This is a genomic window from Rhodococcus sp. T7, from assembly GCF_009872365.1.
Classification (GTDB): domain Bacteria; phylum Actinomycetota; class Actinomycetes; order Mycobacteriales; family Mycobacteriaceae; genus Rhodococcus_F.
Window position 1 is genome coordinate 1 of the sequence record NZ_WXYH01000355.1, and the last position, 57,671, is coordinate 57,671.

Genomic DNA, 57,671 nt, shown 5'->3' on the forward strand with positions numbered 1-57,671 from the left:
CGCCCGGCGCCACCATCGCCGACGTCGGATGCGGCGGCGCCTGGTCCACGATCGCACTCACGGGCGGAGCCTGGGCGGCGGCGCACCGTGCGGCAGGGACGGCCCGACCGCGGTGAGCGAGCCGGCGGCGCGTCCCTTCCCCCAGCCGAGTTTCTCGCGGTACCGGCCGATGTGGTCCTCCGGGATGCGCTGCCCGTCGACGAGCGGGGTGGACTGCGGGTCGACGTACAGCGCGTCGACCGGGCAGTACGCCTCGCACATGAAGCACGTCTGGCAGTCCGATTGCCGCGCGATCACGGGGATCCCGGTGTCGGTGCGGTCGAACACGTTGGTGGGGCACGCGTCGACGCATTTGTCGCAGCCGATGCAGGCGTCGGCCAGCAGCACCTCGATCACGAGGCCACCCGCAACAGCCCGTCGTGCACCGCGGCGGTCGACGTCCAGACGTCGTCGAGCCCGCCGGTGAGGATGTGGTGGTGCTGGGTGGGGTCGAGGTCGGGATAGTCGGCGCGCTTGCTCATTCCGCGGGTCTCGGTCCGCGCCAGCGTCGAGTGGTACATCCACCGGCCCACCGCGGTGATCGCGGCGGCCTGCCGGGCACGGACCCGGTCGTCGCCGGAGTCGCCGCCGAGGCCGGCGGACAGTGCCGTCCACAGCGACTCCAGTTCGCCGAGCGCACCCTGCACCCGCGCCCCGTCTCGCAGGTAGTTCTTCTCGTACGGGATGAGTTCGGCCTGCGCGGCCGCGACGACGGCGGACGCCTCCAACCCGGGCTGCCCCGTCGGCCGCAGCCCGGCCCGGCCTGCGGGACGCAGTTCGCCCGCCGCGACCCGACGTTCGGTTCGCGCAAACCGAGCGGCCCCGGTCCCGGCCCAGCTGCCGGACGACATCGCCCACGCCGAGTTGTGGCTGCCGCCGCCGGTGAAGCCGCCGCAGATCCGTTCCCGGGTCGCGGCGTCGCCCGCCGCGAACAGTCCGGGCACCGAGGTGGCGCAGGTGTCGTCGACCACCTCGATGCCACCGGTACCGCGGACCGTGCCCTCGGCGAGCATGCTGACCTCGAAGCGGTCGGTGAACGGGTTGATCCCGCGACGGTCGAACTGCAGGAAGAAGTTCGGCTGCCCGAGCCGCATCTGGCGTTGCACCTCGTCGTCGGCGCGGTCGAGCTGGGCGAACACCGGTTCGGACAGCAGCGTTTTCGCGATCACCGACCGCCCCTTGGTGGAACCGGCGCCCTCGAGGACGCTGCCGTCGGCGTGGAAGAACGTGGCGTAGCCGTAGTAGGCGGTCTTGGTGATGGTGGAGTTGGCGGGGACGATCGCGTAGGCATTGGAGAATTCCATGCCGGAGAACGTGACCCCCACCTCGGCCGCCATCAGCGCGCCGTCGCCGGTGTCGACGTTCGTGCCGAGCGCCCGGGACAGGAACGCGCAACCGCCGCTCGCGATCACGACGGCGCCCGCGCTGATCCGGTAGTCACGGACGTCGTGGCGCTGGTAGCCCGCCGCGCCGTGCACCCGGCCGTCGGTGTCGACGAGCAGTTCCAGGGCCGGTGAGTGGTCGAGAATCCGGACGCCCGCCTTCTTGACCCATGCGCGCATGCGTCGCATGTATTCGGGCCCTTGGAGTCCGGTGCGGATCTGCCTGCCGGTGTCGGGGTCGACCGGGAACGGATACCGGCCCTCCTCGGCGAGCAAATTCATGTTCGCGTACGTCTGGTCGAGAACGCGGTCCATCCAGTGGTGGTCGGCGAGGTGGCCGCCGAGTGATTCGCGGCTGGCCTTGGCCTTCGCCCGCGCGGACGGGTCGGGGTCGACGTACCAGACGCCGGTGCCCGAAGGCGCGGTGGCTCCGCTGGTTCCGCAGTACCCCTTGTCGACGAGGACGACGTCCGCCCCGGCTTGGCGTGCGCGGAGGGCGGCCCACGTTCCGGCGGGGCCACCGCCGATGACGAGGACGTCGGTGCTCAGGTCGAGAAGTTCGGTCATGAAGGGCGCTCCTGTCGAGGCGGAACAACTGCCCTTCGACGCTTCCGCACTTCGGGCCGACCCGCCATCGTCAGAATCAGCGTGAACCGAACGTAGGCGGCTCCGCCGCCCGTGCGCCTTTCTGGTTGTCCCAGCTACCAAAAAGGCGCACGGGTGCTACGCGCCTTTGCCGTAGTCGACGCTCAGCCAGTGCTCCGGCCGCATGCGGATGATGATCGCGTTGTCGTCGTACGCCTGCTCGACGAACGGGTCGACCTCCTCGGCGGGGAGGTAGCGGGCGGCGAGTCCGCGGATGTCGTCGGCGGTGGGTGATTCGTCGAACTCCGCCGGACCTTCGACGCTGACGTACCGGTACGGCGGCTTCTCGTGCTGTGCGACGAGGCTGAAGCGGCCGGCTGCGCGGATCAGCCGCTCCTTGAGCGAGCCGCGCCCGGTCCAGACGAACGGTTGGCCGCCGGGTTCGTAGCCGTACCAGATGGGCACGGCGAGGGGGGCGCGTCCGTCGCGGTCGACGGCGATCACCCCCACGTGCACGTCGGCGAGGAACTTCTGACGTTCGTCACTGGTCATCGACAACTGCGACATTTCAGTCTCCGCTCTGGTGATCGGGTTTCGATGGTGGTGCGGGGTCGAGCAGTTGGGCGAGGTGTTTCGACGATCGGTTCGGGTCGAGTTGCCGCACCTGCATGTGGCAGCTGAATCCGTCCGTCAGTATGACTGCATCTTCGGGACTGTCGCGCAGGGCGGGCGCGAGCGCCTGCTCCGCGACCTGCATGCTGAGGTCGTAGTGGTCGGCCTCGAATCCGAAGTTTCCTGCGACGCCGCAGCATCCGGTGGCTTCCCGCACGCGCGGCACCCCGACGGCCTGCAGTGCCTTCCGCTGGGCCGCCGCGCCGAACACCGCGTACTCGTGGCAGTGGGTCTGCACGGTGACGTCTTCGGGCACGGGCACGCTCGGGCTCCACCCTGCCTCGGTGCGTTCGAGCACCGCAGCGGCGAAGCTGCGGATGCGGGCGGCGACGCGTCGTGCGGCGTCGGTGTGGACGAGTTCGGGCAGGTCCTTGCGGAACGCGGCGGCGCAGCTCGGTTCGAGGACGACGATGGGCCGGTCGGTGCCGTCGTCGAGGAGTTCGGCGGCCATTGCAAGGGTCTTGGTGGCCTGCTTGAGCTGTCCGGTGGAGATCCAGGTGAGCCCGCAGCACACGTCGCTGCGGCACTGCGAGCTCCGGCCGGCGTCGGCGAGCACCCGCGACGCGGCCCCGACCACCTCGGGACGGAACCCGCGCGTGAACGTGTCGGCGAGCACCACGACGTCCGCGGTGCCGTCCCGCGACGTCTCCCCCACCTCGCGCCGGATCTGCTTGCGGGACGCGAACTCCGGCATCGACCGGTGTGGGGTGAGGCCACCCAGCCTGGCCGCGACCTTCGCGAGCCGGCCGGCGGTCAGCCGATTCACCACGGGCGCCGAGCGTTCCGCGACCTTCAGCCACACCGGCAGCCAGCCGAGGGAGTAGTGCGACAGCGGACGCACCCGGCCGCGGTAGTGGTGGTCGAGGAACTCGGACTTGTACGTGGCCATGTCGACGCCGACGGGGCAGTCGGTGGAGCAGGCCTTGCAGGACAAGCACAGGTCGAGGGATTCCTTGACGTCCTCGGACCGCCAGCCGTCGGCGACGGTCGGCGAGTTGCGCACCATCTCCTGCAGGGCGCGGGCCCGGCCGCGGGTGGAGTCCTTCTCGTCGCCGGTGGCGCGGTAGCTGGGGCACATCACCCCGCCGGTCGAGGCGCGGCAGCGGCCCACGCCGATGCACCCCTGGACGGCGTGGACGAACGGTGCGACGGGAACGTCACTGGTGGGGGTGAGGTCGAAACTGGTCTGCCACGCCCGCGGATTCACGCCGTCGAGGGCGAGGCTGCCGAGCAGCGGTTCGGGCTCGACGATGCTGCCCGGGTTCAGCACGGCCGCCGGATCCCAGAGCCGTTTGAACGTGGCGAACGCCGCCATCATGGTGGGGGTGTACATCATCGGCAGGAGCGCCGACCGGGCGCGGCCGTCGCCGTGTTCACCGGACATCGATCCGCCGAACCGCACGCAGAGTTCGGCGGCGCGGTGGATGAACCGCGACATCACGTCCCGGCCCTCGTCGGTGCGCTGGTCGAAGTTGATGCGGATGTGCATGCAGCCGGCGCCGAAGTGCCCGTACATCACGCCGGTGAGGTCGAATTCGGCGAGCAGCGCCTTGATGTCGACGAGGTAGTCGGCGAGCTGGTCGGGTGCGACGGCGGAATCCTCCCAGCCCGTCCAGGATTCGCCGCCCTCGACGAGCCGGGCGGACAGTCCGGCGCCGTCCTCGCGGACCCGCCACAGCGACGCGCGTTCGGCCGGGTCCCCGACGACCCGCGAGTCGACGAGGCGTCCGGCCGCGCGGAGTTTCGAGACCAGTTCGGCTCCGCGGAGTTCGACCTCGGCGAGGTCGTCGCCGTCCAGGTCGACGTACAGCCACGCCTGACCGTCGGGCAGCCCGACGACGGAGTCGGCGCCGCGGAGGTGCCGCATGGTGTCGACGATCGCCGAGTCGATGCCCTCGATGGCGGCGGGTGAATAGTCGAGGATGATCGCGTTGTCACGGGCCGCGTCCACCAGGTCGTGGTATCCGAGGCACAGCAGCATCGCCGCGGGCGGTACCGGCACCAGCGCGACGGTCGCGGCCACGATCACCGCGCACGTGCCTTCGCTGCCCACCAGGGCGCGGGCCACATCGAAGCCGTTCTCGGGCAACAGGTTCGCCAGGTGAAAGCCGGACACCTGACGCGGGATGCGGCCGAGCTCGAGGCGGAAGTCACCGAGATGCTCCTGGGTCAGTTCGTCGAGTCCGGCGGTGATCCGTGCGGCCTCGCCCACCGCGGGCGCGTCGTCCGGATCGGTGGCCCGCAGCCCGTCGCGGGTGGCGGTCAGCCGGTGCCCGCTCGCGGTCACCACGTCGAGTGCGACGACGTGATCGGACGTGCGGCCGTAGCGGACGGAGTGGTTGCCGCAGGCGTCGTTGCCGATCGCGCCGCCGACCGTCGCGCGGGACTTGCTGGACGGGTCGGGCGCGAAGGTGAACGCGCCGTCCGTCGCCAGTTGCACGTCCTTCTGCAGGTCCGTCAGCACGATGCCGGGTTCGACGACGGCGGTGCGGGCGGACGCGTCGACGGCCCGCACCCGGTTCATGTGCCGGGAGAAGTCGAGCACCACGCCCCTGCCGATCGCGTTGCCGGCGAGCGAGGTGCCGCCGCCGCGACTGGTGACGGGAATGCCGCGGTCGGTGCAGGCCCGCACGATCGCCACCACGTCGGCGGGCGTGTGCGGAAACGCCACGGCCAGCGGCGGCACCCGGTAATTGGAGGCGTCGAACGAGTATTCGGCGCGCCGGCGCGTTCCGGTGTCGAGGTCGATGCCCAGCTCGGCGAGCTCGGCATGCAGGTCGGCGGCGGGGCGCGTCAGCTCAGCCACGCGCAGCCCTGCCCTCGGAGTCAGCAACCGGAATCGTCGTCAGCGGGCCCATGGCTACATCGTCGAGCCGCCCCCGAAGATTGTCAACAATCCACTCCGTGAGCCGGTACGGTACGGAGGGGTGAGCGTCGTGCGAACATCTGCACCCGCCCGGCGACCGTTGGCCGTGCGGGTGGGCGGCGCCGCGTGGGTGCTGATCGCCCTGTATTTCGTCGCGGAGATCGTGACCGCGCGCGCCTGGCCGCGGCCGTACCGGGTGCGGACGAATTCGATCAGCAATCTGGGTGTCTCGGGCTGCGACGGGTCTGCCGCCGCCAGGCTCTGCTCGCCGCTGCACGCGGTGATCAACAGCGCCTTCGTGCTGACCGGGGTGCTCATCCTCGTGGGCGCGGTGTGCCTGCGCGACTTCCTCCCGCCGGGCCTCCTCCGACGCACCGCGCTGGTCCTGTTCGGTGTGGCCGCCGTCAGCGCCGCGCTGACGGGTCTCGTTCCGATCGACGTGGACGCCCACCTCCACCAGATCGTCGCGACCCCGACATTCGTCGCGCGCAACGCCGCCATGCTCGTCGTCGCGGTCGGGCTGTACGAACGGTGGCGCGTCTTCGCACTGTGGACCGGTCTCTGCGGACTCGTCGGGATTCTCGGAACGGCGGCGATCCTGCTTCCCGGCACACCGTTCGGCATCACCGAACGCCTGGCCCTCTACCCGTTCACGGTGTGGGTCGTGACCGCCGGTGTCGCCGCGCTCCGCGCCCGTGCGCCTTTCTGGTTGCCCTGACTACCAAAAAGGCGCACGGGGCGGCGAAGGTGCCACCATGGAGTGATGTCCACAGCCCTCACGCATGCCGCCGCTTCTCAGCAGGTCGCGGAGAACGGCCGCATCTCGATCGAACCCAACCACAAGCGCATCCGGGTGTTCTTCGGCGGTCAGGCGGTCGCCGACACCACCCGTTCGGTGTACCTGTTCGAGAAGGGACACCTGCCCGTCTATTACATTCCCCGCGACGACGTGAACTTCGACGTCCTCGAGCCCGTCGACGCGTCCACCACCTGCCCGTGGAAGGGCAAGGCGCGGTACTGGGATCTCGTCGTCGGCGACCGTCGCGCCGAGCAGTCGGTATGGGGTTACGACGAGAAACTCGCGGATTCCCTCGACCTCAGCGCGTATGTCGCGTTCTACTGGCACCGGATGGACGCCTGGTACGAGGAGGATCAGCAGGTGTTCGTCCACGCCCGCGACCCGTACGTCCGGGTGGATGTGCTGCCGTCGTCGCGGCACGTGGAGGTCTTCGTCGGCGACACCCTCGTCGCCGACACGGTCCGCCCGCGTCTGCTGTTCGAGACGTCGCTGCCGGTGCGTTACTACATTCCCCGCATCGACGTGCGGTCCGAGTTCTTCACCGCCTCCGACACCAGGACGTCCTGCCCGTACAAGGGGACGGCGTCGTATCTGTCGTTCACCGGCACCGACGGCACGGATCCGGTGGAGGACGCCGCCTGGTTCTACCCGTTCACCACCGCGGAGGTGTCGGGCATCGACGACCACGTCTCGTTCTACCCGGACCGTGTGCGGATCGTCGTCGACGGCACACCGGTGGAGAACTAGCGGGCCGGCAGCGGCGGCAGTTCCAGGTTGTCCCGGAACGTGCCGCCCACGTAGTCGTCGCCGACGATTCCGCGTCGCCGCAGTTCGGGCAGCAGGCCGTTGACGACGAAGTCGCGGGTCCGTTCCTCGGCGAGCCCGCCGAGGGAGATGACGTCGAGAACACCGGCGTCGTAGCGTTCCTGGACGGCGTCGGCGAGTTGCTCGGGGGTTCCGGCGACCGCCCAGTGGCCGGTGTCCTTGGACGCGATGATCAGCTCGCGCAGCGTGCGACCGGACGCTGCGAGCCGACTGAAGATCTCGACCCGGCCCCGGCGGCGGTTCACCGATCCGACGTCGGGCAGCACGTCGGCCGGGACCGGCTTGTCGAGCGGCAGCCCGGACAGGTCGATGCCGCCACCGAACATGTCCTCGAGCCGGATCCGGCCGGCGTCGAGGTCGGTGGTTTCTTCCTGCTCCCGGACCAGCCGCCGCACCTCGGCCTCGGACGCGCCGTAGGTGGCGTGGAAAGAACTCATGATCAGCGGCAGCCCGTCGGCGCGGCCGAGTTCCGTGGCCCGCGTTCGGATGCTCTTGGTGTAGGTGACGGCGTCCTCGAGGGTGGGCAGCGACGTGAACACCACCTCGGCGAAGCGGGCGCCGAGTTCCACGCCCGCCGCGGATTGGCCGGCCTGGAACTGCACGGGCCGGCGCTGCGGCAGCGGCGGGATGTTGAGCGGACCCTTCACCGTGAAATAGGTGCCCGTGTGGTCGATCGGCCGCACCCGGTCGGCGTCGAGCCTGGTACCTCCGGCACCGTCGGACGTGAGCGCCCTGGGTTCCCAGCTGTCGAACAGGGCGTTGATGACTTCGAGGGATTCCGTTGCCCGGGCGTACCGCTCCTCGGGGCTGGGGAGGTCGTGGTCGCTGTAGTTCTCCTCCCCCAGCGACGAGGTCACGGCGTTCCAGGCCGCGCGGCCGTTGCTCACGTGGTCGAGGGTGCCGAACAGCCGCGCGAGGTTGTACGGATGGTGGAACGTGGTGGTCACCGTCGCGATCAGCCCGACGTGCGAGGTCACGGCACTCAGCGCCGACAGGAAGATCAGCGGTTCCTGCGCGCCGATCGCGCCCTGCGCGCCGAAGCTCAGCAGGTCGGCGGCGAACAGCGCGTCGAACTTGTTCGCCTCCGCGATCTTCGCGATCTCGATCGAGGAGGCGACGGTCGACTGCTGCGGGTCGATCGCCGCCGCATAGGTGCTGACGGCGCCGCTGACTCCCGTCACCGTCTTCAATGGGCGGCGTCGCGCAGTACTCATTCGCCCAGCCTAGGAACGGCGGGCCGGTCGGCCCAGCGTTCGGATCAGCCGGATTCTGACCGCTTGTCACACCGCCCCGCTACCGTCGGGGTGTGCTGTTCTCGCAGATCGTCGCGACGTCCCGAGACGTGGGTGCCACCCGATCGCGGAAGGTGAAGGTCGGGGCGCTCCGCGAGGTCCTCACCCGGCTGGAGCCGTCCGAGGTGGAACCGGTGGTCGCGTGGCTGTCCGGGGAACTTCGGCAGGGCCGGATCGGAATCGGCTGGCGGACAGTCGCGGACATTCCGGCGACGCCCGTCGACGCCGGGTCCGTCACGGTGTCCGAGGTCGACGGGACCATCTCCGCCGTCGCCGCGGTCACCGGTTCCGGATCGGCGGCACGCCGGCGTGAACTGCTCGCGGACCTGTTCTCCCGCACCACCACCGACGAGCGGGATTTCCTGATCCGGCTGGTCACCGGCGACCTCCGCCAGGGTGCACTGGAGGGGGTGATGACGGACGCGATCGCGGCGGCCGCCGATCTTCCCGTCGAACCGGTGCGCCGGGCGTTCATGCTGTCGGGACGGCTGCCCGCGACCGCGGTCGCCGCGTTCGGCGGCGGGGTCGACGCGCTCACCGCGTTCCGGCTGGAGGTGGGTCGTCCGGTGCGGCCGATGCTGGCCTCCCCCGCCGAATCCCTCGCGGACGCGTGGACCGAACTCGGCGGCGATGTCAGTGTCGAATACAAACTCGACGGCGCGCGGATCCAGGTGCACCGCAACGGCGACGAGGTGTGGATCTTCACCCGCACGCTGCGTGAGATCACCGGCAGCGTGCCGGAACTGGTCGCACTCGTCGCCGGCCTGCCCTGCGCGTCGGCGGTGTTCGACGGGGAAACGTTGGCGCTCACCGACAGCGGCAGGCCCCGGCCGTTCCAGGAGACGATGAGCCGGTTCGGCGCCGAGTCCTCCCGCGACCTGTTGCTGCACCCGTATTTTTTCGACTGCCTGCATCTCGACGGCGTCGACCTGCTGGACGCCCCCCTCGAGCAACGGTTGGACGCGCTGGAACGGGTTGCGCCGCAACACCGTATCCCCGGCCTCATCCGCCCCGACAGCGAAGGGGCCGCAACCCATTTCGACGACGCACTCGCCGCCGGACACGAGGGCGTCATGGTCAAGTCGCTCACCGCCCCGTACGCAGCGGGACGGCGCGGCCGCGCCTGGCAGAAGGTGAAACCGGAGCACACCCTCGACCTGGTGGTGCTCGGCGCGGAGTGGGGATATGGGCGGCGCACCGGGTACCTGTCCAACCTGCACCTCGGGGCGCGCGACCCGGACGGCGGTGAACCGATCATGGTGGGCAAGACGTTCAAGGGCCTCACCGACGCGCTGCTGCAGTGGCAGACGGACGAATTCCCCCGCCACGAACGCCGCCGCGACGACCACACGGTGTACCTGAACCCCGACCTCGTCGTGGAGATCGAACTCGACGGCGTCCAGATCAGTTCCCGCTACCCCGGCGGGCTCGCCCTGCGGTTCGCCCGCGTCCTGCGGTACCGCCCCGACAAGACGGCCGCCGACGCCGACACCATCGACGCCGTCCGCGCCCTGCTGCCCGGGTGAGCGCTCGTCCTGCATGGCGCGCGCCGGGGCGGTAGCCTCCCCGGCAAAACAAGTCGCCGTGCCGCGAGGGGGTCGACCCGTGACATTCGTTTCCCGCTTCGTGCCCTCGTGCGTCGCCCCGGTGATCGAGGACGCGTACCGGAGGGCGGCCGAGGCCGCGGAGGGTCCCGTCCGTGTCGCCGTGTGTACCGTCACCGTGCCGATCGAGGTGGCGAAGACGTCGTTCCACATCCTCCGGCTCACCGAGGAACTGCTCGAAGAGGTCGTGTTCCTGCTGCGGACGATGCGGCCGGTGGTCGAGGCGGTGAGCACGGGCAGGCAGTCCGACAATTTCGACACGATGTTCCGGACGCTCGAGCAGATCCAGCAGTCGGCCGACGCGATCGCCCGCACGCCGATGGGGGTGGTCCGGAGTGTCTTCGGGTCGACCCGTCCGGCGCCCGAGCAGGTCGACTATCACCCCACCGTCATCGACGCCGAACCGCCGCCCTCCCCCGGTCTCGCGGTCCGCATCGCGTCGATCACGGTGACGGCGCCGAGCATCACGTTCGGCAGGCCCACGCGCTGACGGCGCCCACCCGGATACGCTCGTATGGTGAGCGAACACATCCTCGTCACCGGTGGATCGCGCGGCATCGGCGCCGCCGTCGTGCGTCTGGCCGTCCATCGCGGCTATCAGGTGACGTTCACCTATCAGAACGACGACGAGGCCGCCGACCACCTCGTGCACCACTGCGGGATCCGCGCCACCGCCGTGCGCGCCGATGTGCGCGACGCCGCACTCGCCGCGGCGGTAGTGGGCGCAGCCGACGAACGCGGACAACTGACCGCGGTCGTCAACAACGCGGGGACCACCGGGCCAGTCGGCCCCTTCCTCTCCACCGCGGACGCGTCGCTGCGGGAGGTGTTCGACGTCAACGTCTTCGGGACGATCAATTACGCCCGCGCGGCGGCCGAGCACTGGGTCCGGGAGGGGCGCCCCGGCGTGATCGTCAACCTCAGTTCGGTTGCGGCGGGAACCGGGGCACCGGGCGAATACGTCGGATACGCGGCCTCGAAGGCGGCCGTCGACAGTCTCACGACGGGACTCGGGCGGGAACTGGCGAGCGCGAACATCCGGGTCGTCGGCGTCGCTCCCGGCACCACCGACACCGACATCCACGCGGCCGCGGGCGACCCGGGGCGACCCGAACGGGTCGCCGGACGGATCCCCCTCGGCCGGGTCGCGACACCCGAGGAGATCGCCGAGGCGGTGCTGTGGGCGCTGTCCCATCAGGCGTCCTACGTCACCGCCACGACCATCGCCGTCGCCGGCGGCCTGTGACGACTACCCCCGCCGCGCGCCGCACCTCGGGACGAGCATCGGCACCCGCGTGCGGTAGGTGCGGTAGTCGTCGCCGAACGTGTCGATCAGGTCGTGCTCCTCGAACCGCACTGCGACCAGGATGAAGCCGGTGGTGCCCACGGCGAACAGCAGGCGCCCCCACGTCATCGTCGGCGCCACCCAGAAGGCGATCACGAATCCCGCATAGAGCGGGTGCCGGACCATCCGGTAGAGCATCGGTGTCCGGAAGATGCTGGGCGGATCCGACTTTCCGCTCTGGTTCCGCAGCACCTGGCGCAGTCCGAACAGGTCGAAGTGGTCGATGGCGAACGTCGCCGCGAAGACGAGCGCCCACCCGCCGAGCGATACGGCGTAGATTACGACGCGGACCCAGCTCGTCTCCACGTCCCAGATCTGCTCGGGTAGCGGACGCCACTGCCACATCAGCAGAGCCAGCGCGGCCGTGGCGAACAGTACGTATGTCGAGCGCTCCATCGGCTGCGGGACGATCCTGGTCCAGCGCTCCTTGAACCAGGGCCTGGCCATCACCGAATGCTGCATCGCGAACACCGTCAGCAGCACCACGTCGACGACCACGGCCACCGCGGCGGGGGCGGCGGGACCGTCGTTGATCGTGTAGGGCACAACGAGGCCCTCGACCCATCCGATCGCATACAGGAACACGACGAGGAACATCGCGTAGACGACCAGCCCGTACGCGGTGATCAATCCTCTGGCGACGCCACCCGGGCGGTGCGCGTGCCGTGCTTCGACCATCTCGGCCATGATGTTCTCTCCGATCGCTGTGCACTTCCCCCGACGCACCGAAGTCTCCGACCCCACGGCGGGCGCGACCAGTAACCCTGGGGTGACGGTCTGCGCACCCCGGCCGCCGGCGGGGACGCCGCGACCGTGTCGCACCGACTGACTACCCTGTCGGCATGCTGCCACCGGAGTTCCGTGACGTCGACGTGGCGTCGATCAGGGCGGTCCTCGGCACCACCACCTTCACCCGCGGCGCGCAGTATGCGCAGGCCGGCGCGGTGTCCGTGGTGGCCTGGGATCCGGCGGCCAAGGTGCTGTGGGGCGAGGTGATGGGCACCGCGACGAAACCGTACGCAGCTACCGCGTTCGTCACGTCCACTGCCGGCCGCACCGTGTACCGGTACGGACTCTGTACGTGCCCGGTCGCCATGAACTGCAAGCATGTCGCCGCCGTGCTGATCACAGCGATGAACAAGGCGCGGTCCGAGGCGCCGGATGCGGTCGCACCCACCTGGGACCGATCGCTCAGCTCACTGCTGAACCCCCTCGACGCGTTCGGTGATTCCGCCCGGCGTGCGCCTCTCGCCATCCAGTTCCGGGTGTCGGCATCCGCGGTGGAATCGGGACCACAACTGCTGGTGCGGCCCGTCCAGCCCGGGAGCAAGGACTGGATCGTCGGCGGACTGGCCTGGAACAAGCTCGGCAGCCCGTCTCAACATCCCGCCGAGCACATCCGCGTGCTGCACGAGATCCACCTGCTGGCCGACGGGGGCCTGCGCTACCGCCGCGACAACAACATCGATCTGAACCTCAGTATCTTCCCCAGCCGCCAGCTGTGGTCGCTCCTCGACGAGGCGGCCCGGGTGGGCGTGCAGCTCATTCACACCTCCAAGCGGCTGGGCGCGCTGGCCCCGGTCCGCTCCGCAGAGATCTGCCTCGACGCCACCCACGACGACACGCTCGACGCCCTGGTCGTGCAGCCGGTGATCCGTGTCGACGGCGAACGGGTCGACGCGACCACCGTCGGCTTCATCGGGCTCCGCGGCCACGGCCTGTTCTACGTCGACGCGGACGAACGCATCCAGCTCGCGCGGCTCGACACCCCCGTGCACGCCGCCCTGCAGGATCTGGTGCGCCGTCGCACGCGCATCGAGATCCCCGACGACGAGCGGTCCCGGTTCCTGACGGACTTTCTGCCGAAGCTGCGCAATCTGGCCACGGTCATCTCCTCGGATGGCTCGTTCGTCCCACCCGCGATCTCCGAACCCACCCTGACGTTGCGGGCCACGTATCTGCCCGACCACGAGGTCACCGTCGACTGGGAATGGCTGTACACGGTCGGGGACGACGAGCACCGCACTCCGCTCTCGGCCCGGACCGCCGGTGACGAGTTCCGGGACGACGCCCGCGAACGTGCCCTGCTCGACGAACTCGACATCGACTGGAACAGATACGGCTTGGGGTCGGACGGCCCGGAATCGACGGCGCTGCACGGACTCGACACGATGCGTTTCACCACCGAGATCCTGCCCCTGCTCGACGGCAAGACCGACGTGTCCATCGACGTTTCCGGCGACCGCGCCGACTATCGTGAGGCCGGCGATTCGCTCGCCATCGGGGTCTCCACCAGGGCCTCCACCGGCAGCACCGACTGGTTCGACCTCGGTGTCACGCTCACTGTGGAGGGCCGGGACGTCCCGTTCGACCAGGTCTTCTCCGCGCTGAGCGCCGGAAAGTCCGAACTGCTGCTGCCCGACGGCGCCTACTTCTCCCTGGACAAACCCGAACTCCACACGCTGCGGAAGCTGATCGACGAGGCCCGCGCCCTCCACGACCGCGCCGACGGGTCGCTGCGGCTCAGCCGGTTCCAGGCGAGCCTGTGGGACGAGTTCGCGGCCCTCGGCACCGTGAAGCGCCAGGCGAAGGCGTGGCGGCAGCAGGTGGACGGACTGCTGGCACCGGGCACCGTCCACCAGGTCGACGTCCCGGGCACGCTCGACGCGCAGTTGCGCCCGTATCAGGTGGAGGGGTTCCGCTGGCTGGCGTTCCTCTGGGAGCACGGGCTCGGCGGAATCCTCGCCGACGACATGGGGCTCGGCAAGACCCTGCAGGCACTGGCGCTGATCTGCCATGCGCGGCAGTCGAATCCAGCCGCGCCGCCGTTCCTCATCGTGGCCCCCACCAGTGTGGTGTCGAATTGGGAGTCCGAATCGGCGCGCTTCGCCCCGGACGCCAAGGTCGTCGCGATCGCCGACACCCTGAAACGCCGCAAGATTCCGCTGGACGAACTGGTGCAGGGCGCCGACATCGTCGTCACGTCCTACACGCTGTTCCGCTTGGAGTTCGAGGCCTACGCGGAGTGCACGTGGTCGGGGTTGATCCTCGACGAGGCGCAGTTCACGAAGAACCACAAGTCGAAGATCTACCAGTGTGCCCGTCGGCTGGAGGCCCCGTTCAAGCTGGCGATCACCGGCACGCCGATGGAGAACAACCTGATGGAGTTGTGGGCGCTGCTGTCCATCACCGCCCCGGGCTTGTTCCCGAATCCGGCCCGGTTCACCGACTACTACCGCAGGCCGATCGAGCAGCAGGGCGACGCCGAACTCCTCGCGCAGCTGCGCCGCCGCGTCAAGCCGCTGATGTTGCGCCGCACCAAAGAGCAAGTGGTGAAGGATCTTCCGGCCAAGCAGGAGCAGGTGCTCGATGTCGACCTGCACGCGAAGCACCGCAAGATCTACGACACCCACCTGCAGCGTGAGCGGCAGAAGATCCTCGGCCTGCTCGCCGACGTCGACAAGAACCGCTTCACGATCCTGCAGTCGCTGACCCTGCTGCGGCAGCTGAGTCTCGACGCCGGACTGGTCGACGACGAGTACCAAGAGGTCCCGTCCGCCAAGGTCGACGCACTGCTCGAACAGCTCGCCGACGTCGTCGCCGGCGGTCACCGGGCGCTGGTGTTCAGCCAGTTCACCGGGTTCCTCGGAAAGGTCCGCGACCGTCTCGACGACGCGGGCATCGCGCACGCCTACCTCGACGGCGGCACCCGGCGTCGCGGTGACGTGCTCCGCGATTTCAAGGAGGGCGACGCCCCGGTGTTCCTGATCAGCCTCAAGGCCGGCGGCTTCGGGCTGAACCTCACCGAAGCGGATTACTGCTTCATCCTCGACCCGTGGTGGAATCCGGCCACGGAGGCGCAGGCCGTCGACCGGGCGCACCGCATCGGGCAGACCCGCAACGTGATGGTGTACCGGCTGATCGCGAAGGACACCATCGAAGACAAGGTGATGGCGCTGAAGGCGAAGAAGTCGGCGCTGTTCGCGAGCGTCATGGACGCCGACACCCTGCTCAGCTCCAGCCTCGACGCCGACGACATCCGCAGCCTGTTCGAGTGATGAGAGTGAGGAATGCGAGTTGAGCCGCAACAGTCAGCAGAACCGCGCCGCACGCAAACGCAAGAAGCAGCAACGGGGCACCGCCCGGGAGCAGCGTGCGCCCCGTCCCGGCATCGAGGGCGCCGAATCCCTGGTGTTCGCCGGAATCGAGTTCGCGTACGGGCCCTCGGCGAATCCCGAGTCACTGCGACGGACGGTCCGTCAGCTGGCCGATCTCGACGGTTCCCGGTCTGCGGACAGTGTCCTGGAGTGGGTCTCCCGGATTCTCGACGGGTCGATGGACCACGTGTTCGGCACGGGGTGGCAGCCGACGGAATTCGTTCACGCGGTGCGCCGGGAATTCGGTGCGCGCACGGCTCGGCTGACGGTCACCGTGATCGGCGCGCACGCGAGCCGCACCTCGGCGCGCAAGATCGCGCCGGCTCAGTGGCGGGAGCAGCTCGACGAGCTGGGTATCGCACCGGACAGTGCACCCGCCCGTGGCTACCTGTCCGCGTGGTGTGCCTCGGAGAACGCCGACCCTACCGACACGTGGACGGCGATCCTGTCGTTCCTCGGCTACTGCAGCTACCTGATACCCCTGACGCCGCTGCTCGCGGCCCCGGCGAACTGGAGCGAGGGCATGGCCACCTCGTCATCCGCTTCTCGTGGGCCCGAACCCAAGATTCTGGCCCGCATCCGGGGCCTGCTGGCCAAGGCCGAAGCGACTCCGTACGCAGAGGAGGCGGAAACCCTCTCGGCGAAGGCGCAGGATCTGATGACGCGCTATGCCATCGACAGCGCCGTCGTCGATGCCGCCGCGCGCACCTCGCTGCGTGATCAGGTCGTCACCCGCCGGCTGCTCGTCGACAACCCGTATCCCGAGGCGAAAGTTCAGCTGCTGAACTGTGTGGCTGACACCAACAGCGTCCGCGTCATCTGGCATCAGCGGTTCGGCCTCGTCAGCATGGTCGGGATGCCGATCGACCTGGACCTTTGCGAGATGCTGTTCACGTCACTCCTGGTTCAGGCGTCACACGCGCTGAGCGAGGCGGGTGGCGACCGGGTGAAACGAACCCCCAGCTTCCGTCGGTCGTTCCTGCTCGCCTTCGCCACCCGGGTGGGCGAACGGCTGGCGATCGCCCGGGATCAGGCCGGCCGCGACGCGTCCAGTCAGTACGGCAAAGAACTGGTGCCGATCATGGCCGAACGGACCGAGGCGGTCGGATCGGTGTTCGAGGATCAGTTCCCGTCCACCGTCCCGATCGCGCATTCCGTGACCAATGCGCACGGCTGGCAGGCCGGGCGGGTGGCCGCCGAGTTGGCGGATCTGACCGGCGGCCGGGAACGCATCACCGGCTGAAACGAGAGGAGTCCGATGTCCATCACCGCCGACGTCCATCGGCTTCTTCGCCTGCGCCAGGACCACGCCGCGTGGACGTTGCTGCGGGCCGACACGGCGCCGGCGATTCTGGCGCTGCTGGGCCGGCACTTCGATCACGGAACCCGACGCCTCCCGGCTCCGGAACTGTTCGCCCGCTTGGACTCCGACCTTCAGACCATGCGCGATGAAGGCCTCGACTTCCCGCGTACCGGTCAGGCGTATTGCACCGAGTGGGTGCGGTCCGGTTATCTGCTCCGCCGAGCCGCGGTCGGTACCCGTGAGGAGACTCTGGAACCGACCGAGGGCGCGTTCGCCGCGATGGCGTTCGTCGCGAATTTCACCAGTCAGGCGAGTTCGGCCACCGAATCCCGCCTGACCACGCTCTCCACCCAGTTGCGGGCTCTGGCCCGGGATTCCGATCCCCGCACGGAAACTCGTCTCACCGCGCTGCTGACCGAACGGGCGGCGATCGATCAGCAGATCGCGGCGGTGGAGTCGGGGGTCTTCCCGGTCCTCGACGGCGACCGTGCCGTCGAGCGTTCCGCGGAGATTCTCGCGCTGGCCTCGGAGGTCCCTGCCGACTTCGCCCGGGTCCGCGCCGAACTCGAGGAACTCAACCGCGATCTGCGGGCCCGCATCCTCGACGACGACGGTGACCGCGGCGACACCTTGGGAGATGTGTTCCGCGGCGTCGACCTCATCGGCGACTCCGACGCCGGTCGCAGCTTCACCGCGTTCTACGACATGATTCTCGATCCGGCCCGGTCGTCTCAGATCGACGAGTGGATCGACGCGGTGCTGCAGCGGCCGTTCGCCGCCATGCTGACCACCGATCAGAGATTGCGGTTCCGGACCTTGCTGACGGAGATGGAAACGGCCGGCTCCGAGGTGCATTCGACGATGACCTCACTGTCCCGCTCGCTGCGTCACTTCGTCCAGTCGCGCCACTACGAGGAACACCGCCGGCTGCAGCGGTTGCTGCGCAGCGCACAGCAGAGCGCCGTCGCCGTGGCCAAACATCGTCGGCCCTACGACCTGCTCGATCTCGACCTGGTGCGCGTGGGCATGACCCTCGAATCGGTCGCAGCTCTTCGCCTGCACAACCCCGCCGACAACCTCGTCACCGAACCGGTGCTCACCAATGACGCCGGCACTGTCGATCTCGACGAACTTCGAAGGCTCGTCCGAGAATCCGAGATCGATATGGACGAATTGTCCGACAACGTCGCGGCCACTCTGCGGGCGCACGGTCGCGCCACGATCGGTGACGTCCTGCGCGACTACCCCGCCACTCAGGGACTCGCGAGCGCAGTGGGATTGATGGTCCTTGCCACTCACCACGGGCACGCGATCGACGGCACCGAAGACATTCACTGGATCTCGGGCGCCGGCGTCGCACGTCGGGCGACGATCCGTCGTCGCCTGTTCGATCCGGCGGCCGACGAGTTCACCGCCCGGCCGGCATTCGAACCCACGGGGAGCCCGACATGAGCGACGAGCCGACCACCCGCGGCCACTACCCCGGAGACACCGGCGAACTGGACTTGGAGACACGGCGCGCCTTCGTGCAGCTGCTCAAGGGCCCGCTCGTCACCGCGTCCAAGCACCCCGAAGTGTGGCGCGCGGTGATCCGGGACGAGCGCCTCCTCCGGTCCCGGCTCGCCGACGTGTTTCTCGTGCTCGTCATCGACGACGACAACGAACTGGCGTTCACCCGCCCCGCCGAAACCGGCGACGCCGGTACTCCCACGGTGCTGCGCACCGAGCGTCTGACCTTCATGGACACGGTCATGCTGCTGGCGTTACGCCAACGTCTGCTGCGCGCGCAACCGGGCGAACGAGTGATCGTCGATCTCGACGAACTGCGCGAACAGCTCGAGATGTATCGCGCGGCGAGCGACACCGATCCCGCCGGCTACGCGAAGCGCATCAACGCGTCGTGGAAGAAACTCGACAAGTATTCGCTGCTCACGAAGACGTCGACCGACGATCGCATGGAGGTCTCCCCGGTGTTGCGGCAACTGTTCGACGCCGAACAGGTTGCGCTCGTCGAAGCGGAGTTCCGGCGGATTCTGGAGGAGGGCACACCGTGATCCATCCCGGTCAACGTCGTCTCGCGCGCGTGCAGGTCGTCAACTGGGGGACGTTGCACGGCCACCACGACCTCGCGGTGGCCCGCAAGGGTTTCCTGATCACCGGCAATTCCGGCTCCGGCAAGTCCACGCTCATCGATGCCATCTCGGCGGTGCTGGTCCCGGGCAATCAGCTGCGGTTCAACGCGGCGGCGCAGGAGACCACGAACTCGGGACGCAACTTCGTCACGTACATCCGGGGTGCGTGGCGGCGGGAGGCAGGCGCGGACACGGAGGGTCTGGTCGCCTCGTACCTGCGCACCGGCGCGACGTGGAGTGGCATCGCCCTCACCTACCGCACGGACACCGACGATCCGCCGATCACCCTCGTCAAGCTCATGCAGCTCGGGCGGGGCCAGAACGCGGCCGGCGATGTCAGCCACCTCCACCTCATTCTCGACCACGAACTCGACCTGACAGATTTCAGCGCGTTCATGGCCCGCGGAATCGACACTCGGGGAATACGTAAACGGTGGCCGGAGGCGGCCGTCAACCCGACGTACGCGCCGTTTGCCCGCAGTTTCCGCTCCCGCCTGGGCATCTCGACGGAAGGTGCACAGCGGCTGCTGCACCGCACCTTGTCCGCGAAGAGCCTCGGCAGCCTCGACCAGTTGTTTCGCGACTACATGCTCGACACCCCGAGCACTTTCGCGATGGCCGAGCGCGCGGTCAACCAGTTCCACGATCTGCAAGAGGCGCACCGCGTCGTCGTCGATGCACGGCTTCAGGTCGAGATGCTCACACCGCTCGTCGAGCTTGCCGACACCCGGCGACGCGGCCTGCAGTCCCTGCGTGACACGGAGGAGGAGAACGCGCATCTCGGGACGGTCCACGCCGAGATGACGTTGTCGCTGCTGTGCGGTGATCGCACCGAACGCCGCGCCCTGACTCCCCTGCTGGAGTCGGGCGCGACCGAGGCCACGGCAGCAGCCGAACGCGCCCGCCAGGAAACCCTCGATCTGACCGTGAAACTCGAGGGCGTCGGGGGCGGCCGGCTGGCCACCCTCCACGCGCAACGAGACGCCGAACTGAAGACGTTGGCGCGGGTGCGCGCCAGGCGGGATCAGATCGCCGAGGCCGTGTCGGCCTGGGAGGGAACCGTTCCCGAGACCGCCGAGGAGTTCGCGCGGTTACGTGGGCAACTCGAGGACCAGTTGCGTCAGGCGTCCACCACCCACGAGGAGCGGTTCGGTGACCGCTATCCCCTCGCCGAACAGCGCGGCGCCGCCCAAAAGGAGCGCGCCGAGCTGGTCACCGATCGTGAGATCATCGCCCGCAGACGCTCCAACATCGATCCGGGTCTGCTCCGCGCCCGCGAGTCGATCTGTTCCGCCGCGGGTGTGCCGGACGACGCCGTGCCGTTCGCGGGCGAGCTGATCGCGGTCCGGGACGAGCACTCCGAGTGGACCGGCCCCATCGAACGGGTCCTCGGCGGCCTCGGCCGCACCCTCCTGGTCCCGGAGGAGGTGTATCCGGCGGTCGCGGCGGCCGTTGACGCCACCCATCTCGGCGCGCGGCTCGTGTATCGCCGGGTGCGGGTCGGCGCCACACCGTCAACGGTGCCGAAAACCGGGGCGCTGTCGCTGGTGCGCCGAGTAGAGGTCACCGACGGTCCGCTCGCACCGTGGATCCACCACCATCTCGCCGACCGCTACGACTACGCGTGCGTCGACTCGGCGGCCGGCTTCGCGGATCACCCCCGCGCCGTGACACGCGCCGGGCAGGTCAAGCACTCCGCGGAGCGGCACGAGAAGGATGACCGGAGCCGCATCGACGACCGACGGCGGTGGGTTCTCGGATTCGACAACGAAACCAAGCTCGAGGACATTCGCCGTCGAATCGCGGATCTCGACGTCACGATCGCGGGCGTGACGAGCCGACTCGACGCGCTGGACCGTGAGGATCAGCGGATCGCCCGGCAGAATCGCGCAGCGCAGACGATCCTCGATGCGCAGTGGACGGATGTCGACGTCAGCGCCGCGCAGGCCGCCGTCGATGCGGTGGACGGCCGCCTCGACTCCTGGCAGCAGGACAACCCGGAGCATTCCGCGGTGTCGGCCGCCCTCGAGCTCGCGAAGAAGGCGGAGAACGAGGCCGACGCGGCCCGGCGTCAGGCGGACACGGCGTTGACGGTGCACCGGACGGCGCTCACGGAACTCGAGGCCAGGATCGCGCAGGCCGAACTCGACGCGGGCGAGACGGCTCCCGATGCGGTGGCCGCCCGGATCAAGGCGCGGTTTCAGAAGTTCGCGCGCCGCGTCACGTCGGAGAATATCGACAGGGCACTGTTCGAGGTGGGCCAGGGCATCGGCACGGACAGGGGTGAGGCGCAGAACGCGGTGTCCGCCGCCGGCGCGTCGATCGTCCGGATCCTGTCCCAGTATCTGGCGCGGTGGGAGTCCCGCGGCGGTGAGCTGCGGGTCGACGCCGAATATGTCGACGACGCCCTGGCGATTCTCCAACGGCTGCGCTCCGACGGTCTCCCCCGGTACGAAGATCGGTTCTTCCAGCTGCTGCACGACCAGTCACACCGCAACATCGGCGAACTCGCTCGCACGATCCGTAAGGCGCCGGCGGAGATCCGTTCCCGGATCGACCCGGTAAACGACTCGCTGCGCCGCTCCGCGTTCGACACCGACCGGTGGTTGCGCATCGACGTCCGCGAGCGACGGTCGCCGGCGGCGGCCGACCTTCTGGACGACCTGACCCGGATCACGAGCGGTGGTTGGGACATCGAGCAGCGCCCCGCGGCCGAGGAGCGATTCGAGCGGATGGCGGCGGTGCTGGAGCGGCTGGCCTCGAAGGAACCCGCGGATCAGCGCTGGCAGCGGCAGGTCCTGGACACTCGCCTGCACGTGGGATTCATCGGCGTCGAGATCGACGGCACCGGAGAGGCTCGCAACTACCACGATTCGAGCTCCGGGCTGTCCGGCGGTCAGGCGCAAAAACTCGTGTTCTTCTGTCTGGCAGCGGCCTTGCGGTATCAGCTCGCACCCGACGGCACCGACCTTCCCCGTTACGGCACGGTCATCCTGGACGAGGCGTTCGACCGCGCCGACTCCGCGTACACGCGCCGAGCGTTGGACGTGTTCGCGCAGTTCGGTTTCCACATGGTGCTGGCGACGCCGCTGAAGTTGCTCGGCACACTCGAGGAGTACATCGGCGGAGCCGTGACCGTGAGTATCCGCGACCGGATGCACACCGAACTCAGCCTCATCGAATTCGACGACGTGAGTGACACATGAGTGCACGGTGTGTTCTGCCGCCCGCCGCCGCAGCGAAGGCGCAGACCACCTACTCGAGTCGCCGACGGCGCTGGCTGACCGACTCCGCACTCGCCGACCAGGATTCGCTGACGGTGGCGCTGCATCCGCCGTCCGAGCAGCAGATTGCCGAGGATCCCGACACGGTTGTCGCGTGGGTACGCGCCTGGCGCGGCTACACCGGCGACGGCCGGGTGGAGTGGGCGACGCGGCGGTGGCCGAGCTTCGGCACCCAGGAGGTGCCGGTGCGGCTGACGCTGGCCGGGGCCGGTCAGATCGCGTCCGAGGGTGGCCGCGGATCCGAATGGCGCGCCCTGGTGATGCGCCGCGACGCCCTCGTCGACCGGCTGGGCCCCGGCACCCCGGCGTTGTCGGCAGCGGTTGCCGCGACCGCGGCAAAGTGGCTCGATCTGGACGACGACGACTTCGGCAGGCTGACAACCATTGCGCGGTGGTTGAGCGACCACCCGAACTCCGGGTATTTCATTCGCCAGCTTCCCGTTCCGGGGGTCGGCACGAAATGGCTCGCGCGTCACCGTGGCGTGGTGGAGACGCTGCTCGAAGGCGTTCGCGGCAGCCGCGACCTCGGCATCCGGGGCCTTCCCCACTTGCGCGACGTCGCATTGTGCGATCCCGATCTGCTGGCCGGCAGTCCGCGGCGCTTCGCCACCTCACTGGAGGAACTCACGACGCTGTCGCTGAACCCGGCGCGGGTCCTGATTCTCGAGAATAAAGAGGGCCTGTACGCGCTACCTCCGCTGGCGGACACCGTGGCCGTGCACGGCGGCGGCTACACGGTGCACGAACTGGCCGGCGTCCCGTGGGTGGCCCACTCGGAAGTCTGGTATTGGGGCGACCTCGATAGCCACGGGTTCGCCATCCTCGACCGTCTGCGCCGGCATCTTCCGCACGTGCGGAGTCTGTTGATGGATGAGGCCACCCTGGATCGGTGGCGGGTTCTCGCGGTCCGGGAACAGTCACCGACGTTCAACGAAGTGTCCCACCTGACCGGGTCCGAAGCCGCGGCCCTGGAGTGCTTGCGCGAGGGTGATCTCCGACTGGAGCAGGAGCGCATCCCCTGGCCGTACGTGCTCGAGCAACTGCTCGCCGCATTCGGCCCTGGCCTGCGATCGGCGTCCTCCGACTGCGACGCCCGTCCGGGCAGCAAGTAATGTCCGATCCATGCCTCGTTACACGATCCCCCTGGGGAACAACCCGCGCCCGGATGCCCCGGAGTCCGTGAGCCGCCACGTGCCGTTCTACTGCGCGCACGATGCGGCGGCCGCGGCGTGGACGCGGGCGATCGGCGAGGCGTGCGGCGACCTGCTCGACCCGGTCACGCAGACCGCCGTCGTCAACGTCGTCAGCAACTTCGGGCGCGAACTGTTCACCGGCGACGCGGACGTCGTCGTCACGCTGGACCGGATCGGCACCACGTCGCTGACGCTGCTGATCACCATCGAGCAGGACGGCGTGCAGGCCGCCGAGGTGACCGCCACCCTCGTCCAACTCGATTCGAGCCGCGTGAACTCGGCGCCGTGGTCGCCGGCGCAGATTGCGGCGCTCGAGACGCTGCGGAGCGAACTGGCTGTTCGGACGCCGTGATTGGCGCCTGTAGAACTGCGTAGAGATCGGTATCGTGTTCCTATGACGAGCCCGCGCGATCTCCGTGACCTCGCACTGGTACTCACTCGTGAAGCGACCGACACCGGTCGGCGCACAGATCTCGATGCAGCGATCGAGCGGTACGGCTTCACTCGCGCGGAACTGGCATCCGAATCGTCCGGCGACCCCGACGCTGACAGGCAGTGACAGCACGCAATGGCCCTCGACCATCGAAGTTTCAACCAGGCCTGATCTGGGCATTTGATCGTTATGAGTATCGAAGACGGGCCCGGTGACACGCTGAGCCCCAGCGAGAGCCTGGACTCCGACGACGTGCGCAACAACGACGGCGACGACGTCGTCGATCCGCCCGACGGCTGGAGTGAGGCCGACCGGTTCGGTACCACCTTGAACGAGGAGCGCGAGGGTGAGTCGCTCGACGAGAAGTTGTCCGAGGAGGAGCCCGATACCCCGCTGGAGCAGCAGCAGGAGGTGTCGCTGCGGGATCTGCCCGACGACGAGTTGACCGAGGACGTCGACCGGGTCATCGACGACGAGGAGATCGACATTCCGGTGTTCGGAACCAAGCACGCCTCCGTCGTCGAGGGTGTGATCGTGGAGGACTCGCGCACCGACCGCGGTCAGATCGACGGGTCGGCGGAGGACGGCGACTCGTTCTTCACGGTCCTCGACTGACCGTCCCGCAACCTGGGCTTACACTGGCACTGTTCGCACTCGCGACCCTCACCGGAAGGCCCGACATTACTCATTCTTCTGCTCCGCACGACGTGTACCTGGTTCCTCCGGAGCAGGAGACCGCCGACGCTGTCGCGCATGCCTCCGCCGCCGCGTCGTCGCGGTTGCGGGACCGTCCCGACGTGGTGCGGTTCAAGGGCCGGTTCGCACTGGCGATCACGCATACGACGCCGCACGAGGCGATGGTCGAGGACCTGTTGTTCGTCCGCGACGTCCTCGACGCGGCCGGCATCGCGTACCTCCTGGTGCGGGGCAACGACGAACGCCCGGTGATCGCGATCAACTGGGCGCAGCGCAAGGCGTTGCGTGCCGCGCTCGTCGCGGCGTGTGAGGACCGTCCGTTCTACTCGAAGACCGTCGACTCCAAGGGTCCCGCGGTCCTCGTCTCGGACGGCCGGCTGTCCGCGACGTCGAAGGCCCGCATCTTCCGGTTGTTCCGGCCGCGGGTGCACCTGACGAGCGGTCTGGCGTACGGGGCGTCGACGGGCGTGCAGATCGAACTGTGGTCGATCAGCGACGACGAGATCGTGCTGCCGATGGAGAATTCGCTGACCCGCCGTGTGGTGCGGTCGGAGGAGGCGGTCCGCGGCACCGTAGAGCGGTTCGGGCGGGTGTGGCCGACCATCGAGAACATGTTCGCCGACCACGCGTCGGACCTCAATTTCGACGTCGACCTCGTGTTCTCCTGGGTGGACGGCTCGTCGGCGGAGTTCCAGGCGCAGCGCGCGAAGCGGATGCAGAACTATGTGGTCGGTGAGGGTGACGATTCCGCCGCCCGGTTCCGGCAGATCGACGAACTCAAATACGCGCTGCGTTCGGTGCACATGTATGCGCCGTGGATCCGCCGCATCTTCGTGGCCACCGATTCCGACCGTCCGGCGTGGCTCGCCGACGACCCGCGGGTGACGTTCGTGCCCAGTGAGGAGTTCTTCGCCGACCCGTCGGTGCTGCCCACCCACAACTCGCAGGCCGTGGAATGCCAGCTGCACCACATCCCCGGTCTCGCCGAGCATTTCCTGTACTCGAACGACGACATGTTCTTCGGCCGCGCGGTGGGCCCGCAGATGTTCTTCTCCCCCGGCGGGATCACGATGTTCATCGAGGCCACCACCCGAATCGGGCTGGGCCACAACGACGACGAGCGCAGCGGCTTCGAGAACGCGGCCCGCGTCAACCGCCGGCTGCTGCAGGACCGGTTCGGGCTGATGACCACCCGGCACCTCGAGCACGCCGCCACCCCGCTCCGCAAGAGCGTGATGGAGGAGATGGAGAAGGAGTTCCCCGACGAGTTCGCCGCCACGGCCGCAAGCACTTTCCGGGCCAGCTCCAACATTTCGGTGACCAATTCGCTGTATCACTACTACGCCCTGATGAGCGGCCGCGCGGTGGTGCAGACGGCGGCGCGGGTGAAGTACGTCGACACCACCATGAAGTCGGGGCTCCGCGACATGGATTCGCTGCTCGCGAAACGGTCGATGGACTTCTTCTGCCTCAACGACGGCAGCGCACCCGAGATCGACCTGGAGTTGCGGACCCGGAAGGTGACGCAGTTCCTGGAGAACTACTTCCCGATCCCGGCGCCGTGGGAGACCCGGGCCTGATCAGACGTTGGGGAACGCGTCCGCCGGACGCTCGCCCTCGTCGTAGACCGTTGCGGGAGAACCGATGAGGAGCGAGTCGGGTTTGCCGACGAGACGTGCGTCCTTGCCGTCGTAGTCGAACCGGTGGAGCACCCAGCGGATCGCCTCGAGCCGGGCCCGTTTCTTGTCGTTCGATTTCACGACGGTCCACGGCGCGTGCGGGGTGTCGGTATAGAACAGCATGGCCTCTTTCGCCTCCGTGTAAGCGTCCCACTTGTCGAGGCTCGCGAGGTCGGTGGGTGAGAGTTTCCACTGCTTGACGGGGTCGGTGCTGCGGGAGACGAACCGGGCGTGCTGCTCTTCCCGGCCCACCGAGAACCAGAACTTCACGATGTGGATGCCCGACTGCACCAGCATCCGCTCGAACTCCGGCGCAGAGCGGGTGAACTCGAGGTATTCGTTGGGGGTGCAGTAGCCCATGACGCGTTCGACGCCGGCCCGGTTGTACCAGGAGCGGTCCATCATCACGATCTCCCCGCCCGCGGGCAGGTGCTGCACGTACCGCTGGAAGTACCACTGGGTGCGTTCGCGTTCGGTGGGCTTCTCCAGCGCCACCACCCGCGCGCCACGAGGGTTGAGGTGTTCGGTGAACCGCTTGATCGCGCCACCCTTACCCGCTGCGTCGCGGCCCTCGAAAATGATGACGACCTTCTCGCTGTTCTCTTTCACCCACGCCTGGAACTTGAGCAGTTCGATCTGCAGTTTCCGCTTGCGGTTCTCGTACTGCCGCCGCGTCATCTTCTTGTCGTACGGGTAGCCGTGCCGCCAGGGCTCGTCCTCGTCGTCGACCGCGTGTTTCCGGCCGGACTTGCGCAGCAATTCACCGATTTCGTCGATCTCCGGTGTCACGTCGATCTGGTCGGCGCGCGCGAGTTCGAAGGCAGTGGGATGGTGCAACTCGTCCATTCTCAAAGGCTACCGCTGTGACGGCTCGCCGGTGGGTCTCATGAGATCGTGGACCACATGAGCATCGACCACATCGTTTCCGCGCTCGGCTCCAAGGCCGCGGCCGAGCTTCGGACCGCCCTCGACGGGTCGCCGGTCGTCACCCTCGACGGGATGGTGCTGCCCGACTCCGCGCGGGACGCCGTCCTCGAACTGCTCACCCTCCTCGCCGACGGTCAGAGCGTGGCGCTCGGCGCGGTGGCGGACCTGCTGACCACGTCGCAGGCGGCGGAGGTCCTCGGCGTCTCCGACACCTATGTTCGCCGGCTCGCCGACTCCGGCGCGCTGCCCATCGAGATGCGCGGCACCCATCGCCGGTTCCGGCTCTCCGACGTCATGGCCTACCGGGAGCAGTTCCCGCGCAGCAGCTGATCAGACCCGGACGGGCTTGACGGCCTGCTCGCCGGCGTCGGGGATTCGCACGCCCTCGGCCGCGAGCCGCTGCTCGGTTTCCTCGGCGGTGACGTATTCGCCGACGGTGTCGTAGCTGCCCATCGGGACCACCGAGTGCACGACCGTCTCCGGGTACACGTGCACGAGGTTGTATCCCTGGGCGCCGTCGCGTCCGCGCAGTGCCCCGGCGGGGACGTTGAGGTCCTGGGTGTAGCAGGTGGCCGACGCGACGGAGACGGGGATGCCCGCGAACGTCGCCGTCGTCGAGTAGTGCAGGTGTCCGGCGAGGATGGACCGGACGTCGCTGCCGCGGAGCACGTCGGCGAGGCGCGGCTGGCCGCGTAGTTCCACCAGCACCGCCAGGTCGAGGACGCACGGCACCGGCGGGTGATGCAGCGCCAGGATGGTCCCGTGCGGCGCCGGGACCGCGAGCTGCTGTGCCAGCCAGATCAATTGGCTCTCGGAGATCTCGCCGTGGTGGCGCCCGGGGACGGTCGTGTCGAGGGTGATGATGCGTAGCCCGTCGACGTCGTGGACGTGATCGATCGGCTCGTACGACGCTTCCTGCCCGAGCAGTTCATGCCGGAAGTGGCCGCGGTCGTCGTGATTGCCCATCGCCCAGATCACCTGCGCACCGAGCGACGCGGCCACCGGTTCGACGATCCCCCGCAGCTTCTCGTAGGCGCCGGGCTGGCCACGGTCGGTGAGGTCGCCGGTGAACACCAGTGCGTCCGGGCGGGCGTGCGACGCCTCGATCTCGGTGAAGATCTGCCGCAGCGTGGCCTCGCTGTCGACGGCCCCGTACAGCAGGTCGTCGTCGACGAGATGGGTGTCGCTGAGGTGCAGCACGAAGTGCGACGGTCGCGGATACTCGGCCGTCCGTATGTCGGCTGCCTCGGTGCCGCTCATCGGTCTCTCGCTTCCGCTCGCCCCGACGGGGAGGTGCCCGGGTGGACTCCTGCTGGTTGTCCAACCCTAGCCAAGCGCACCGCGGTCACCGCCCGGGGTACTCGTGGTGGCCGGACGGTGAACGGTGGGGCACGTCAGTTTCGTGCGTGGTGCGGGGTGCGTGTCTCCGGCCCGGCGGGCGGAATCATCGCGGCGAGGTTGGCCTGGGCCTCGAACCGGGCGCGCTCGTCGCCGTCATCCGTGGCTACTGCGTCCTTGGCCGCGGTGAGGAACGGGCGGACCAAGTCGAGGGGCATCGGGAAGACGACGGTGGAGTTGTTCTCGCCGCCCATCGCGCTCAGGGTCTGCAGGTAGCGCAGCTGCAGGGTGGTGGGGTTGCGGCTGATCACGTCGGCGGCCTCGACGAGTTTCGTGGACGCCTGGAACTCGGCTTCGGCGTTGATGATCTTGGCGCGGCGCTCGCGTTCCGCCTCGGCCTGCCGGGCGATGGCCCGCTGCATGTTGGCGGGGATCTCGACGTCCTTGATCTCGACGGTGGTGACCTTCACGCCCCACGGCTCGGTCTGCTGATCGATCACCTTCTGCAGGTCTTCGTTGAGGCGTTCCCGCTCGCCGAGGAGGGAGTCGAGGTCGGCCTTGCCGAGGATCGAGCGCAGGGTCGTCTGGGCGATCTGCAGGGTGGCGGCGAGGAAGTCCTCGACCTCGACGATCGCCCGGTCGGCGTCGACCACCCGGAAGTAGGCGACGGCGGTGACCTTGGCCGGCACGTTGTCGTGGGTGATCACTTCCTGGACGGGGATCTTCAGGGTCACGGTCCGCAGGCTGACCCGTTCCATCCGGTCGATCGCCGGGATCAGCAGCACGAGGCCCGGGCCCTTCAGATCGACCAGCCGGCCGAGCCGGAACACGACGGCCCGCTCGTATTCGCGGAGCACCCGGATCGAGCTGCTCGCCACGACGGCGAGGAGGGTGATGACGACACACAGGATGATGATGATGGTGGTCATATCTCCAGCTCCCAGGGTTCGCGGCGGCGCACGGTGAGGGTGAGTCCGCGGATCTGCTCGACGACGACGGAGTCGCCCGCGGTCGGGGTCTCGTCGTCCCCGAATAGGGTTTGCGCCCGCCACAGGCTGCCGGCGGCCTCGACCTGACCTTGCCGGCCTTTCCAGTTGCGGACGGTGGCGTCGGATCCGATGAGGGATTGCATTCCGGTGCGCACGGGCGCGTGCCCGGCGGCGAGTGCCTTCCGGCCGCCCACGACGGCGAGACCCACACCGACCACCGCCACTCCCGCGGCGGCCGGGATGGCGATCATCTGCGCGGTGTCACTGGACGTGAACAGCAGCCACACCCCGGCGCCGACGAACAGCGCCCCGATCCCGCCGAGCACACCCGCGGTCGGTGCGTGCGCCTCGACGACGATCAACAGCACACCCAGCACCAGCGCCAGTACGCCCAACGCGGTCATTTCGCATCACCCACGATCACGCTTCGCGAGGACCCGGTCGCGCTCGCATAGCCACTCGGCGATCGAGCCCTCAGTTCAACGGTAAGCGCAGGTGGGCGGCAATGCCACCGGCAATTCGCGGCGGGGTACCGTTCCGAGAATGACCAACACAGACCATGGAGATCCCGGCGACGCCCCGACCGTGCCGCCGCCGCTGTCGGAGGTCGACAACCCGGCCCGCCCGTCCGCTGCGGAGGAGGCCCGGACGGTCGCGGCCACCACCAATGTCGGCACCCTCGCAAGCCTGACCAGGGACGGCGACCCGTGGGCGTCGTTCGTCACCTACGGCCTACTCGACGGCTCCCCCGTGTTGTGCGTGTCGCAAATGGCCGAGCACGGCCGCAACCTCGCGCACGACCCCCGCGCCAGCATCGCGATCGTCGCACCGAACCCGCCGTCCGATCCGCTGGCCAGCACCCGCATCACGCTCGCCGGGTACGTCTATCGCCCGGAAGGCGACGAACTCGCCGCCGCCCGCGAGGCACACCTCGCAGCCATCCCGGCGGCGCACGTCTACATCGACTTCAGCGACTTCTCGCTCTGGGTGCTGCGGGTCCAGCGCGTGCGGTGGGTCGGCGGCTACGGGCGGATGGACTCCGCGACCGAAGAGTCCTACGCCGCCGCGACGGCCGACCCCATCACCCCGCATGCCGGGCGGGCGATCGAGCACCTCAACGCCGACCACGCCGACGCTCTGCGCGCGATGGCCCAGGCGCTCGGCGGCTTCCCCGACGCGAAGTCGGCCACCTGCGAGGGAGCCGACCGCTACGGACTGGACCTGCGCGTCACCACACCCCGCGGCGAGGCGTTCACCCGCGTCGGGTACGCGGAGCCACTCCAATCCGCCGACCAATTGCGCGCGGCGACAGTCGCTTTGACGCAGAAGGCCCAGGCACTGACCGGTCGGTGACGCTGCACCCGCGGCGACCGGGCTGAACTGTCCGGTCGCCGTGGGAGGGCTTTCGCAGGTGGTGACGACCCCCGTCCACTCTCGCCGACGGCGCTCCTGGACACAGTGCATCGATCGCTGAAATTCGTGTTCCTGAATCATTTTCGACCGACCGGGTCAGATATGCGATCAATGCGCGTACCGCGCTAGCGGCCGCGGGCATCGCGATAGTGCCACCCAGCGAGACGAAACGAATAGCGCGTGGTCGTCAACGTTGCGAGGCGATATCAGACGCCCAGACCCAGGACCAGCGGGATCCCTCGCGCGTACCGTCAATCAAAGTTCATCCGGTCGAACTTGTCTTGGGAGTCGCGATGCATTCTGTTTCGTGGGATTCGAAAGGTCGCCGTGCGTATGCAGTGGTCTTTGCAACTTTCTTGCTGCTTTGTGCATGTAATTCGCAATCTGAAAACGTCGACACCACGACGACCATCAACACGCCGCCGCCGTCTACAACGGCGACGACACTCCCTCCGGCAGCGAGCCCAGCACCTCCACCCAGCGCGGAGGTTCAGCCCCAGGCCACCCCGGCGGAAACAGTGGACTGCAGCCAACCGATGCCCGCACCGACAAATCAGTTCGGGGCGCCCATGTCGAGTGGAACAAGTATTTGCGCCACGGTCGTAGCCTGCGCCGACATCAGCGAGAACTACGAGCCTGGCACCACCCACATGTCAGACGGCACCCTGATGTACACCGAGGACTGCAACGACTATTACTTCACACAGAAGACCGAGCAGCAGTCGGACCCCGGGACTACCTCGGGCCGGGGCTACACCTGCGACGAGAGTGGGTGCGTCTGGCCCGACGGCTCACCGGTTCCGAACTACCAACGCTGTGGTGAGATGTGCGGCGAACCACCGACATCCGGTGACATCCAAGGCAAATGGTTCGAATGCCTGAATTCTGGAGCAACCGAAGAAGAATGCCGATTGCAGCAAGGCGGAAATTAGGCCGTAGCCATAGTTTCGCAATGCATCACACCCGCGAAGGGTGTCCTTCGAAACGCTAGCGAACGAATTTCTGGCGCGGGCGCGGGAGGGCCTGCGTTGTGATGAACCAACGGTCGGCGCTGACGTCGCTCAGATCATCGGACCGTCCCGCGCGGCGGCGACTCACGCAGCGGCTCGAAGAAATTGCCCCACCGATCCTGCGCGTAACAGATCTACCGAGAGGCGCGATAACCAGGGACAACGCCTGCGCGTCACTGCTAGCAATGCCTCGGAGATATCATGTACGACCCTCGCGATCCCGCAACTAGTTCACACGCTCACCAGCAAGGCCGCGGAGGGTTCCGTCGCACACTGTCGGCTGCCGTTCGCGTCGTTGTGGGACTGATTGGAGTCCTTTTCCTCATCTGTCTCATCGGCGCTGCGATGGACGGCGAGGTCAGCATCGCATTTTACGTATTCGGACTACTGATCTCTGCTGGCGCATTGTATTTCGCTACCATTCGGCCTTCACGCGTTCGCGGATGGAAGCAACAGAATCCGGGCAAGTCACCCGTCAAGAGGAGAGTTCTGTGGGGCGCTGCGGTGGCAGCGTTGTTCATAACCTCGACTGCCCTCGACTCGGCGATTCACCCCGAGATGCGCGAGAGCCAGCAGGCGGCCGAGATCGCAAGCTCGTCCGTCCCCGCACCTACGAGCGCTCCGTCGACATCTGCACCGACCACGACTGTCGAGCGCCCTCTCGCGGTCGCGTCCAAAGTCCCACACATCGATGGTTCAGTCGCAGCCAACGCCGCACTCGCGAAGCTCGACACCTTGGCCATCGCAGAGCCGGCGCCGCTCGCAGGGTTTGACGATGCCAGGCTGTCGACGTGGTCCGACGACGTTGCGGTCGAGAGCGGAAGAAATGGGTGCGACACCCGCGATGACATTCTGCGACGGGATCTCACAGAGGTCGTCCTCGTATCGGGCTCTGGAGGATGCTCCGTACGTTCGGGACGACTAGAGGATCCCTATTCGGATAAGACGCTTACATTCGCAAGCGACGCGGACGTATCGGGCAACGTGCAGGTCGACCGTGTCGTCGCCCTTGCGGATGCATGGCAGAAGGGTGCGCAGCAGCTCGACGAGCAAAAGTTGCGCACGCTGGCAAACGACCCGCGCAACCTGCAGGCGGTGGGCGCCACTGCATTCGAGCAGAAGGCCCGGCGCGACGCCTCAGCATGGTTGCCATCTGACTCGTCGTACCGCTGCACGTACGTGGCCCAGCAGGTCGATATCAAGTCGCTCTATCGGCTGTGGGTCTCGCAAGGTGAGCATGACGCGATCGCGCGCGTACTGGGTGAGTGTGGCGCGACGCTACCACCACCTCCAAGCCCCGTCGTCGAGCCGACCACAACCATTGCGCCTCCCCCTCCAACCCCTACCAATCCTCCCGTTCAACAAGAACTAACTCGCGTCGCGCCGATCGCGCCGGCACCAGTTCCGGTCGCACCTCCCCCACCTCCGCCCCTGCCGGCTCCCGCTCCCGCCCCTGCGCCGGATCCCGAACCTGAGGGAGGGTACGGCTGCGGTGAGGGGTATTACGAAAATTCTGCCGGCAATTGCATACCCGTACCCGGATCGTCGCCGACCGGCGCGAGCGCACGATGCAACGACGGTTCGTACTCATACAGCCAAAGCAGACGAGGGACGTGCTCAGGCCATGGTGGAGTAGCCGAGTGGTACTGAGCACCTGGCGCGCGAGAATGACCACAACTCTCTGAGGTCGTCGGATGGGCGAAAGATCACTCCTGTCGGTGAGCTACAGCCGGCGCAATCAGCAGGATGGCAGGCATCGCCCCGAGTCGCTCTCCACCACCGACCGCACCACCATGCAGTTAGTCCTTAGAATCCCCAGTAGGCGCAGCCATCTCCGCTGACCAGACCGTCGCGGCATGCGCGGTAGGCCTCGAGACAGCCTCCGGTCGCACAGCCACTCGCTTCGGCATCGGCTCGGCTTCGCACTTCCACATCCGAGGCAATCGCTGCCGGGTCCGGGTACGAACCGCCGGTGTACGGATTACGGCAAGTGACGCCGTCACATTCGAACGCGTTGGCTTGCCGTTCGCCTTCTAGGTAGCGCTCGCCGCCGAGTTGATCGAAACACCACTGCGAGAAGGACGTCGTACCGTCGCTCCACAGAGCCGGTCCGGGTGTGCCTTCGTAGCACTCGACGACGAAGGGCTCCTCATTGACCTGCTCCGGGGTCGCCACTGCCTCGCTGGCTACCGTGACAACCGGAGCCGGTGGTGGCGCATTCATCGGGCTCGGAGAAACCGCTGCTGCAGTCGTTGTTGGCACAGGGGCCGCCGATGTTGCCGTAACTGCGGGCGGTGGCGCGGACGTGTTGTTACCGCACGCGGTCAGTACGACCGCAAGCACGGCAACCCAAACACAATGCTTCATCATCGGTACTACCTCAGGGGGAGTCCGTTTTTGTCCTTCGGTTCGCCGGCGAGGAGGACGATGCCGTCGATAACGGGCCAGATCCACGCGACGAAGAGCCACATTCCCAGGCTGACGACCGTGAGCACGATGTTCACGATCAGCATCGCGAACCCAAGCCCGGTGTGGCCCGCGTAGAAGCGCCCGGCACCGAAGTACCCGAAGAAGATACTGAGAAGCCCGGCAGCAAGCTTCGTCTTGTGCGAGTACGGCAATCCCGTGACGGGGTGGTAGCCGTACGCTGCCGGCTGTTGCATCCCCGACCCCGGCCCGAAGGTCTGACCGGGATGCGCCAAGGGCTGCTGCCCATACGGCTGCTGAGGTTGGTCGCCGTACGGGTACTGGGGCTGAGTCATGGAAGTCGTTCCTTCGATGAAGTGGGTGCGGATCCGAACGTGGGGCAAGCGAACGGGCTGAGCCAGCAGTACCGACATCCCCCACTGCGGTTGAACTCCTCGCAATCTGTTCACCGCTCACTTGATAGCACCCGTGACGCGAGCGCGGTATCGGTTGTCTGACCGTATCTCTCGAGCACATGAATCGACTTCGTCGGATACGACCGACGCCGAGACACTCCGACCGCTGACGTAACGTGGCGCGCGTGACACCACTCGACCCCGTCGACGTCGCCGGTCGCGTAGTACAGCTTCTCGAGTCCGGGCGTCGTGAATCGACTTACAAGTTGGCGACGTTGCTCGCGCTGGTCGATATTTGCGTGGAGAACACGCCCGCCCCGGACGGCAGTCTCATGGTGCCTGTCAACGAGATCACGCATCGAATCGTGGCATACTACTGGCCTCAGGTTCGCGTCTTCAACGATCGTGGCCGACTGTCTCAGAACAAGAGCGGCCGATCGATACCGGACCGGATCGCCGACGTTCGCATCCAGCTGGCCGCCGAGAATCTGAGAACCGCGGAGGCCGCACGCGAAGCGGGGCATCCAGACTACGTACGACTCATCCGGTCACTGCGACTTACCGTCGCGCAACAACCGCTCACTCATCTTCAAACGGTCCCCCACGTGCGCGATCGTGACACTCGTGACGACTTCCTCTTCGACGCATCAGGTTTCCACAAGAAGATGACGGTGGGCGACGTCGACCGTATCGGCGCGATCACACTTCGGCCCGGCATACCGGAGGGCATGCGCCGCACCTCCGCGCTACTTCGGGCCTTCATCCGGACCACGTGGACCCACGACGTCGTCACTTTCAACCGCGCTGAACTCGACGGGGAGGACCTGGACGGCTTTCTGTTCGGCACGGATCGCACAGCGCTGCGGTCCCTGGTGGAACCCTTGCGTGATCTCCAGAACAACCTCTGCTTCTATTGCGACAGGCGGATGGCCGGCGATGTCCATATCGACCACGTGGTGGCCTGGTCGATGATCCCGATCGACGGTGTCGCCAACCTGGTCGCGGCAGACAGCCGGTGCAACCTGGACAAGTCGGCGAGCATCCCGGTTCGCGCCCATGTCGACCGAGCGCTCGAGCGACCACACCTCACCGAGATTGCACGTACAACGCGGCTCCCTCTGCTGTATCGACGGACGTCATCCGCGGCCGAAGGGCTGTTCGCCTCCTTGCCCGTCGGCTCAATTCTCTGGCGCGGGGTACGCGACTACGAGCCGCACACGGCCTGAGCCGGCCCCGCCGGAACACCTGCCATCCACGCCGGCGACCGCCCTGAAGCCCAACAGGACGTCACGATCCGGGCGAAAGGTTTCCGCCGGTGCTGACGATCCGGTAGCAACTGCGGCTTGACGCCCGACACCGCGTCGGGTCGGCGACCACGTCACTGGTGTCGCTGTGGTTCGGAACGCCAGAACCGATCGAACGTGTTCCGCAACGGTACGTTGTTAAGCGGACCATCCGTCAACAACAGTCAGGGTCGACGTCACCCTCGCCCCTGCAAAGCACTCATCCTTTCGGGTCCGCCGATTGTCGTGCGCCCGCAGCACGTGTCCGCCGCCGACGTGCACTTGTCGATCAAAGCTCCGGAGATTTCACATCTCGCTCGCGGGGATCGCCTGGAGAAGCATGCCTCCAGATCCGCCTGTCGTGCCCGGTCGAGCTCAACCGATGAGCGTGATAAGAATTCGGCATGGGAATCGAAGATCTCCAGTCACTGGTATCGAACTTCTCCGAGCGCCGAGACTGGTCTCAATTCCACACCCCGAAGAACCTTGTGATGGCACTCAGCGGCGAAGTCGGCGAGCTCACCGAAATCTTTCAGTGGCTGACTCCCGAGCAAAGCGCATCCGTCGGTCAGGATGCGAAGACGCGTGCGCATGTCGAGGAAGAGGTCGCCGATGTATTCATCTACCTGCTGCGGCTGGCTGAGGTCCTGGATATCGACCTCGCCGAAGTCGTGAGGAAAAAGGTCGAGCTGAACGACAAGAAGTACCCGGAAGCGGAGTCCCGGGGCAGGGCGACGAAGTACACAGAACTGGGGGAAGGCTGATGCCGCTCGTCGCGCTGGCGCCCTGCTGGCCGCGAGAAATCGCGGACATGGGGCTACGTCCGGGCCGCGGCGCCAACCACTGCCGCCTGGCAGTTGCCAGCAACGTCGGAGGTGCGGGCGCGAGCGATGGTGTTGCCGAACTGGTCACCGCCGAGCGTCCCACAAAAGGCAGGCCACCCAGTGTCCGATAGTCGCCTACAGTATCGGTCCCAACGCCACTGACCACACGGTCTGTGTCCACGGCGAGCCGCGTCCGAGACAGAGATGGACACTTTCGTCCGAACGTGGCGTGTTGGCGGCCAATTGGTGGAAGCAGCCACTCCTGGGACTTCGCGGGTCCTTCGGCTGACATGGCACACCGCTGCACGAGCCCCCGACGCAACTCGGCTAATCTGAGTGTTGCGGCCCGACGGACTTCCGCTGCGATTCGCAGCTACGGACATGCCCCCACCCGCACGACTGGATTCGTGCTGCCCGGGGGACCCCACTGTGACCTTGCTTCGTACCTCTGCCAACCGAATTGTCGGCATGGCTCATCCCGAGTCCCTGGCTGAACAGCTACTGGAACAAATGCTGTTCAGGACCGGCCACCGTGCCAGCGAAGCCGAGCAGAAGTCCTGGAGCCGCAGTCTTCCTGTCTTGGCCCGCGACTTGGCGGACGCGGGTCTGGGCGGCGTGGAGATGCTTGTCGAGTACCACCTCCCGCTGACTTCGCAGCGAGCAGATGTCGTGCTGGCCGGCACTCATCCGGAAACAGGCGCGCCGTCATACGTCGTAGTCGAACTCAAACAGTGGTCTACAGCCTATCGTTACGAGAACAGCGCGGAACTCGTCGAAGTGCCAGGCATGCCTGGCGGTCCGAAGCTGCACCCCGTTGCGCAAGTGAAGGCCTACTGTGAGTACCTCGCCGACTTCGCAAAAACCCTCGCCGACCAGCCTGACGCGCTCGCAGGAATCGCGTACCTCCACAACGCCACAGATCCGGGTGCAGTTGCGGATTTGCGAGCCTTTCCTGCCACCGCCACCGCGCGGCTCTTCACCGCAGCGGACCGGGGCGACATGCTCACGTTTCTCAAGACGCGTTTGTCCGCGACGACGGGCCACACTGCGGGCGACACTCTGATCCGCTCCGCGGTTGCGCCCTCCCAACAGCTCCTCAAAGTTGCAGCCGCCGAAGTCCGCGACCGACCACAGTTCCATCTGCTAGGCGAGCAACAGCTCGCGGTCGACCTGGTCTTGCATTCCGTCGAACAGGCGCGGGCCAACGACGGAAAACGCATCATCGTGGTCACCGGCGGGCCGGGAAGCGGCAAGAGTGTGATCGCGCTGTCACTCGTCGGTGAACTCGCTCGACGTGGCCGAACGGTCCTGCACGCAACCGGGTCCCGATCATTCACGCAGACTCTCCGCAAGGTGGCCGGCGCACGCGCCCCTCGAGTGCAGAAGATGTTCAAGTACTTCAACCAGTTCATGACCGCAGACCGCAATGGGCTCGACGTGCTTGTGCTCGACGAGGCCCACCGCATCCGTGAAACGTCCGTTGACCGGTACACCAAGGCGGAACTGCGAACCGACCGCCCCCAGATCGACGAGCTGATCGCCGCTGCACGCGTACCGGTATTCCTCCTGGATGAACATCAGGTGGTTCGTCCCGGCGAAATGGGTTCACTCGAACAGATCCAGCGTCACGCCAAGACGATCGGCCTCGAGACGCAGCACGTCCACCTCGGCGAACAATTCCGTTGCGGCGGCAGTGAGGAGTACGTGTTGTGGGTAAAGCGCCTCCTCGGGCTTGTCGAGGGTGGCCCCTACCCGTGGCGAGGCGATCCGCAGTTCGCGGTTCGCGTCGCCGATACACCGCAGGAACTGGAACATCTCCTCTCACAGCAACAAGAGCGCGGCTACACCTCCCGAATGACGGCCGGCTATTGCTGGCCGTGGAGTGACCCGAACAAGGACGGTTCACTTCCCGCCGATGTCCAGATTGGTAACTGGTCACGGCCCTGGAACAGTAAGAGTGACAGACGTGTCGGAGCCGCACCACCAGCACCGTTGTGGGCCACCGAGGAGGGCGGATTCGACCAGGTCGGTTGCGTCTACACCGCGCAGGGATTCGAGTACGACTGGAATGGCGTCATCCTCGGACCCGATCTCGTGTGGCGCGACGGCCAGTTCAAAACTGTTCGCTCCGCCAATCGCGACCCCGACATGCGGAACACGAAAAGGGTCGACGATGTGAGATTCAACAGACTGGTACGCAACGTCTACAAGGTGCTCCTCACTCGCGGGATGGTGGGCACAGTCATCTACTCGACGGACGAAGAGACACAGGACGCTCTCCGCGCCTTGGTGAGCGAAACCAACTGAGTCACAGCACACCGAATCGAACACTGCACAGACGAGCACGGCCCGACAGGCTTCCACTTCAGGACATGCCTCCACCCGGTGCGATACCGGATAGGCGCACGAGCGTTGGCTACATGGGTACTGGTCATATCGAAGAACTATCCCGATCACTGGGACTTTGCGCAGCAGGATGGATTCTGGGATACACGGCCACGCACCAGGATCGAGCCGGCCGACGATGTCTTCTTTTGGATGGCCGGCACCGGTCTCATCGGATGGGCCCGAGCAACCTCGGCAACGTTTGAGTTGAACTCGTCCCATCCGCCTGCGCACTGGCACGATGTGGCCACCGGAGGTTACCGGTGGCGCTTCAAGTTGGAGGTGCAGAGCTCCGCACCGGTGCGACAGCCACCATGGAAGGAGATGGCCGCGGCTGCCGGAATCACCGTCCCAGCGAGCAATGGTCGCATCGAGGTGAAAGACCCTATAGGGCAGGCATACTTACGCGGGCTGTTCGGAAACGAGCCCTTCATCGATCGGGCCTTTCCAGACGGACTCACTGCTTATGCGCCCGGCGACGATCTCCGCAAACGTGCACATAGAGACATCGCAGTACGTCAAGGGCAGGGCCAATTTCGCAACTCTTTGATCAGTTCTTACGACGGCACCTGCGCAGTTACTGGATCAACGGTTCTCGCCGTGTTGGAGGCTGCACACATCGACCGCTACTACGGTGTCCACACAAATCACGTGACCAACGGCTTGTTACTTCGCGCTGATATTCACACGCTGTTCGATCTCCAACGCATGACCATCGACCAGAATTTGTGCATTCGGGTCGGACCGGACTTAATTCACACGGAGTATGGAGGTCACGAGGGCAAGCCTTTGAGACTGCCCTCGAACCCCAGCCATCACCCGGATCGCGACGCTCTGCGCCGCCATTGGGAGAGCTGCGATTGGGCGAACATTCCGCAAAGCCATTAGCTCCTACGTATCCAGCGTAGGATCCTCACCGAGTTCTGCAAGGCTCCGTGACCCGCGCACTTAATTGAATACCTCAGCAGCCGGCCGACGCAACTTCGCCGACCGGCGCGCCGAATCCTTCTTCCGTGGAGCCGCTTCCGTTCCCAATCGATACTGACGCGCGATTCACAATACGAAGCGGCCAGGGCAAACTCGCCGCCCTACAGTACTTCAAGCAGATGTCGAGAACGGCGCGGACATGGCCACCACCACAATGGGTTGTTGGGAGACACCCGAGACGCGAGTGATCACACCTACCGTATCGAGATTCCGATACCTGACGTGCCGAAGCTGGTTTGCCTCAGCTTGCTGTCAGGAAGCGTTCGTAGCTTTGAAGTAGCATCTCAGGGTCCGGCTTCTCGGATCTAGCCTTTGGAACGACCATGAGGCGTTGCCCATGCCGTTCCTTCAGTCCGTACTCGAGCATCGGTCCGTCAACTTCTATGAGGAGATCGGACCTGATCTCGACCGTAAGGTCCGGACGGATCCCGAGAATTCTCGCATCGTATGCTGCGTGATGAATCTTGCACAGTGCCAACCCGTTCCTCACGACGGGAATTCCCGCTTCCTCGCTGTCCGCCACAATGTGGGCCGCGTCCAGTAACTGACCATGTCGCAGCGCGCACACGGCACATTGCGTGCCGTAGGCTCGCATCACAGTCGCTCTGAAGACTGGCTGATGCAGGCGCCGCTTACTTTCAGCCATCACGTATTCGCGAAGCCGTTCCTCAACGTGCGCACTGGCAGTGACCAATCCACGAAGAGCGTCGTGAACGATAACGAATTGATGCTCATCGTGTTCCTCGGCCACCAGATAAACTGGGTAAATCGGCTGATATGTCGCCACGCCGACGCCAAAAAACCATATAAGCGGCAATTCCTGCTCCATCGCACTGCGCAAGGCTCGGTTCTCGGAGTGATAAGGGTCGTCCCCACGCCACTTGTACCGAATCAACCCGTCATCGCCCATCTCGTCCTTGTACGGACGAGATGCTCCATCCGGGCTGTAGACCGTACGAATGGACAACGCCGCGGACAATTCCTTCGGCTTTCGAATACCGCGCTGCGCGTCCATCAATCGAAATCGCGCACCTTCGAAGTGGAAGTCGGCAAGTTCGTCCGATCTGATCGGATCTGTTCCGTCGTTGGTTCGGACAGCCAACCAATCCATCGCAGCTTCGCGAAGCCGAAAGTCGAAATCGTCGCTCATACCCTATATCTCACTCTTCGGTGACAATCCACGCCCTGAAGCAGGGCAGCAACCGCTGTCCGGCACCCGACAGCCTAGTGCGAATCGCATCGGGCACTACACCCACACCCCCCGCTGCGTGAGGATCCAGCGAACCGGGTCGAGGCATCGGAAGGGTGAGATCCCGCTGTCGTGGAGGCGATCACCGACGGGTGATTCGCCCAGCGCCGAGACGGCGAAGAACCGACTCGGCAGGGCGTTGCCGGCGGGCGGCTGGTCCACCGACATCACCAGCGACCGTGCCTCGAGTTTGTCGAGGAGGCTGCGGACCTCTTCGTGCAGCAGTTGCCCGTCCACCTCGTGGTACGGCGCGCGCTGGAGGCTCGGGTCGCGCAGGAATGCCGCGCCGCGCTGCGACATGATCTCGCTCCAGTCGCTGCCCTCGACGCGCTCGAGGGCTTGCAGCGCATCGAACTTCGACAACACCACTGCCAAGTTCGGGGTCCCGGTCCCGATGATCGACAGGACGGTCCGCAGCACCGACCGTGGGTCGCCGCCGACGCGCTCCTGCGCCGGCACCAGGTCGTGCAGCTGCTGCCGCACCGATTCGACCTTCAGCGGATCGAACATGAACACCACACCGTCGGCCTGCGCGAAGAACTGCATGTGCGTCGCGTCCGCGTTGCCGGGGTTCTCCAAGTCCTCCCCCGCCACATCCCGGATCACGAGGTACTGCCGCGTGTCGTCCCGCAGGCCCGGGCCGAGGCTGAAGATCAGCGGCTCCCGCTGATACGGGTTGCCGGTGTGCGAGGCGGGCGTCGACTCGAGAATGCCGCGCTCCTCGAACAGCGGGCGTTCGTAGTGCTCGCGGAAATTCACCTCGGTCTCACCGGTGGCAGGTTCCACCACCCGGTTCAGCCGCTCCCCCAGCAACTGCAGCGTCTTCACCAAAGCCGCGATGTACACGGTCTTTCCGGTGGCACGCGCGCCGGCCATCGCGATGCACGCGACGCGACCGTCACGCCACCCGGCGGGCAGCCGGAAGTGGCACTGCGGGCACACCTCCACCGCGGGCCCGCCGGCTTTGCCGGTCGCGTAGTCGTCCTCGGGGGCCCAGTCGTCGGCGGCGTCGGCGGGTCGCTGGAGTTCGAAGACCTTCCCCGACCGCACCTGGCTGCCGTGATATTTGGTGGCGACGTCGTCGACCTCGACGTCCGTCGGGGCAACCGCCGTCCACGCATACCGGTCATCGGTCAGGGCCGTGAAACACCGCGGGCACTTCGTCATCGTCGTACGCCTTCCGAAAACAAGCTCGCCGACACATCGGTCAGAAGCGAGGTCACCACTACAGACAGACTCGACAGCTCGGGCGTCGCACGGGGCGGCACCGCGGTGACACCGGGCCCACTCTCGGCCGTGTCACCGACGAGCACGAGGTGGCGGATCACGGCGTCGGTGCACGCACCGTGCCAGTCGGCGGGCACGGCATCGGTAACCGTGAATGCCAGGGTGCGGGTGTCGCGCTCACTCCGGTCGACGGCTGCCGAACGGAAACCCATCCCGAGGGCGGCCGAGTCGAGTTCGGCCTGAACCTGATTGGCGACGTCACGAAGTTCGGCGACCGGCAGGGTGGTCACCGTGTGGCCGATCAGCCGAGCGGCCAGCTCTTCGCGGGTGCCCACGACCGCGGCGACCCCGGCGAGCACGTCGATCACCGTGCGGATGCTGCCGTCGTCGATGCGCGCGAGCATCGACATGGTGGTGTCGACGTCGACCTCCACGTCGAAGCGGCGCGGTTCAAGCAGCCGGTCGAGCGCGAGGGCGCTGCGCGCGGCCGACCGGGCACGGGAGCCCACATCGGTGAGGGACACGTCGACGGCGGTGCGGCGGGCGGTGATCGCGAGCCGCGGCCCCGCGGGGGCGATCGTCGCCAACTCCACCTGGTGCAGCCCCGACACGTCGACGGGGGTCAGCTCGGCACGCTCGGAGTCGAGGTCGCGACTGCTGTCGACGCCGATCGTCACCTGCAGCACCGTCCCGTCCGGGAAGGCCGCGGTCTCGCCGTCCGGCCGGGCCACGACCACGATCTCGGTGTCGACCCGCGGCAGGATCAGCAGTCCGACCCGCGGATACAGCGCCGGTTCGGCCGGCCTGCCGTCGGGCAGCGTGGCGCGCACCGCGACGGCCGTGGTGACCGCGTCGACGGTGACCGCGAGCGGCCGATTGGGCAGTTCGACCCGGCCCGCACCGTTCAGCACATATCCCGACATCAGTTCGATCCCTTTCCCCTGCATGCGTTGCGCATGCGTACTGTCGTCCCGCTCATCGCCGGCCCGACCGTTCGTGAGCGAGCAGCACGAATCCTGATTCGACGTCCTCGAGCCAGCTCGACGCGAACCGCGCATACGCGTCCCCGGCCCGGAATCGATCGGCGACGTCGTGGCGTTCGCGCATCTCGGCGCGCAGCGAGGCCGACACCTCGAAGATGCCGACGGGACCGCGGTAGTCACCGTCCCCCATGACGATCGACGCGACCTGCTCGAGCAGCGACCGTCGCGCCTGCGCCGGCCCGACCTGGAGCCGGCAGAGCAGGTCTTCGCGGTTCAGCACCGATTCGATGTGCGGGGCCGCCGGCGAGCTGAGCACCGCCGACCGGATCACCCAGTGCTCGTTGAGGGCACCGCTCCGCACCAGATCGACCAGCGCGGTGACCGCGAAATCCGAGTTCTGATCCACCGCCCGTGCCAACGCGTCGACGTGGCTCGCGGGCATCGTCGGCATGTAGGTGCCGTTGTGCGGCGGGAAGAACTGGAACCCGGCGACCGCGACCACGGCCAGGCGGACGAGGAGATCCTGCGGTAGCTGCGCCGGGCAGGCGTCGCCGTAGTCCTTCAGCACCGGCCAGCCGTGCCGGTCCAGCGCGCGCCGGAGCCGCGGATCGTCGATCCGGTCCCACTGATCCTGCACCCGGATGAGCGCCCACGACACCGCCAGCGCGTCGACGGGGTGCGCGGCGCCGGAGACCACCGAGGCACCGCCGCGGTTCGCGTCGAGGTGCTTGACGATCATCTCCACCTCCGATCCCCACTGCTCGAGCACGAGAACCGGCAACAGGAATCGCGGTGCGACGTGATCGGGGAACGCGCCGAGGAGTTCGCACCACTGCGCGACCGTCCAGGCGTAGGCGTCGACGAGCGCATCGACGTCGCTGGGCGTCCAGCCGCCCGCGCTCGCTTCGTACAGCGACCGCCACAGGGCCAGCGACGCATAACCTTCCCATGCCTTCTTGTGAACCGCGGTGCCGCTCTTGACCACCGAGAACACCGCGTCGGCGACGATGGCGCACAGCGGTTCGGCGCAGCGTGACGGCGCCGCAGTGAGTTCCTCGGCGGTCGGTACCCGGACCTCGTCGACGAGCCAACGCAGGACGTCGGGCGCGAGCCGGGCGCCGAGCGGGCGGCCGGCGAAATCGGGGTGACCGACCACGGCCGACTGCAGCAGCCGACAGGTGTCGGTTCCGACGGCGCCGAGCCCGGCAACCAGTGCGGGTCCCGCCTCGTGATCACACAGCACCGGGACGACGACCCGGTCGAGCAGCTCGGCGACGAGGTCGCGCCCGGAGTCGCCGAGAAGGTGTGCGTGCAGGAGCAGATCGAGTGTCTTCACCGCGTCGTGCGCGGTCGCAGCGGGATCGGCCGCCTGGCTGGTCAGGAGCGCTGACAGTGCCTTCTCGGCTGCCCGCTGGAGATCCTCCGAAGGGGGCCACGTGGCGAACAGGACGAATTCGGCGGGGCCGGAGGCTCGGATCCAACCGCGGTCGGCGAGGGCCCGATAGGTGAGAACCCGTCCGGCCACGTCCCACACCACCGGTGCAGGCCGGCCGCCCTGCTGCCAGTCCGCGACCGCTCGCCACGCCTCGCTCATGCTTCCGGGCAGGTGTTCGTCCACCACATGCGCGACGACTGCGAGCTCGTCGGGGAACGCGGACAGCGTGTCCGGCGACTGCGCGAGCACGACGGCCGTGGCCTCGGGCAGGGCGTCGTGCAGTTCGGGATTCGCGAGCACGGCCATCGCGAGCGGCCAGGCGCGGGCGAGGTCGCGATCCCCCACGGCGGCGGCCAGGGTGTCCTGGTGGTCGAGTGCGCGTCGGGCGCTGCCGGGGTCGACGAGCACGGTCTGCGCGAGCACCGACCACGCCGTGACCGGCACCAGCTGCCCCGTCGCCGTCCGGTGCGGTTCCCCGCCCCATTCGCCGAGGTCGGGGGTGTCGGTCTCACCGAGAACGACAGAGCCGTCCAGCGCGTCCACGGCGTCGCGCGCCGGCACGCAGGCCAGGTGCACGCCCCGGGACAGGGTGTCGACGACGGTGGAGCTGCGGTCGAAGGTGGACCACCCGAATGTCTGCGCCGCACCGGGCGACATGAAATGCGAGACCGCACCGATCCACCGGGCCGCGTTCTCCGCGTCGGCGCACCCCAGCACGACACCGGGGCCACCGTGCATCGCGCGGTCCACCGCATCCAGCAGCAGGCCCAGCACACCGACGCGCCACGTTCCGGGATCGAGCAGGAAGTCGAGAACTGCTGCACGATCGATCATTCCGGACGGTGCCGGTGCGCTGCCGGGGAGTTCGGCGGCCGCGACCGCGTCCGCGCCGTACGGGGCGAGCCAATCGGGTGAACCCCACCGTGCGATGGACCGGACGGCCGTGTCCGGCGCGCGGTCGAGGACGACGTGCGCGAAGACGTTGCCGGGCCGCCCCGACGCGTCGGCGCCGGCCGGCACCGTGTGCCAGTAGCAGCCGCCGGTCTCGGTCTGCGCATACACCAGGCGCCGCGGTCGTGCCGCGATGTCGGCCGGTGTGGGGAACTGCGGCAGCGCCTGCGGCGAGTCGAATCGGGTCGCGACACCGGCGCGCATGAATTCCTGCTCGGCGGCACTGACGCCGTCGCTGACGTCCTTGACCTGCCAGCCGCCGCCCGCCCGGCCTCGGTCGGGGGCGTCGAACGACGTGTAGGTGAGTTGACCGAACCGCGGCGGTCCGGGTGTCTGCTGCGGTGCGCTCATTCCACCGGTCCGGGCGGAACGTCGAGCAGGCGAAGCTGATCGACCGGCGGATCGATCAGCGCGAGCGTCCGGTTGGTATCCGGCCGCACATCGGCGAAGACGCGTAGGAATCCGACCCTGCCGGAAACGTCGGCCGTCCAGGGCTGCCCGAATTCCTTGCGCAGACCGCGCGGGTGGAAACTGCGGGCCCCGGCCGTGGTCTGGCCGTCGCCGCGGACCTCGAGCGGCTCGCCGTCGCGGGCGCTGAGCGGCAGCCGCCCGGCGTTGAACACGACGACGAACGGCGGTGCCGTCGGCAACTCCAGTTCGGACGCGAGCCGGATGACGGCGGTGGCGGCGTCCCCGGTCGGCGACCGCTTCGTCTCCAGCCGGTACTCGATGCGCAGCAGACCCGGGTACTCGACGGTGGCCGGGATTCCGACGATCCGTTCACCCGCCGTGTAGGCGACGGGGACGGTCACGACGAGGATGCGTCGGTGGACGGACGATCCCGAGAGGTGTCGTAATCGCTGAAGTCGAAGGGATTGGTCATCGAGGCACAAATTTCTCTCGCGATAGGGCGCAGACGCACGGGGAACCAGGTGTGGTGATCGAACATTCCGTCGCGACATTGCGACGAGCGTTACACGAGCGATGATGAAACAGTAAGCGGCACAGTGAGTCACAGATACCGCGGACGCCGGCGTCGCCCAGCAGACGGCACCGCGGCCACATCAGAATCGGCGGCGTCGACCACGCGCGCCCGTCCCCCTCATTTCTTTGAACATCGAACTATGCTGCCAAAATTACACCTCGCCTCCGACACGTTGCCCGATCAACGCGTCGGAGGGGCCGAGATTCATTCAAGCGGATGACAACACCTCTACTCCTCGGCCCGCCGCCCGCCTCAAAGCACGTTAGTTGAAACTAATACCAGACAAACCTGGCGTCACACATATCCACGCCCGCCGCGGTGATGCAGCTAATAAACTGCGCCCCAACGAAACCGGGTCAATACACCGTTCGACCGACACGGCTGTGCGAAATAGGGACTTTCGGCCCTAGCCCGCGCTGGTGTCAGTGCATTATCAGAACTGGACGTCCAGCGAATTCACTACGGGATCGGGGCACCCTAGTTCGGATGTAGGAAGTTGCCGTGGGCTCCGGGGAGGGGGTTGGGATTCGCCCTGCGGGATAACGCGCCCAGCGCAATCAAGGACGAAGGGCAATGGCACAGAGCATCCGTTCGAAGTGCGAGCGTCGTTGGGGCTCCACGATGCGGTCCCGTCAGACCCCCATTCGTTTTGCCAACTCCGCTCCCCCGACTTCGCGGATGAAGTCCGGGTCGCCGCACACGACGAGCTGATCGCGCGCCCTCGACAAGCCGACGTACAGCCGCTCCCGCGAACGCTCCTGCACCACCTTCTCGTTGAGCGCCAGCACGACAGCACGCCGTTCGAGTCCTTTGAATCCCAGGACGTGGCCGTAGAACACCTGCTCGGTATCCCAGAAGCTGTCCCAGTACGCCGCGTTCCCCTCCGTCTGCCGGCTCACCTGCTCCGGGTGACGGCTGCCTGTGGCAAGCAAGGCCAGATCCTCGGGACGCCATCCCTCGTCCATCAACGAATCGACCTGGTCGTCGGCAACCGTCAGCGCGTCCTCTGCCGCACAGGGCACGAAGAGCACGTCGGGTCCCTCCCCGCCGAGTAGGCGCATCCGCTGCCCGACCAGCGGTGTGAACGAGTCTGCGATCTGGCGGGTGTTCCGCAGGTTGTGATCGAGCACCAACGGGACCAACTGAATCGGCGGAACGCCCTGTCTGTCGAATACTCGCTGCCCCTCATCACTGAACACGTAGATTGCGCCGGCTTCTTCGTCACGCAGCGCGGCCAGCAGCGGACCCCACCAGTCGTCGGCGAAATCCTGCGCCTCGTCCACGACCACCGCATCGAACCGGTCGCGCAACGGCAATTCCGACGCCAACTCCGCCATGAGGCGCGGAAGGTCGTGTTCCCAGAACTGCACGGTGTCGGTGTTGCGGATGCTCTCGTCCGGGCCCTCGGGCGCTCCCCACCGTTGACCGAGTGCGTGGAACTCGCCCACGTACGCGGGACGCTCCTTGTAGGACCAGGTGGCGGTCAACCGCTCGAGATACGACGCCAACCCGTGCGAGTAGCAGATGAGCGCCACCCGCTTCCCCTGCTTTGCCAACCGCCGCGCCTTCTCGACCGCGAGGAATGTCTTGCCGCTGCCGGCGCCGCCCCGCACCTCGACCCGGTGCAACAGCCGGATCGCGTCCAGAATCACCGACTGCTGGGCGGTGAGTGCGTCGGCCGCGTCTTCGTTCGCGATCGCCCTCGCAACCACGTCGCGTTGCGGCAGCCCGCGTCCGGAGAGGACGGTCGTGAGCTGATCGACCCCGTCGTCGGGCAGCGCCGGGCGGTCCAGTTGCTGACCGGACAGCACCTTCTGCAGTCGCGACACGACGTCATCCAGGTCGGTGCGATCAATCACCTTCCAGCGTGGGCATTCCGGCAGTCCGAAGTCGTCGGCAAGTTCCGTGTTGGGGAAGACCACGACGTGGTCCCAGCGCAGTCGCCCCTGACTCCAGCGCGGGTCGGCTTCCACATAGCTCCGCAGGGCATACAGCGCATCACGTGCTTGCCGAACCGGGTGAATGACCGTGGGCCCTTTTCGCTGCTCCTGGTACCAATCGCTGCCGTCGTGCCAGATCTGCCCGCCCTTCACCTCCAGGCAGACGATCCCGTGCCCCTCGAGCGCCACCACGAAGTCGATCTCGTGGTCCTTGAGTCGGTCGGTGACCCGCTGGTTTGCCACCACGAGGTCACCATCACCGAGCTGACCCAACAGCGCATTCCACACCGATTCCTCGGAACCATTCACCAGGCGCGGATTCTCGGGGATACGGATCACCATGCGGATACTGTCGCACGGACAGTTCCGTTCAGCTCAGCGATCCCGGCCGAAGTCAGCGGTGAGTAGTAGTTTTGCGGTGTGAACACTTCGTGGCAGGACCCCGGTGCCGTCTCGTCGATGCTCGACGACTGGGAGACGTGGGCGATCGTCGGGCTCTCCGGCAATCCCGACCGAACGGCGTACCGCATCGCGGAGTTGCTGCAGCGCCGAGGAAAACGAATCGTCCCCATCCATCCCACCGCACCGACTGTGCTCGGCGAGCAGGGGTACGCCACTCTGGCCGACGTCCCGTTCCCGATCGACGTCGTCGATGTCTTCCGCCAGAGCGAGGCCGCCGGCGAGTTCGCGGACCAGGCCGTCGAGGTAGGTGCGAAAGGCGTCTGGTTCCAACTGGGAGTCATCGACGAGGCCGCGTTCCAGCGCACGACCGCGAAGGGCGTCGCCATGGTGATGGACACCTGCCCCGCGATCGAGTGGAGCGCACGCGACTCAGCGTGACGGCGGTCGTGCGGAGTGCGGGGCTCACGACTACGGCTACTCTGGACCGAAATCGTGCAAATCGGACAACGGTCTGACACGATCCGCTCAGCCAATCGGAAGGTTCTCACCTGTGGCCATCGACTACACTCGCCGTCCCTCCACCCCTGCCGCACCGCAGGGCGGAGTGAGCCTCAGCAAAGTCACACTGTCGAAGGCCGCGCCCTCGGTCAGCCTCACTAAGTCGGGTGAGCGACAGGGTGCGATGCGGGTCAATCTCAACTGGTCGACGGGCGCAACGCCGCAGCCGAAGAAGGCCGGCTTCTTCGCGAAACTTGCGGCCGCCGCGGGCGGTAATAATGGCATCGACCTGGACCTCGGCTGTCTCTACGAACTGGCCGACGGATCGAAGGGTGTCGTCCAAGCGCTCGGCAACACTTTCGGTTCGCTGCAGTCCCCGCCGTTCATCAAGCTCGACGCCGATGACCGGACCGGCACCGCGACCGGCGGCGAGAATATGCAGATCAACCTCGACCGACCGGAAATGTTCAAGCGCATCCTCATCTTCGCGATGATCTACGACGGCGCACCCAACTGGGCAGCCGTGGACGGCGTCGTCACCCTCTACCCCACCAGCGGCCCCGAGGTGGAGGTGCGACTGGACTCGGCGAACAGCTCCGCTCGCATCTGCGCCATCGCGATACTGCAGAACACCGGGCAGGGCATCACCGTGACGCGCGAAGTGAAGTACGTCGAAGGCAGCCAGGCCGATCTCGACAAGACCTACAGCTGGGGCATGAAGTGGGCGGCCGGGCGCAAGTAGCGGAGCCCGTGGCGGCGGACGCGGCGCCTCGGTCGGTCGGATTGGATAAGGGTTGCGGGGTAGTTGCCCATCGGGATTGCCGCGCGGGCGGCGTTGATCTTCATGGTCTTGGGGGTGTGGCCGCGGGCGAATTGCTCCATGGGAGTGCGGATTTCTCCTGTCGGCTGCAGTGTGGTGAGTCGTTGGTCGAGCCAGGTTTCGAAGCGGGCCAGGCGGGGGTCGCCGCGGCCGGAGACGAAATTCCCTGCACCGCTGAAGAAGTGATCTGATCGTGTCTGGCCGGTGCGCGCGGACCGCGGATGGTCTCGGCTGTGGTCGGCGCGCGTTGCGAAAGCGGACGGTACAGGCTGATGCCCGAGAGGAAGCACAAACCGACACCCGAAGCCGGTGCACTGGGCACGGGCGCGCGGGTGCTGGTGCGCCGGCCGTCCGAAGAGGCACAGACGGGTCGGATCATCGAGCTGGAAGACGCAAAGCGTCAGGGATCGATGATCTCCCGCGCTACCGACGCGGTAGTTAAGATTGGGCAGTGGACGATGTCTGGCCGCTTATTGGCAGAGATGAGGAACTGCGGCGCATCTGGGCGGCTATCGAAGGCTCAGGTGATGACTCTGGGGTTCTTGTGGCAGGCGGTGTCGGTGTTGGCAAGAGCCGGTTGGCGAGTGCCGCTGTCGCCGTACTTGCCAAACGGCACGCCGTCCGGTGGATCACCGCTACGGCCTCGGCCCGAACTCTTCCGTTGGGAGCGTTTGCTCAATGGGCACCGACCTCGCAGGCCGACGACCCGATGCTGGTCATCCATACCGTCATCAAAGCGCTCACTGCCGGCGACAAGCCCGTAGTCGTGGCCGTCGACGACGTTCACCTGCTCGACGACCTGTCCGTCGTCGTCATCCAACAACTCGTGCAGCGCGGCCTTGCCAGGGTCGTGCTCACCATGCGCAGCACAGAACCGGCCCCCGACACCATCACCACCCTCTGGAAAGACGGGTTCCTCAACCGGCTCGATTTAGATCCCTTGCGCGAGAATGACACTGAACGCTTGCTTTCGCAAGCGCTCGCTGGGCCCGTCGCCCCCGCAACGGCGGCCGAACTGTGGAACCTGACCCGCGGCAACGTGCTGTTCCTGCGGCATCTCGTTCGCCAGGAACGGGACGCCGGACGGCTCGTGAGCGACGTCGGCACCTGGCGGTTGATTGGTGAACCCGTCGTCTCACCCACCCTCGCCAAACTGATTACCGGCCAGCTTGGTTCGCTGACCGATGACACGGCGGAAGTCCTCGACTACCTCGCGATTGGCGAACCCATTGACGGCACGGTGTTGGAAATCCTCACCAGCCCGCATGCGGTCAAGGAAGTGCATTCCCGCGGTCTCATCGACATGACCAGCGACAACGGCGATATCGCCGTCCGCCTCAGCCACCCCCTCTACGGTGAAGTCCGTCGCAGCACTGGCAACCTCCTACAACTGCGCCGCCTGCGCGGTCGTCTCGCAACCGCTCTTTCTACCCGCGCTGATCCGACACCCGCAGCTTTGTTGCGACGGGCATTGCTGACGCTCGAATCCGACCTGCCGCCCGACCTTGGGCTTTACCTCGCCGCCACCGCCACCGCGCTACGGCTCCACGATGCTCCCCTCGCCCTTCGTTTCGCGGATGCCGGACATATATCTGACAGCGGCTTTCACGGCGCGATGCTGCACTACTGGGTTCTCAATCACGTCGGTCGGGCACAGGATGCATTCACCCTGCTCGAGGCGCTCGATCAGAACGCCCTAACGATCGAGGAGCAACGGCGACTGTCCGTTATGCGAGTCGGCACCCTCTGCTGGAGCCTCGGCGATCCCGAACGGGCGAGGCAAGAACTCTCAGTCGCCATGGTAGCGCCCTATAACCACAAATCATCCGAGCTAGCCGCGTTCGAAGCACTCCTCGAGTCGGTGCAAGGCCGACCTGACCGCGCGATCGCCGCAGGAAACGTGGTCTTTCAGGCTGCGCCGAGCGATATGGCATTCGTGCTCACCTCATGCGCCCTGGTCATTGCCCACGGTTACTCGGGAAATGCCGTCAAGGTTTCTCGGTTGACCAAGCGGGCCTCCGCTTTGGTCGCAACATCGAGTGATGCTTCCGCGCTGGAGTACGGGATCGTCTACTTCCACATCGAAGCAATGTTCATCGCGGGGTACCTTCAGGCCGCGCAACAAGTCATGACCCAGTTTGTCGAGTATGCCGCGAGCACTCCCGGAACCATAGGATTGTTTGTCTCATTGCTCCACAGCTACGTTGACCTGTCCCAAGGTCGTCTGAGCGCTGCGCTCGAGGTTCTGAACAGGGCGGATCGCGAATTCCGTACCACCACGTACGACAGGTCAGCTGTCGTCAGCTGCCGGGTTTACCTGATTCTCGCGTTATCGCATCGCGGGGACGGGAAACGCGCAGCGGAGCTGGTGCGCGATCTCGACACGCTTAATCCTTACGGCTTCCTCCGATCAGCGTGCACCCTCGCCAAAGCATGGGCTGCGGCCGCCCAGGAGATGATCGCCGATGCAATCCGCCTCGCCCGGACGGCGGCCGCGATCGCGGCCGAACGCGGCCACTTCGGCCAAGAACTCCTGTGTCTGCAAGCCGCATCGCAGTTCGGCGATCGCACCGCAGCGCACCGGGTGAACGAGCTCGTCGCGCTCGTCGACGGGCCACGCGTCCACGCCGTTGCACTGCATGCCAACGGCCTGACCAGCGTCAACGGCGAAAAACTCACCGAAGCCTCACGGCGGTACGAAGAAATCGGTGACATCGTCGCAGCGACCGATGCCTCCGCCCAAGCCGGAACTGTCTTTCGCGAACAGCAGCATCACGGTTCCGCACTGACAGCCATCGAACGTGCCAGGACGCTGGCAGGCACCCACCGCCGACTCAACACCCCCGCACTGCGCCAAGCTGGCGAAACCACCCCACTCACGAGGCGGCAGCGCGAAATCGTCGCCCTCGTCTCCCAGGGCTTCACCAACAAAGAGATCGCCGAACGCCTCGGAGTCTCCATCCGCACAGTCGAAGGCCACCGCTACCACGCCAGACTGCGCTGATCATGCGTCGTCGCAGTAACCGGAAAATCGCGTAGTCGACTACGCGGTTCAGATCCGCGACTGAGCGTGACGATCATTGCTGTCCCATGCAACTCGAGAAGCGCTTCGAGGCGATAAGCCAGCCCAGCGCCCGGATGGTGTGTCCGGACTGCAGTTCGAGGCGTCCTCATGGAGGAGTAACCCATGAACAACGACAAGCACCTCAAGCACCTCGGCGAACTGGCGGTAGCAGTGGGCATAGGGCTTGCGGTCGCGCCGGCCGGCATCGCGGTGGCAGCACCGTCCGTCGGCGACTCGTCCGCGTCGTCGAGTTCCGACTCGTCCGACCAGACATCGTCCGACCGGGGTTCCACGGACCGATCCACCGATGGGACTTCATCGGATAGGACATCATCCGGCGCATCGGGTACCGATTCGGACTCGTCGAGCGGCAGATCCGGATCGTCGACGACCGGCGACTCGACCACGGACTCGCAATCCACATCCGGCACGGATTCGGAATCGACCTCCACCTCCGGCACCGATACCCGATCCACCGCGGGCACCGAATCCACGTCCACCACGAGCGACGACATGAACGGGTCCGACGCGACGACCCCCGACACCGCCACGGCGCCCGACCCTACGACACCCGACGGCTCGTCGACGGCGAACGGCGGTGGTATGCCGGATTCGGCCGCGACTGCAGACGGGTCCGCACAGGTCGGATCGAGTTCTGCCGCCATGGCACCAGCCACGATCGACGAGTCCGGTGTCGCGAGCGCGCCGCCTGACCGGCCTCCGGAAGGAGCAGTCAGCGAGCGATCGGATTCGGCCGCGTCCTCGACCTCCTCACAGGATGACGACCGCGCAACTGCCGGCGACGACAATGTGTCGAACCTGTCGACCACCCCGGTGATGGACGGATCCGGCACGGCTCTCGACCTCGCCGCCGCGGCGGAGACCCCGGCAGTGCGCGGACTCGTCCCGGACGCGCCGGCAGCAGTACCGGCGACGGCTCCCGCAATCACTGCGATCGACGCGACGACAGCGCTGACGCGTGGGGTATTCGACACCCCTGCCGATGCACCGCAGGTCGGGACGCTGGCATTGGGACCGTCTCTCCCCGCCCCGGCGGTGGACATCGCATCCAGCGTCGTGTCGAAGGTGCTCGGAGCCCTCGGGCTACGTCCGTTCCTGTCGAACGACCCACAGGTACCGATCGAGTCGCCGACGTTCTGGGCGCTGGCCGCGGCATGGTGCCGTCGACAGGAGAATGTAGTCACCACCGACGCGAGCCGATCGCTGGCTGGCGCCCCGGTCACGACCAGCGAGCCGATCGAATCGTTCGCCGTCGCGAGCACCGCCTCCACCGTCACGAACTCTGCATCCACTGCCGGGCCGATCGTCGGTGTGCCCGAGCGCAGCACCGGTGTGGTGCGCGGCTCGATCAATGCGTCCGGAAACCAACTTCGTTACGAGGTCACCCAGCCGAGCGGCGGAACGGTCACCGTCGACGCCACCGGCAACTTCATCTACACCCCCACCCAGGTAGCGCGCCAGGCGGCCTCCGCGGCCGCGCTGAACCCGGCCGCGCTGGACCCGAGCGCCAATTACGACTCGTTCACCGTCACCGTCACCGACGTCCAGTCCGGCAACCGGGTGGACGTGCCGGTGCAGGTGCCGGTGTCTGCGGCACAGATGAAGGTCGTGCAGTCCACCACCGTCGGGTCCAACCCGTCCGGTGCGGTGTTCGCCGGCACCAAAACCTATGTGGCGAACCAGGGTTCGAAGAGCGTCTCCGTGCTCGACGCAAACAACGCCGTCGTCGGCTCGGTGACCGTCGGCACCTCGCCGACCGGCGTCGCGGCCAACCCGGCCGGCACCCGGGTGTACGTCACCAACAGCAGCAGCGGCAACGTGTCGGTGATCGACACCGCCACCAACAAGGTCGTCGCCACCGTCACGACCGGCACCACACCCAACGCCGTCGCCGTCAACCCCACCGGCACCCGTGCGTACGTCACCAACAGCAGCAGCGGCAACGTGTCGGTGATCGACACCGCCACCAACAAGGTCGTCGCCACCGTCAGGGTCGGCACCACACCCAACGCCGTCGCCGTCAACCCCACCGGCACCCGTGCGTACGTCACCAACAGCAGCAGCAACACCGTCTCGGTCATCGACGCCGCCACCAACAAGGTCGTCGCCACCGTCGGGGTCGGCACCACACCCAACGCCGTCGCCGTCAACCCCACCGGCACCCGTGCGTACGTGACCAACAGCAGCAGCAACACCGTCTCGGTCATCGACACCGCCACCAACAAGGTCGTCGGCACCGTCGCCGTCGGGTCGCGGCCGACCGCCGTGCGTGTCAGCTACGACGGCAGCGCTGCGTACGTCGTGACCGACTCGGATCGGTTGTGGGTGATCGACACCGCGACCGCCAAGGTGGTGTCGAATGTCGGTATCGACGACTTGTCCCCCGAGGCCGGCGCGCACAGCATCGCCATGAGCGCCGACGGCACTCGGTGGCTGGTCACCGACGCCGTCGACGGGCGGGTGCGGGCCGTGTCTCTCACTCAGGTCAACTCCGCGCCATCCGCGGCATCGACGGTCGGCGCTCCCAGCACGTCCGACGGCGCGGTTGCGATCACGCTCCCGCCCGACCCCGACGGCGACCCCGTGACCTTCACCTACACCGCACCACCGTCCGGTTCCGTCGTCGCCACCGGGGACGGGGCGTTCGTCTTCACCCCGACCGCCGCAGCCCGAGACCTCGCCCGACAGTCGGAGGGACCGGACGCCGCCAGTTTCACCATCACCGTCAGAGACGCCCAGTACGTGACCAACGTCAACGTCACCGTCCCGATCACGCCGGCGCCTGCCGCGGGCGTGTTCGACGTCGACTCGACATCGATCCCGGCGGGAGGCAGCCCGACCGGCGCGGTTCTCGTCGGCGACCGGCTGTACGTCGTGAGCGAGGACGGCTTCGTGCAGGTCGTCGACCGCGACACCAACACGCTCGTCGGGGCGCCGATTGCGGTCGACTGGGCGTCGTCGAACATCGCGGCCGCCCCGACGATCGACCGGGTGTACGTCAACAGCCCATGGGCCGGCACCATCTCGGTGATCGACACGACCACCGACACCGTCGTCGACACGATCTGGCTGCCCACCTCTCCCGACTACCAGGGCTATTCCCTGGCGCAGGAGTTGATCGTCAGCCCCGACGGGACCCGCCTCTACGCCAGCGGTGAGGACGGCACCCTGTCGGTCATCGACCCCGCAACGAACGACGTGATCACCTCCCAGCCCCTCGGATACTTCACCGATCTGGCCATCAGCGAGGACGGCCGTCGCCTGTACGGCACGAGCGGCGCGTCCGTCACCGTGATCGACACCGAATCCATGACAGCGGTCAGCACCCTGGGAGTCGGACCCGTGTGGGACCTCACCCGCTCGAGCAGCGAGTTCACCGATGTCACCAGCAGTGTCGCTGTCAACGCGGACGGCACCCGAGCCTATGCCACCTACCACGTCACCACGGTGGAGCTCGCCAGCGGCGGCTACTCCTACGGACAGTTCATCACCGACAGCAGCGGACGACTCTGGCGCGTGACAGGCGGATACGAGGTCGTCTCGGTGATCGACGTCGACCCGTCCACTACCACCTACGGGACCCAGCTCGCGACGGTCCGGCTGCCCGAGGGAGCACAAGACGTGGCGATCAGCGCGGATGGCGATCTGCTCTACGTCTCCGGCGCGGACGGCCGGACCGTCTCGGTGGTCGACGCCTCGACATACGCCGTCCTGGGGACCTTCGTGACCGACCCGGACGGCTCGTCCTCCGGGCAGTACGGCCCCTACCGATTCCTGCTCGTCGATCCGGACACCGGCGGAACGCTGTACGTCACCGACTACGCCGACGGCG

The 57,671-nt window shown here is 67.1% G+C and carries 43 protein-coding genes (1 of these 43 running past the window's edge); 25 read left to right on the plus strand and 18 right to left on the minus strand.

Annotated features, from left to right (window positions below; all coding sequences use genetic code 11):
- Positions 1-57 precede the first annotated feature (57 nt).
- The 4 genes from MLGJGCBP_RS35495 to MLGJGCBP_RS35510 form a co-directional block, all read right to left on the minus strand.
- Positions 58-396 carry a 4Fe-4S dicluster domain-containing protein gene (locus tag MLGJGCBP_RS35495; RefSeq protein WP_160101656.1) on the minus strand — a complete coding sequence of 113 codons (339 nt, stop codon included), beginning with the start codon at positions 394-396 and terminating at the stop codon, positions 58-60.
- A complete protein-coding gene (locus tag MLGJGCBP_RS35500; protein ID WP_160101658.1) occupies positions 393-1,988 on the minus strand; it encodes an FAD-dependent oxidoreductase in 1,596 nt (531 codons plus the stop codon). Before MLGJGCBP_RS35500 ends, MLGJGCBP_RS35495 begins: the two co-directional genes overlap by 4 nt.
- Positions 1,989-2,144: 156 nt before the next feature.
- On the minus strand, positions 2,145-2,573 hold the full coding sequence (locus tag MLGJGCBP_RS35505) for a pyridoxamine 5'-phosphate oxidase family protein (RefSeq protein WP_160101660.1): 429 nt from the start codon (positions 2,571-2,573) through the stop codon (positions 2,145-2,147).
- A gap of 1 nt (position 2,574) precedes the next feature.
- Positions 2,575-5,484 carry an FAD-binding and (Fe-S)-binding domain-containing protein gene (locus MLGJGCBP_RS35510; RefSeq protein WP_160101662.1) on the minus strand — a complete coding sequence of 970 codons (2,910 nt, stop codon included), beginning with the start codon at positions 5,482-5,484 and terminating at the stop codon, positions 2,575-2,577.
- A gap of 130 nt (positions 5,485-5,614) precedes the next feature.
- On the opposite strand from MLGJGCBP_RS35510, the gene MLGJGCBP_RS35515 reads away from it, so the two are divergent.
- Together MLGJGCBP_RS35515 and MLGJGCBP_RS35520 are read left to right on the plus strand one after the other, a co-directional pair.
- Positions 5,615-6,262: a DUF998 domain-containing protein gene (locus MLGJGCBP_RS35515; RefSeq protein ID WP_236581549.1), complete on the plus strand. Its 648-nt coding sequence runs from the start codon at positions 5,615-5,617 to the stop codon at positions 6,260-6,262.
- Positions 6,263-6,307: 45 nt separating this feature from the next.
- Entirely contained in the window at positions 6,308-7,090 is a 783-nt protein-coding gene (locus tag MLGJGCBP_RS35520) for a DUF427 domain-containing protein (protein WP_160101666.1), read from the plus strand.
- Here the strand turns inward: MLGJGCBP_RS35520 and MLGJGCBP_RS35525 are convergent.
- Positions 7,087-8,382 carry an NtaA/DmoA family FMN-dependent monooxygenase gene (locus MLGJGCBP_RS35525; RefSeq protein WP_160101668.1) on the minus strand — a complete coding sequence of 432 codons (1,296 nt, stop codon included), beginning with the start codon at positions 8,380-8,382 and terminating at the stop codon, positions 7,087-7,089. The genes MLGJGCBP_RS35520 and MLGJGCBP_RS35525 overlap by 4 nt on opposite strands.
- A 92-nt stretch (positions 8,383-8,474) precedes the next feature.
- Between MLGJGCBP_RS35525 and MLGJGCBP_RS35530 the strand changes: the two genes are divergently transcribed.
- The 3 genes from MLGJGCBP_RS35530 to MLGJGCBP_RS35540 all read left to right on the plus strand — a co-directional run bounded on the left by MLGJGCBP_RS35530 (position 8,475) and on the right by MLGJGCBP_RS35540 (position 11,310).
- Positions 8,475-9,986 carry an ATP-dependent DNA ligase gene (locus tag MLGJGCBP_RS35530; RefSeq protein ID WP_160101670.1) on the plus strand — a complete coding sequence of 504 codons (1,512 nt, stop codon included), beginning with the start codon at positions 8,475-8,477 and terminating at the stop codon, positions 9,984-9,986.
- A gap of 79 nt (positions 9,987-10,065) precedes the next feature.
- Positions 10,066-10,554 carry a hypothetical protein gene (locus MLGJGCBP_RS35535; RefSeq protein WP_160101672.1) on the plus strand — a complete coding sequence of 163 codons (489 nt, stop codon included), beginning with the start codon at positions 10,066-10,068 and terminating at the stop codon, positions 10,552-10,554.
- 27 nt (positions 10,555-10,581) lie between these two features.
- A complete protein-coding gene (locus MLGJGCBP_RS35540) occupies positions 10,582-11,310 on the plus strand; it encodes an SDR family oxidoreductase (RefSeq protein ID WP_087558083.1) in 729 nt (242 codons plus the stop codon).
- 3 nt (positions 11,311-11,313) lie between these two features.
- Here MLGJGCBP_RS35540 and mddA read toward each other — a convergent pair whose 3' ends face one another.
- Entirely contained in the window at positions 11,314-12,096 is a 783-nt protein-coding gene (mddA, locus tag MLGJGCBP_RS35545) for a methanethiol S-methyltransferase (protein WP_160101674.1), read from the minus strand.
- A gap of 155 nt (positions 12,097-12,251) precedes the next feature.
- Here mddA and MLGJGCBP_RS35550 point away from each other — a divergent pair, with 155 nt between their 5' ends.
- The 9 genes from MLGJGCBP_RS35550 (at position 12,252) to MLGJGCBP_RS35590 (ending at position 26,187) form a co-directional block, all read left to right on the plus strand.
- Positions 12,252-15,467 (plus strand): DEAD/DEAH box helicase, encoded by a 3,216-nt coding sequence (locus MLGJGCBP_RS35550; RefSeq protein WP_160101676.1) that lies wholly within the window; start codon positions 12,252-12,254, stop codon positions 15,465-15,467.
- Positions 15,468-15,486: 19 nt separating this feature from the next.
- Positions 15,487-16,809 carry a DUF2786 domain-containing protein gene (locus tag MLGJGCBP_RS35555; protein WP_160101678.1) on the plus strand — a complete coding sequence of 441 codons (1,323 nt, stop codon included), beginning with the start codon at positions 15,487-15,489 and terminating at the stop codon, positions 16,807-16,809.
- Between the two features lie 15 nt (positions 16,810-16,824).
- On the plus strand, positions 16,825-18,321 hold the full coding sequence (locus tag MLGJGCBP_RS35560) for a DUF3375 domain-containing protein (RefSeq protein ID WP_160101680.1): 1,497 nt from the start codon (positions 16,825-16,827) through the stop codon (positions 18,319-18,321).
- Positions 18,318-18,923, plus strand: coding sequence for a DUF4194 domain-containing protein (locus MLGJGCBP_RS35565; protein WP_160101682.1), 606 nt, complete (start codon positions 18,318-18,320; stop codon positions 18,921-18,923). The genes MLGJGCBP_RS35560 and MLGJGCBP_RS35565 overlap by 4 nt, the downstream gene beginning before the upstream one ends.
- Entirely contained in the window at positions 18,920-22,207 is a 3,288-nt protein-coding gene (locus tag MLGJGCBP_RS35570) for an ATP-binding protein (protein WP_160101684.1), read from the plus strand. The genes MLGJGCBP_RS35565 and MLGJGCBP_RS35570 overlap by 4 nt, the downstream gene beginning before the upstream one ends.
- A complete protein-coding gene (locus MLGJGCBP_RS35575) occupies positions 22,204-23,397 on the plus strand; it encodes a DUF3322 domain-containing protein (RefSeq protein ID WP_160101686.1) in 1,194 nt (397 codons plus the stop codon). The genes MLGJGCBP_RS35570 and MLGJGCBP_RS35575 overlap by 4 nt, the downstream gene beginning before the upstream one ends.
- 10 nt (positions 23,398-23,407) lie before the next feature.
- Positions 23,408-23,830, plus strand: coding sequence for an acyl-CoA thioesterase (locus MLGJGCBP_RS35580; RefSeq protein ID WP_160101688.1), 423 nt, complete (start codon positions 23,408-23,410; stop codon positions 23,828-23,830).
- A 270-nt stretch (positions 23,831-24,100) separates the two neighbouring features.
- Positions 24,101-24,526 (plus strand): hypothetical protein, encoded by a 426-nt coding sequence (locus tag MLGJGCBP_RS35585; protein WP_160101690.1) that lies wholly within the window; start codon positions 24,101-24,103, stop codon positions 24,524-24,526.
- Between the two features lie 164 nt (positions 24,527-24,690).
- Positions 24,691-26,187 carry a stealth family protein gene (locus MLGJGCBP_RS35590; RefSeq protein WP_442972136.1) on the plus strand — a complete coding sequence of 499 codons (1,497 nt, stop codon included), beginning with the start codon at positions 24,691-24,693 and terminating at the stop codon, positions 26,185-26,187.
- On the opposite strand, the gene ppk2 is transcribed toward MLGJGCBP_RS35590, so the two are convergent.
- A complete protein-coding gene (gene ppk2, locus MLGJGCBP_RS35595; RefSeq protein WP_160101692.1) occupies positions 26,188-27,132 on the minus strand; it encodes a polyphosphate kinase 2 in 945 nt (314 codons plus the stop codon). It lies immediately after the preceding gene.
- Positions 27,133-27,189: 57 nt separating this feature from the next.
- Here ppk2 and MLGJGCBP_RS35600 point away from each other — a divergent pair, with 57 nt between their 5' ends.
- The gene (locus MLGJGCBP_RS35600; RefSeq protein WP_160101694.1) at positions 27,190-27,543 is read left to right on the plus strand and encodes a helix-turn-helix domain-containing protein; all 354 of its coding nucleotides are present in this window, start codon (positions 27,190-27,192) and stop codon (positions 27,541-27,543) included.
- Here MLGJGCBP_RS35600 and MLGJGCBP_RS35605 read toward each other — a convergent pair whose 3' ends face one another.
- The 3 genes from MLGJGCBP_RS35605 to MLGJGCBP_RS35615 form a co-directional block, all read right to left on the minus strand.
- Positions 27,544-28,473, minus strand: a complete 930-nt coding sequence (locus tag MLGJGCBP_RS35605) for a phosphodiesterase (RefSeq protein WP_160101696.1) — start codon at positions 28,471-28,473, stop codon at positions 27,544-27,546.
- A gap of 134 nt (positions 28,474-28,607) precedes the next feature.
- Positions 28,608-29,480, minus strand: a complete 873-nt coding sequence (locus MLGJGCBP_RS35610) for a slipin family protein (RefSeq protein WP_160101698.1) — start codon at positions 29,478-29,480, stop codon at positions 28,608-28,610.
- Positions 29,477-29,944, minus strand: a complete 468-nt coding sequence (locus MLGJGCBP_RS35615) for an NfeD family protein (protein ID WP_160101700.1) — start codon at positions 29,942-29,944, stop codon at positions 29,477-29,479. The genes MLGJGCBP_RS35610 and MLGJGCBP_RS35615 overlap by 4 nt, the downstream gene beginning before the upstream one ends.
- A 139-nt stretch (positions 29,945-30,083) precedes the next feature.
- On the opposite strand from MLGJGCBP_RS35615, the gene MLGJGCBP_RS35620 reads away from it, so the two are divergent.
- Together MLGJGCBP_RS35620 and MLGJGCBP_RS54435 are read left to right on the plus strand one after the other, a co-directional pair.
- Positions 30,084-30,893 carry a HugZ family pyridoxamine 5'-phosphate oxidase gene (locus tag MLGJGCBP_RS35620; protein ID WP_160101702.1) on the plus strand — a complete coding sequence of 270 codons (810 nt, stop codon included), beginning with the start codon at positions 30,084-30,086 and terminating at the stop codon, positions 30,891-30,893.
- Positions 30,894-32,521: 1,628 nt separating this feature from the next.
- On the plus strand, positions 32,522-33,613 hold the full coding sequence (locus MLGJGCBP_RS54435; protein WP_442972137.1) for a DUF3761 domain-containing protein: 1,092 nt from the start codon (positions 32,522-32,524) through the stop codon (positions 33,611-33,613).
- Between the two features lie 156 nt (positions 33,614-33,769).
- Here the strand turns inward: MLGJGCBP_RS54435 and MLGJGCBP_RS35630 are convergent, their stop codons facing one another.
- Both MLGJGCBP_RS35630 and MLGJGCBP_RS35635 read right to left on the minus strand, forming a co-directional pair.
- Positions 33,770-34,138 (minus strand): hypothetical protein, encoded by a 369-nt coding sequence (locus tag MLGJGCBP_RS35630; protein WP_236581551.1) that lies wholly within the window; start codon positions 34,136-34,138, stop codon positions 33,770-33,772.
- A 200-nt stretch (positions 34,139-34,338) separates the two neighbouring features.
- Positions 34,339-34,725 (minus strand): TM2 domain-containing protein, encoded by a 387-nt coding sequence (locus tag MLGJGCBP_RS35635; RefSeq protein WP_160101706.1) that lies wholly within the window; start codon positions 34,723-34,725, stop codon positions 34,339-34,341.
- 731 nt (positions 34,726-35,456) lie between these two features.
- Here MLGJGCBP_RS35635 and MLGJGCBP_RS53860 point away from each other — a divergent pair.
- The 4 genes from MLGJGCBP_RS53860 to MLGJGCBP_RS35655 all read left to right on the plus strand — a co-directional run bounded on the left by MLGJGCBP_RS53860 (position 35,457) and on the right by MLGJGCBP_RS35655 (position 40,165).
- Complete coding sequence (locus tag MLGJGCBP_RS53860) at positions 35,457-36,011, plus strand: HNH endonuclease (RefSeq protein ID WP_328799661.1); 555 nt, start codon at positions 35,457-35,459, stop codon at positions 36,009-36,011.
- A gap of 461 nt (positions 36,012-36,472) precedes the next feature.
- Complete coding sequence (locus tag MLGJGCBP_RS35645) at positions 36,473-36,832, plus strand: nucleotide pyrophosphohydrolase (RefSeq protein WP_160101710.1); 360 nt, start codon at positions 36,473-36,475, stop codon at positions 36,830-36,832.
- A 489-nt stretch (positions 36,833-37,321) separates the two neighbouring features.
- Positions 37,322-39,199: a DUF2075 domain-containing protein gene (locus tag MLGJGCBP_RS35650; RefSeq protein WP_328799662.1), complete on the plus strand. Its 1,878-nt coding sequence runs from the start codon at positions 37,322-37,324 to the stop codon at positions 39,197-39,199.
- A 105-nt stretch (positions 39,200-39,304) separates the two neighbouring features.
- The gene (locus tag MLGJGCBP_RS35655) at positions 39,305-40,165 is read left to right on the plus strand and encodes an HNH endonuclease (protein ID WP_160101712.1); all 861 of its coding nucleotides are present in this window, start codon (positions 39,305-39,307) and stop codon (positions 40,163-40,165) included.
- A 340-nt stretch (positions 40,166-40,505) separates the two neighbouring features.
- Here MLGJGCBP_RS35655 and MLGJGCBP_RS35660 read toward each other — a convergent pair whose 3' ends face one another.
- From MLGJGCBP_RS35660 to MLGJGCBP_RS35685, 6 genes are all read right to left on the minus strand, one after another.
- Complete coding sequence (locus MLGJGCBP_RS35660) at positions 40,506-41,414, minus strand: HNH endonuclease (RefSeq protein WP_236581552.1); 909 nt, start codon at positions 41,412-41,414, stop codon at positions 40,506-40,508.
- 96 nt (positions 41,415-41,510) lie between these two features.
- Entirely contained in the window at positions 41,511-42,680 is a 1,170-nt protein-coding gene (locus tag MLGJGCBP_RS35665; protein WP_160101714.1) for a TRAFAC clade GTPase domain-containing protein, read from the minus strand.
- Complete coding sequence (locus MLGJGCBP_RS35670) at positions 42,677-43,687, minus strand: hypothetical protein (protein WP_160101716.1); 1,011 nt, start codon at positions 43,685-43,687, stop codon at positions 42,677-42,679. Before MLGJGCBP_RS35670 ends, MLGJGCBP_RS35665 begins: the two co-directional genes overlap by 4 nt.
- A 28-nt stretch (positions 43,688-43,715) precedes the next feature.
- The gene (locus MLGJGCBP_RS35675) at positions 43,716-46,460 is read right to left on the minus strand and encodes a GAP1-N2 domain-containing protein (protein WP_160101718.1); all 2,745 of its coding nucleotides are present in this window, start codon (positions 46,458-46,460) and stop codon (positions 43,716-43,718) included.
- Complete coding sequence (locus tag MLGJGCBP_RS35680; protein WP_236581553.1) at positions 46,457-46,921, minus strand: hypothetical protein; 465 nt, start codon at positions 46,919-46,921, stop codon at positions 46,457-46,459. The genes MLGJGCBP_RS35675 and MLGJGCBP_RS35680 overlap by 4 nt, the downstream gene beginning before the upstream one ends.
- 805 nt (positions 46,922-47,726) lie before the next feature.
- A complete protein-coding gene (locus tag MLGJGCBP_RS35685) occupies positions 47,727-49,376 on the minus strand; it encodes an NERD domain-containing protein (protein WP_160101720.1) in 1,650 nt (549 codons plus the stop codon).
- Between the two features lie 78 nt (positions 49,377-49,454).
- On the opposite strand from MLGJGCBP_RS35685, the gene MLGJGCBP_RS35690 reads away from it, so the two are divergent.
- From MLGJGCBP_RS35690 to MLGJGCBP_RS35705, 4 genes are all read left to right on the plus strand, one after another.
- Positions 49,455-49,874: a CoA-binding protein gene (locus MLGJGCBP_RS35690; RefSeq protein WP_160101722.1), complete on the plus strand. Its 420-nt coding sequence runs from the start codon at positions 49,455-49,457 to the stop codon at positions 49,872-49,874.
- A gap of 112 nt (positions 49,875-49,986) precedes the next feature.
- The gene (locus MLGJGCBP_RS35695) at positions 49,987-50,676 is read left to right on the plus strand and encodes a TerD family protein (protein WP_160101724.1); all 690 of its coding nucleotides are present in this window, start codon (positions 49,987-49,989) and stop codon (positions 50,674-50,676) included.
- A 529-nt stretch (positions 50,677-51,205) separates the two neighbouring features.
- Positions 51,206-53,758 (plus strand): LuxR C-terminal-related transcriptional regulator, encoded by a 2,553-nt coding sequence (locus tag MLGJGCBP_RS35700; RefSeq protein WP_236581554.1) that lies wholly within the window; start codon positions 51,206-51,208, stop codon positions 53,756-53,758.
- Between the two features lie 183 nt (positions 53,759-53,941).
- A protein-coding gene (locus MLGJGCBP_RS35705) for an Ig-like domain-containing protein (RefSeq protein WP_160101726.1) crosses the window boundary here: on the plus strand, positions 53,942-57,671 show its 5' portion. 56 nt of this gene lie beyond the right edge of the window; 3,730 of the gene's 3,786 nt are visible here — the first part of the coding sequence; it begins with the start codon at positions 53,942-53,944; its stop codon lies beyond the right edge, outside the window.

Excerpts from the sequence above, each read along its gene's own strand:
- MLGJGCBP_RS35500 (WP_160101658.1), bottom strand. The coding sequence starts at position 1,988 with ATGACCGAACTTCTCGACCTGAGCACCGACGTCCTCGTCATCGGCGGT.
- MLGJGCBP_RS35505 (WP_160101660.1), bottom strand. The coding sequence starts at position 2,573 with ATGTCGCAGTTGTCGATGACCAGTGACGAACGTCAGAAGTTCCTCGCC.
- MLGJGCBP_RS35520 (WP_160101666.1), top strand. The coding sequence starts at position 6,308 with ATGTCCACAGCCCTCACGCATGCCGCCGCTTCTCAGCAGGTCGCGGAG.
- MLGJGCBP_RS35525 (WP_160101668.1), bottom strand. The coding sequence starts at position 8,382 with ATGAGTACTGCGCGACGCCGCCCATTGAAGACGGTGACGGGAGTCAGC.
- mddA (WP_160101674.1), bottom strand. The coding sequence starts at position 12,096 with ATGGCCGAGATGGTCGAAGCACGGCACGCGCACCGCCCGGGTGGCGTC.
- MLGJGCBP_RS35550 (WP_160101676.1), top strand. The coding sequence starts at position 12,252 with ATGCTGCCACCGGAGTTCCGTGACGTCGACGTGGCGTCGATCAGGGCG.
- MLGJGCBP_RS35560 (WP_160101680.1), top strand. The coding sequence starts at position 16,825 with ATGTCCATCACCGCCGACGTCCATCGGCTTCTTCGCCTGCGCCAGGAC.
- MLGJGCBP_RS35565 (WP_160101682.1), top strand. The coding sequence starts at position 18,318 with ATGAGCGACGAGCCGACCACCCGCGGCCACTACCCCGGAGACACCGGC.
- MLGJGCBP_RS35575 (WP_160101686.1), top strand. The coding sequence starts at position 22,204 with ATGAGTGCACGGTGTGTTCTGCCGCCCGCCGCCGCAGCGAAGGCGCAG.
- MLGJGCBP_RS35580 (WP_160101688.1), top strand. The coding sequence starts at position 23,408 with ATGCCTCGTTACACGATCCCCCTGGGGAACAACCCGCGCCCGGATGCC.
- MLGJGCBP_RS35585 (WP_160101690.1), top strand. The coding sequence starts at position 24,101 with ATGAGTATCGAAGACGGGCCCGGTGACACGCTGAGCCCCAGCGAGAGC.
- ppk2 (WP_160101692.1), bottom strand. The coding sequence starts at position 27,132 with ATGGACGAGTTGCACCATCCCACTGCCTTCGAACTCGCGCGCGCCGAC.
- MLGJGCBP_RS35600 (WP_160101694.1), top strand. The coding sequence starts at position 27,190 with ATGAGCATCGACCACATCGTTTCCGCGCTCGGCTCCAAGGCCGCGGCC.
- MLGJGCBP_RS35605 (WP_160101696.1), bottom strand. The coding sequence starts at position 28,473 with ATGAGCGGCACCGAGGCAGCCGACATACGGACGGCCGAGTATCCGCGA.
- MLGJGCBP_RS35610 (WP_160101698.1), bottom strand. The coding sequence starts at position 29,480 with ATGACCACCATCATCATCATCCTGTGTGTCGTCATCACCCTCCTCGCC.
- MLGJGCBP_RS35615 (WP_160101700.1), bottom strand. The coding sequence starts at position 29,944 with ATGACCGCGTTGGGCGTACTGGCGCTGGTGCTGGGTGTGCTGTTGATC.
- MLGJGCBP_RS35620 (WP_160101702.1), top strand. The coding sequence starts at position 30,084 with ATGACCAACACAGACCATGGAGATCCCGGCGACGCCCCGACCGTGCCG.
- MLGJGCBP_RS54435 (WP_442972137.1), top strand. The coding sequence starts at position 32,522 with ATGCGCGAGAGCCAGCAGGCGGCCGAGATCGCAAGCTCGTCCGTCCCC.
- MLGJGCBP_RS35635 (WP_160101706.1), bottom strand. The coding sequence starts at position 34,725 with ATGACTCAGCCCCAGTACCCGTACGGCGACCAACCTCAGCAGCCGTAT.
- MLGJGCBP_RS35645 (WP_160101710.1), top strand. The coding sequence starts at position 36,473 with ATGGGAATCGAAGATCTCCAGTCACTGGTATCGAACTTCTCCGAGCGC.
- MLGJGCBP_RS35660 (WP_236581552.1), bottom strand. The coding sequence starts at position 41,414 with ATGAGCGACGATTTCGACTTTCGGCTTCGCGAAGCTGCGATGGATTGG.
- MLGJGCBP_RS35665 (WP_160101714.1), bottom strand. The coding sequence starts at position 42,680 with ATGACGAAGTGCCCGCGGTGTTTCACGGCCCTGACCGATGACCGGTAT.
- MLGJGCBP_RS35670 (WP_160101716.1), bottom strand. The coding sequence starts at position 43,687 with ATGCAGGGGAAAGGGATCGAACTGATGTCGGGATATGTGCTGAACGGT.
- MLGJGCBP_RS35675 (WP_160101718.1), bottom strand. The coding sequence starts at position 46,460 with ATGAGCGCACCGCAGCAGACACCCGGACCGCCGCGGTTCGGTCAACTC.
- MLGJGCBP_RS35685 (WP_160101720.1), bottom strand. The coding sequence starts at position 49,376 with ATGGTGATCCGTATCCCCGAGAATCCGCGCCTGGTGAATGGTTCCGAG.